This window comes from Bordetella genomosp. 13 (assembly GCF_007679965.1).
Classification (GTDB): Bacteria; Pseudomonadota; Gammaproteobacteria; order Burkholderiales; family Burkholderiaceae_B; genus Bordetella.
Genome location: NZ_VEHL01000001.1, coordinates 169,400 through 224,818, shown reverse-complemented (window position 1 = coordinate 224,818; position 55,419 = coordinate 169,400). Strand labels below are relative to the sequence as shown.

The following is a 55,419-nucleotide window of genomic DNA, read 5'->3' as shown; positions in this document are numbered from 1 at the left end:
GCCCCATGACGTCGCCGTCGGCGAAGTAGTGCGTGAAGGCGTCCAGGTTGAAGTGGCACATGGCCTCCAGCATGGAGACCTCGACGCTGCGGCCCACGCCGGTGCGGGCGCGCTCGACCAGCGCGCCCAGGATGCCGTAGGCGGCGTAGAAGCCCGTCAGGGCGTCGGCGATGGCCGGCCCGACCACGCGCGGATTGGCCGGGTTGACCAGCAGGTTCAGGAAGCCGCTGGCCGCCTGCGCCACCGTGTCGTAGGCCGGGCGGCCCGAGGCGGGGCCGGTCTGGCCGAAGCCGCTGATGGCGCAGTAGATCAGGCGGGGGTTCAGTTCGCGCAGGCGCTGCTCGCCGGCGCCCAGGCGGTCCGCCGCGCCGGGACGGAAGTTCTGGATGTAGACGTCCGCCTGCTGAATCAGCTCGTCGAACACCTTGGCGTCTTCCGGCGTCTTGGTGTTGAGCGTGATGCTGCGCTTGTTGCGGTTGTAGGTCTGGAAGTGCGGGCTGTACAGGCCGCCGCGGAAGGCGCGGAACGGATCGCCGGCGCCGGGCTGCTCGATCTTGATGACGTTGGCGCCCAGATCTGCCAGCAGCATGCCGGCGGCGGGTCCGGTGATGAAGGTGCCCTGCTCGATCACGGTGATGCCTTCCAGCACCTTGGTGGCGCGGGCCAGCGATTGCAGGTTGGGAATTCCGTCTTGTTGCATGGGTGTGTCTCCTGGCCGCCCGACAGGCTCATGAGCGGCTGGCATTGCGGATCAAACAGCGTAAGGGAGCGATACAAATTGTGGAAATGGCTTATTTTGCTGATTACTATTGATGCCATCGATGGATCGGTCAAACAATCATGGAATTGCGCCATCTCCGCTACTTCGTCGCCCTGGCCAGCTCGCTGAACTTCACGCGGGCGGCGCAGCGCGTGCACGTCACGCAATCCACGCTGTCGCACCAGATCCGGCAGCTCGAGGACGAGATCGGGCGGCCGCTGTTCGACCGCGCCGGCAAGCGCGTCGCGCTGACCGAATCGGGCGAGGCCTTCCTGGGCTATGCCAAGCGCGCGCTGCAAGAGGTCGACCAGGGGCTGGGCGAGCTGAAGTCCGCGGAATCGCCGCTGTCGGGCACCGTGCGCGTGGCGGCCACCCATACGTTCAGCCTGAACATCATTCCCGAATGCGTGGGACACTTCCTGGCGCGCAATCCCACCGTGCGCCTGTCCGTCGAGGAACTCGCGGCCGACGCCATCGTCACCGGCCTGACCAACGGCCACTTCGACCTGGGCGTGGCCTACCGCCCGGTGCTGCCGCTCGGGCTGCGCTTCGAGCCGCTGTTCAACGAGGAACTGATGCTGGTGGTCAACCCCCGGCATCCGCTGGCGCGCCGCAAGCGCATCCGCATGATCGAGCTGCACCGCGAGCCGCTGGCGCTGCTGCCGCCCACCTATTCCACGCGGAGGATGCTCAACGAGTGCTTCGCCGCCGCGGGCGCCGAACCCATGGTGTGCGCCGAGCTGAACACCTTGCCCGCGCTGCTGGGCGTGGCGCTGCGCACGCCCATCGCCACCATCGCCGCCCCCAGCGGCGTGCCGGCCGGGCTGGACGTGGTGCTGGTGCCCATGGAAAGCCCCACGCCCATGCGCACGCCGGGCCTGCTGATGCGGGCCGACCAGCCGCAGACCCGCGAGATCCGGGCGTTCGCGACCCTGCTGCGCCAGACCTCGGCGCGGCACGGCCGCAAGATCGCCGAGCGGCCCCGCGCCGGCGCGCACGACCCGGCCTGACCCCGCGCGCGCCGCCGGCCGGGACGTGACGCGCGGACGGCTAAAATACGCGGATTCCGTTCCTTTTCCGACTTCCATGAAAAAGCTGACTGCCGTGCTGGCGCTGTGCGCCACGTCCCTGCTCGCCGCCTGCGACAAGAGCGACGATGCCGCCAAGACCGCCGCCCAACCCCAACCCGCCGCCACCAAGGTCGTGGTGGGCCTGGACGACAACTTCCCGCCCATGGGTTTCCGCGACGACAAGAACGAGCTGGTCGGCTTCGACATCGACCTGGCGCGCGAGGCCGCCAAGCGCCTGGGCCTGCAGGTCGAGTTCAAGCCCATCGACTGGAGCGCCAAGGAAGCCGAACTGAGCGGCAAGCGCGTGGACGCGCTGTGGAACGGCCTGACCATCACGGAAGAGCGCAAGAAGAACATCGCCTTCACCGCGCCCTACATGGAAAACCACCAGATCATCATCGTGGCGGCCAACTCGTCCATCCAGGACAAGGCCGGCCTGGCGGGCCACGTGGTGGGCGCCCAGGAGGGCAGCAGCGCCGTCGACGCCATCAAGAAGGAAGCCAACATCGCCGATGCCCTGAAGGCGCTGCGCACCTTCGGCGACAACGTCACCGCGCTGGTCGACCTGTCGGCCGGCCGCCTAGATGCCGTGGTGGTCGACGAAGTCGTGGGCCGCTACCTGGTCGCCAAGCGCCCCACCGAATACCGTGTGCTGAACGACAACTTCGGCGTCGAATCGTACGGCGTGGGCGTGCGCAAGGACGACACCGCCCTGCTGCAGAAGCTGGACGCCACGCTGGCCGACATGAAGAAGGACGGCACCGCCGGCCGCATCGCCAACCAGTGGTTCGGCGCGGACATCATCAAGTAAGCCCCGTTCCCCGGCGTGCGCGGCGCATGCCGCCGCCAGGCCGCAATCGATCCCATGGATTACGTCCTCTCCTTGCTGGGCCCGATGGCGCAGGGCGCGCGCGTCACGCTCACCCTGTTCTTCATCACGCTGGCCCTGGCCGTGCCGCTGGGCCTCTTGCTGGCGCTGGCGCGGTTGTCGCGGCTGCGCCCGCTGGCCATGCTGGTCAACGGCTACATCTGGCTGATGCGCGGCACGCCGCTGATGCTGCAGCTGCTGTTCATCTATTTCGCGCTGCCGTTCATCCCGGTGGTGGGCGTGCGGCTGCCCGACTTCCCTTCGGCGGTGATCGCCTTCGCGCTGAACTACGCGGCCTATTTCGCCGAGATCTTCCGCGCCGGCATCCTGTCCATCGACCGCGGCCAATACGAGGCCGGCAAGGTGCTGGGCATGACGCCCCTGCAGACCCTGCGCCGCATCGTGCTGCCGCAGATGGTGCGGCGCATCCTGCCGCCCATGAGCAACGAAACCATCACGCTGGTCAAGGACACCTCGCTGATCTACGTGCTGGCCTTGAACGACCTGCTGCGCGTGGCGCGCGGCATCGTGCAGCGCGACTTCTCGACCACGCCCTTCCTGGTTGCCGCCGTCTTCTATCTCGCCATGACGCTGGTGCTGACCTGGGCCTTCCAGCGCCTGGAAAAACACTATGCCAAGTACGACCAATAGCCCGGCATCCGGCCGGCCCGTGATGATCGCGGCGCGCAACCTCGTGAAGTCGTTCGGCGCGCTGCGCGTGCTGGACGACGTGTCGCTGACGCTGCACAAGGGCGAGGTCGTCGCCGTGATCGGCCCCTCGGGCTCGGGCAAAAGCACCTTCCTGCGCTGCCTGAACCACCTGGAGACGGTCGACCGGGGCCACATCGAGGTCGAGGGCGAAGTGCTGGCCGCGGCCGTGCCCGATGGCCACAGCCGCTACGGCGCCGATGCCGAGGTGCGGCGCGTCTGCCGCAAGATGGGCATGGTGTTCCAGGCGTTCAACCTGTTCCCGCACATGACCGTGCTGCAGAACCTGATCGAAGCGCCCATGACGGTCAAGGGCATGACGCGCGACGCGGCCATCCCGCGCGCCGAGGAACTGCTGCGCAAGGTCGGCCTGTTCGCCAAGCGCGACAACTATCCCGCGCGCCTGTCCGGCGGCCAGAAGCAGCGCGTGGCCATCGCCCGCGCGCTGGCCATGGAGCCTGACATCATGCTGTTCGACGAGCCCACGTCCGCGCTCGATCCGGAACTGACGGGCGAGGTGCTGCGCACCATGCGCCAGCTGGCCGAGGAACACATGACCATGCTGGTGGTGACGCACGAGATGGGCTTTGCTCGCGAGGTCGCGCACCGCGTGGTGTTCATGGACCAGGGCGCGATCGTCGAGGAAGGCCCGGCGCACGGCTTCTTCGCCGCGCCCGCGCAGGCGCGCACGCGTGCCTTCCTGAGCCAGATGCTGTGAACGGGCGGGACGGCGCCGCGCAGGCGCCGCCACGTTCCGCGAGGCCTCAGGTCGGGCCCTTCCAGTAGAAGCCCTGCGCCGCGCCGCCCTTGGCGCCCACGTCCATCTTCCTGGACTGCGGCTTGCCGCCATAGGTCACGGTGACGTCGTAGCTGCCCTCGGGCAGCTTGGCGTAGAAGATGGGCCCGTCCGACTTGGCCGACAGCACCTCCTGGCCCGAGGCGCCCTTCACGCGCACCTCCACGTCCGACACGTACGCGCCGCCGTCGGACAGCGCGAACTGCAGGCGCAGGTTGTAGTCGCCGCTGACCGATTTGAACCAGGTGGACTCCTCCTGGCCCACGCCGCCGCTGACGTAGCTGATCTCGCCCTGCCTGTGCACCTGCGGGTGGCCATCCTGCGCCCAGGCGGTGCCGGCCGCAGCCGCCAGGGCCAATGCCACGCATGCCGTCCTGGCTCGTCCAATGCGGAAAGTCATCGATCGCTCCTTGAAAGGGAAGAAACGCCTTCGAGTCTACGGCGGGCGGCGCCATCCTCGCCATCCGGGGATGGCATCGAAGCAGACTGGAAGACAGGCCCCGGCCGCCGAGCAAAAAGCGTTCCCGAAGTGACGACAGCCCTTCGCCGACGCGCTTAGACACCCCGTCACTTAGTCAAAATAACTTATGAGTTTGGTCAAATAAGTTCGCTTTTCTAATTAAGCGCCGCTGCTTAGACTGCCCTGCATACATCCACGCAGGAGACACCCCATGCAAGCCGCCCCCTCTGACCGCCCCCAGCCCTGGACCGCCGAGCAGGTCCGTCAGGACGATTCCTGGGTCTTGCGCCTGAACGCCGACGAAATCCAGGGCGTGCGCGACGCGCTGGCCCATGCCAAGGCCCATCCCAAGCCCCTGCTGAGCATGGAACAGGCCGATTTCCCGCTGCCGCAGGCCACCCGCGACGCGCTGACCCGCGCCATCGCCACCACGCAGGGCCGCTGGGGCATGTGCCTGGTCAAGGGCTTCCCGGTGGACGAGTGGACCGAGGAGGAATCCCGCCTGGCCTACTGGGGCATGGGCCTGTACATGGGCGTGGGCCGCACGCAGAACCGCGCCAGCCAGGTCATGAACGACGTGCGCAACGAAGGCGGCGAATACAAGGTCAAGGGCGGCCGCGGCTACAACACCAACGCCGGCCTGGATTTCCACCAGGACTCGTGCGACGTGGTCGCGCTGCTGTGCCGCCGCACCGCCAAGTCGGGCGGCCAGAGCAAGGTGGTCAGCTCCATGGCGCTGCGCGACGAGGTGCAGCGCCGCCGTCCGGACCTCATCCCCGTGCTGCAGGGCACGTTCTTCCACAGCTACCAGAGCACCAACGATCCCAGCCAGCCGCCGTTCTACCGCTGCCCGATCTTCGGCAGCCATCCCGAGTATTTCTCGGCGCGCACCAACCGCAAGAACACCGTGGCCGCGCAACGCGACTTTCCTGAAGTGCCGCGCCTGACGGCCCAGCAGGAAGAGGCGCTGGACCTGCTGGACGAGCTGCTGCCCAGCGAGCTGCTGTGCTACTCGATGGAGCTGGAGCGCGGCGACATGCAGCTGCTGAACAACTACGTCACGCTGCACTCGCGCACCCCGTTCGAGGACTTCGAGGATCCCGACCTGAAGCGCCACCTGTTCCGCCTGTGGCTGGCCGTGCCCACCTCGCAGCCGCTGCCCGACGACTGGGCCGAGTACTACGGCGACTCCCGTGCCGGCGCGGTGCGCGGCGGCGTGCGCGGCAGCGCCATCACGCAGGAGTTCCTGGACTACGAACGACGCCAGGCCGCCGCCATGGGCATGCCTTTCGAGACCTGGCAGCCCAAGGTCCTGAAGGAAGACATGGACGCCTGGCTGGCCGCCCAGCGCGATGCCCAGACCGCCTGACGCATCCAGGAGCACACCCATGAACCGCCTATCCCTGCGTGAGCGCCTGGCCGGCAACCAGGCCGTGCTGGCGCCCGGCGTGTACGACGCGCTGACCGCCCTGATCGCCGAGCAAGCCGGCTTCGACGCCCTGTACCTGTCCGGCGGCGCGGTGGCGTATTCGCAGCTGGGCCGGTCCGACGTGGGCCTGACCACGGCCACCGAGACCGCCGACGTGCTGCAGCGCATTACCGACCGCGTCGCGCTGCCCATCATCGTCGATGGCGACACGGGCTACGGCAACGCGCTGAACACGCAGCGCACCGTGCGCCTGTTCGAGCGCGCCGGCGCCTCGATGATCCAGCTGGAGGACCAGACCTTTCCCAAGCGCTGCGGCCACCTGGAGAACAAGAGCCTGGTGTCCACCGCCGAGATGTGCGGCAAGCTGCGCGCCGCGCTGGACGCCCGCCACAGTCCCGACACGCTGATCCTGGCGCGTACCGATGCCGTGGCCGTCGAGGGCCTGGACGCGGCGCGCGAACGCGCCGAGGCCTACCTGGCCTGCGGCGTGGACGCCCTGTTCATCGAGGCTGTGAACAGCACCGCCGACATGGACACCGTATGCGGCCAGTTCGCCTCGCGCGCGCCGCTGCTGGCCAACATGGTCGAGGGCGGCAAGACCCCGGTGCGCAGCGCGCGCGAGCTGTCCGAGCTCGGCTACCGCATCGTCATCTTCCCGGGCGGCACCGCCCGCTTCGTCTCGCGCCAGCTGCAACGCTACTTCGGCAGCCTGAAAGAGCACGGCACCACCGAGCCGATGTGGCCCGAGATGAACGACTTCAACGCCCTGAACGGCCTGATCGGCACCCCCGACCTGCTGGAACTTAGCCGCAAGTACGCGGGCTGATGCGCCCGGACGCGGCGGAGCACGGCATGGGCCGGTTCCGCCGCCGCGTGCGGCCGTACTCGACACGTTCGCCCAGGACGCGTTAGAATCCGCCCAGAAGTCGGCCTGACCCGCTGCACGGGCCCTGTCTCATCGCAGTTTCCAACCCATTTCGTCATGTCCCGTATCGCTACGACCCGCACCTCTCAGTGGTGGCGCTTCCGCTAGGAAGCGGCATGTCGTTGCGGTTCAATACTGCATCCTGCCGCCGGTACCGGTGACAGGTTCGCATCCCAGATAGCTCCCCCGGCACGGCGGCTCCAAGACTCAAGGAGATTGCCCATGCTGTTGATGCTAGACAACTACGATTCGTTCACCTACAACCTGGTCCAGTATTTTGGCGAACTGGGCGAGGACGTGCGCGTGGCGCGCAACGACCAGATCACGCTGGACGAGATCGCCGCCCTGAACCCCACGCGCATCTGCGTGTCGCCCGGCCCCTGCTCGCCGGCCGAGGCGGGCGTGTCGGTGCCGCTGATCCAGCGCTTCGCGGGCCAGGTGCCCATCCTGGGCGTGTGCCTGGGCCACCAGGCCATCGGCGCGGCCTACGGCGGCGACATCGTGCGGGCGCAGCAGATCATGCACGGCAAGACGGTGCGGATCTCGCACCGCGGCACGGACCTCTTCGAAGGCCTGCCCACGCCCTACACGGCCATCCGCTACAACTCGCTGACCATCGACCCGGCCACCCTGCCCGACTGCCTGGAAGTGACCGCCACCGCGGACGACGGCGACATCATGGGCGTGCGCCACAAGACGCTGCCGATCTACGGCGTGCAGTTCCATCCCGAATCCGTCCTGAGCGAGCACGGCCACGCCATGCTGCGCAACTTCCTGCAGATCCAATGAAGGGCACCGCCATGACCATCTCCGCCGCCGAAGCGCTGACCCGCTGCATCGAACACCGAGAGATCTTCCACGACGAAATGCTGCACCTGATGCGCATGCTGATGCGCGGCGAGATGTCTGCGCAGCTGGCAAGCGCGCTGCTGATGGGCCTGCGCGTGAAGAAGGAGACCATCGGCGAGATCACCGCCGCCGCGCAGGTGATGCGCGAGTTCGCCACGCCGGTGGTCACGCCCGATCCGGGACAGCTGCTGGACATGTGCGGCACCGGCGGCGACGGCAGCCACACGTTCAACATCTCGACGACGGCCATGTTCGTGGCGGCCGCCGCGGGCGTGAAGATCGCCAAGCACGGCAACCGCAGCGCCTCGTCGTCGTCGGGCAGCGCCGACGTGCTGGAAGCGCTGGGCGCCAACCTGCAGCTGACGCCCGCTCAAGTGGCCGAATGCATCGAGGACACCGGCATCGGCTTCATGTTCGCACCCGCGCATCACGGTGCCATGAAGAACGTGGCCGCGGTGCGCAAGGAATTGGGCGTGCGCACCATCTTCAACATCCTCGGCCCGCTCACCAACCCCGCCGGCGCGGCCAACCAGTTGATGGGCGTGTTCCACCCCGACCTGGTCGGCATCCAGGTCCGCGTGCTGGAGCGGCTGGGCTCGAAGCACGTGCTGATCGTGCACGGCCGCGACGGCATGGACGAGGCCTCGCTGGGCGCCGCCACCATGGTGGGCGAGCTCAAGGACGGCGTCGTGAGCGAGTATGAAATCCACCCCGAGGACTACGGACTATCCATGATGTCCAACCGCAGCATCAAGGTGTCCAATCGCGAGGAGTCACGCGAACTGGTCATCGAGGCGCTGGATAATGTCGAGGGCGCCGCCCGCGACATCGTCGCCCTGAACGCCGGGCTGGCCATCTACGCGGGCAACAAGGCCGACTCGATCCCGCAGGCGCTCGCGCAGGCCTTCGAACTGATTGCTAACGGCGCAGCCCGGGCCAAGCTCGAGGAATTCTGCGCACATACCCGGAAATACCAATGAACGACATTCTCGCGAAGATCCTGGCCGTCAAGGCGGAGGAAGTCGCCGCGGCCCGCCAGATGCGCAGCGAATCCGAGCTGCTGCGCGAGGCCCAGGCCCGCCAGGACGTGCGCGGCTTCGCCCAGGCCATCGAGGACAAGATCGCCCAGGGCAAGGCCGGCGTCATCGCCGAAATCAAGAAGGCCTCGCCGTCCAAGGGCGTGCTGCGCGAGCAGTTCGATCCCGCCGAGATCGCCGCGTCGTACGCGGTGCACGGCGCGGCCTGCCTGTCGGTGCTGACCGACGTGCAGTTCTTCCAGGGCTCGCACGACAACCTGCGCCGCGCCCGCGCGGCGTGCGCGCTGCCGGTGCTGCGCAAGGACTTCGTCATCGACAGCTACCAGATCGTCTCGGCACGCGCCATGGGCGCCGACGCCGTGCTGCTGATCGTGGCGGCGCTGTCGCCCTCGCAACTGCGCGACATGGAATCCGTGGCGATGGACCTGGGCATGGACGTGCTGGTCGAGGTGCACGACGCGCAGGAACTCGAAGTGGCGCTGTCGCTGAAGACGCCGCTCTTGGGCATCAACAACCGCAACCTGCGCACGTTCGAGACCTCGCTGCAGAACACGCTGGACCTGCTGCCGGCCATCCCGCCCGGCAAGCGCGTGGTCACCGAAAGCGGCATCCTCACGCCCGAAGACGTGAAGCGGATGCGCAGCCACAAGGTGGATGCGTTCCTGGTGGGCGAGGCGTTCATGCGCGCGCCCGAGCCGGGCGCGGAACTGGCGCGGCTGATGGCGTGAGGACAAGCGCGAGCGCCGACATAAAGTATACTTTTCTGCCAATAAAGTATACTTTTCACGTTGCCGTCCCGCACGGCGCTTCGCCCTCGCGTCCTCACCATGAAATTTCTCGCTTTTGCCGTACCTGACACGACCAGCCGTCTCGGCGCCGTTGCCGACAATGGACGCGTGGTCGACCTCACCCTGGCCTGGCAGCTCGACGCCCCCGCGCCCACGCACGTGGGCGAACTGGCCGCGCTGGGCGACGCCGGCATCGCCCACGCCCGCATGCTGCTCGAGCGCCACGCGGACGACCCCGCCCTGTCGCGCCAGCCGGACGGGCTGCAATGGCTCGCTCCCATTCCGCGGCCGGCCAGGAACGTCTTCTGCATCGGTCGCAACTACCGCGAACACATCATCGAAGGCAACCGTGCCCGCGGCCGCGATCCCGAAGATTTCCCAGCGGTGATCGAGGTCTTCACCAAGCCGCCGAGCTGCGTCGTCGGACCCGGCGCGCCGGTGCCCGCCCATGCCCACGTCACGAGCCAGCTCGACTACGAAGTGGAACTGGCCGTGGTGATCGGCCGCCCGGGCCGGGACATCCCGAAGGCAAGCGCGCTGGAGCACGTGTTCGGCTACACCATCGTCAACGACGTCAGCGCACGCGACCTGCAGAAGGCGCATGGCCAGTGGTTCAAGGGCAAGGCGCTGGACGGCCATTGCCCGATGGGCCCGTACGTGGTGCACAAGAGCGCGGTGCCGGACCCGCATGCGCTGGCGATCGCGCTGGAGGTCAATGGCGAGATCCGCCAGGATTCCAGCACGGCCGACCTGCTGTTCAGGATCGACGACATCATCGCGCAGCTGTCGCAAGGCATGACGCTGGAAAGCGGCGACGTCATCGCCACGGGCACGCCGTCCGGCGTCGGCCTGGGCCTAGTCCCGCCGCGCTTCCTGAAAGTCGGAGACGAGGTCACGGCCCGCATCGCGGGGCTGGGCGAGTTGCGCAACACGATCACGGGCTGAGCCCGGCGGCATCGCGCGCCCGGCCTGGCCGGGCGCCTCACTCCATCAGTTCGGGCATGCGCTGCGCCGTGATCGAGCGCGCGGCCATGGCCTCGGTATGGCGCAGGTGCTCCACCGTCAGGCGCCGCGCCTCGTCCACGTTCTGGTCACGGATGGCCTCGTACAGGCTGAGATGCTGCCGCGTGGAATCCTTGCGCTCTTCCCATTCCGCCACGAAGAAATACCGGCACAGTCTCAATTCCAGTTCCTGGATGACCGAAAACGCCAGCGCATTGTCCGCGGCCAAGGCGATCACGGTGTGGAACTGCGAGTTGGCGCGCGAGCTGCTGACGAAATCATTCTGCTCCACCGCGCGCTGGCCCTCTTCGACCAGGGCAAGCATCTGCTGTAGATGCGACGTGCGGCGCCGGTGCGCCGCCATCGCGGTCACCGCGGGCTCGACGATCTGCCGCAACTCGAAGAGTTCATGCAATTCGGCCATGGACAAGCGACGCACATAGGTGCCGCGCCGCGGCGCCGATTCGACCCACCCGCGCGCTTCCAGCGCCTTCAGGGCCTCGCGCACCGGAATCTTGCTGACGCCGAAGCGTTCGGCCAGTTCGTCGATGAGCAGCCTTTCGCCCGCCCGCAGCCGCCCGGTGACGATCTCTTCGAACAACGCCTCGTACACGCCCGGGTTCTTGGCGGGGCGTGCATCGCCCGTGGCCGAGCGGGCCTGGAAGTCGTCGAGATTCAGCATGGGGTTTTCCAGAAGCGCCCGCGAAAAGGGGCGAATGACGCTTGACATGCTACCACGCCCATATATCATTGCCCCATTACGTATACTTTATTCAGTCTACGTATACTAAAACAAGGGGAAGTCCGATGCTTCAACCGCTCATTGGCAGTTCATCCGTCCGGCTGCGCCGTCTTGCCGCCGGACTTCTCATGGGGCTGGCGTGTCTGGCCAGCGCCGCCCACGCTCAGTATCCGGAGCGCCCGGTCACCGTCATCGTGCCCTTCGCGGCCGGCGGCGCCTCGGACATCGTGGCGCGCGTCATCGCCCAGCAGCTCAACGACGAATACAAGCAGGCATTCATCGTCGAGAACAAGCCCGGCGCCAGCACGCAGATCGCCACGCGCCAGGTGATCAACAGCGCGCCGGATGGCTACACGCTGCTGCTGGCCACCACCTCGGTGGTGAACAATGCCTACCTGTACCCGAACCTGAACTACGACGCGGCGCGCGGCCTGCGCCCCGTGATCGGGCTGGTCGACGTGCCCGCCTTCCTCGTGGCAGGCCCCACCATGCCGGCCACCACCGTGCCGCAGTTCCTGGCCGAGGCGCGCAAGCGGTCCGAGGCCAACAAGCTGTCGTTCGGCTCGGCCGGGACGGCCAGCACGCTGCACCTGGCCGGAGAGTGGTTCAACCAGGTCGGCAAGCTGAAGGGAGTGCACATTCCCTACAAGGGCAGCGGCCCCGCGGTCGTCGCGCTCGCCTCTGGCGAGGTCGACTATTCCTTCGAAAACCTCGCGCCCGCGCAGCCGCAAGTCAGCAGCAAGCGCATCAGGCTGCTGGCCATCGCGGGCCCGAACCGCTTTCCCACGCTGCCCGACGTGCCGCCCCTGAAGGATTTCGGGCTGCCCGACACGGACATGGCCAGCTGGTTCGTGCTGCTGGCGCCGTCGGGCACGCCCGACGCCGTGGTGACCCGCCTGAACGAATCCATCAACCGCATCCTGGCCAAGCCCGACGTCAAGGCACGGCTGCTCGATCTCGGCCTGGTCCCGTCCGGCGGCACGCCGGGACAGCTGGCGGACCGAATGAAGGCCGACAGCGACAAGTGGATCAGCATCATCAAGGCCGGCAACGTCACGGTCGAACAGTAGGCACAGGCAGGCAGCGCAGTCAGATGGACACCTCCGTTACGCACGAACACGCCGCCCGCGCGGCAAGCTGGATCGGCAAGCCCGTGCCGCGCGTGGAAGACGCGCGGCACCTGGCGGGCCGGGCATCCTTCGTGGCCGACATCGCCATGCCGGGATGCATGGAAGTCGCATTCGTGCGCAGTCCGGTCCCGCACGGCCTGCTCAGGGACGTGCGGATCGATCCGGACGTGCCGCGCGACATGGTGCGGCTGGCGCAGGACTATGCCGGCCGCGTGCTGCCCATCCGCGCCGAACTGCTGCGCGACGGATTCCACGGGGCCCCGTGGCCCGTGCTGGCCGAACGCAAGGTGCGTTTCGTGGGTGAACCCGTGGCGCTGGTCATGGCGCCGACGCGCGCCCAGGCCGAACACTGGGCCGGCCTCGTCTCGCTGGACATCGAGCCGCTGCCCGCGGTGGTCGACGCGCGCCGCGAATGGGAACAGGGACCCGCCGGCACGCCGCTGCACGAGAACCTGGACAGCAACCTGGTGATGCGCGTGGCGCGCACCATCGGCGATTTCGACCACGTCGCCCGGTCAGCCAGCGAGGGCGCCGACGGCCTGCGCAGCGTCAGCCGGCGCTTCGTCATGGAACGCGTGCTGGCCAGCCCGCTGGAATGCCGCGGCGTCCTGGCCTATCGCGACAAGGCCACGGCGGCGGTGCACCTGCACCTGTCCACGCAACGGCCCCACCTGATCCGCAGCTTCGTGGCGCAGCAGATCCCGGGCCTGCGCGAGAGTGACCTGCGCGTCATCGTGCCGGACGTCGGCGGCGGCTTCGGCGCCAAGAGCAACCTGTATCCCGAAGAAGTGCTGCTGACGGCGCTGGCCATGGAATGCAACCACCCGGTGCGCTGGATCGAGGACCGCTACGAACATTTCGTGGCCAGCAACCACAGCCGCCAGCACGACCAGGAGATCACCGCCTATTTCGACGGCGGCGGCCGCATCCATGCCGTGGATGCGCGCTTCATCGTGGACGCGGGCGCGTATTGCGCCAAGACGTCCACCGGCGCGATCGAGGCCAACATGGCCGCCAACGTCATGCTGGGGCCGTACGACGTGCGGAACTATCGTTTCGAGGCCATCAGCGTCTACACCAACAAGAGCCCCGTCGGCCCGTATCGCGGGGTCGGCCGGCCCGGCGGATGCTTCGCGATGGAACGCATCATCGAAGAGGTGGCGCACGCGCTGGACATGGACGTGCTGGACGTGCGGCGCCGCAACCTGATCGCGCCCGACAGCATGCCCTACGTCACGGCCACGGGCCTCGCCTACGACTCAGGCAATTACCCCCAGGCCATCGACGCGATGGACGAACAGGTCCGGCAACGCTGGGCGCTTCCGCCGATGCAGGCGGGCCGCAAGCGCGCCGGCATCGGCTACGCCATGCTGGTCGAGCAGGCCGGGCATGGCGCCGAGGAATGGTTCCGCCGGGGCTCGCCGACGGTGTACGGCCACGAGGCCGCGCGCGTCAGCCTGAACGGCGACGGCACGCTGGAGATCGACGTGGGGACGCTGGCCCATGGCCAGGGCCACGCGACCAGCTACGCGCAGATCGCCGCGCACCTGACCTCGCTGCCCTTGCGCGACATCCGCGTGCGCCAGGGCGACACGGCCGCCACCCCGTACGGCATGGGCACCGTGGCGTCGCGCTCCATCGTCATGGGCGGCGGCGCGGTCGCCCAGGCCTGCGAGCTGCTGCTGGCCAAGGCGCGGCGCATCGCCGCCGCCAACCTGGGCGACGCGCCGCAGGACCTGCGGGTGCACGATGGCGCGCTGCACGGCGCGCAAGGCAGCCTGACGCTGGCCGAGATATCGCGCATCTCCACCGTGCAGATCCACAAGCTGCCCAGGGACGTCGAGCCGGGCATGTCGGTGCAGGCCTTCTACCGGCCCGAGGTGGAGACCGGCACGTTCTCCTATGCGGTGCATGCCGCGCGCGTCGAGGTCGACCTGGACACGGGCTTCGTTAGCATCGCCGACTATCTCGTCGTGGAGGACTGCGGCACGGTGGTGAATCCGCTCATCGCCGACGGCCAGGTCATCGGCGGCGTCGCGCAAGGCATCGGCCAGGCGCTGTACGAGGCCATGCGCTACAACGCCGACGGCCAGCCCCAGACGGTCACCTTCGGCGACTATCTCGTGCCCAGCGCCATGGAGATGCCGCCCATCTCGATCGTGCACCTGTGCACGCCGTCGCCGTTCTCCGCCTTCGGCGTGAAAGGCATGGGAGAAGGCGGCTCCGTACCGCCGCCGGCCGCGATCGCCAATGCGGTTCGCGCCGCGCTGCGCGAGTTCGACGTGCAGGTGGACCGCACGCCCATCGACCCCGACGACCTGTTGACGCAACTGCTGGCACGCCGGGAGCCGGCATGAAGCTGCCCTATTTCGACTACCGCGCGCCGTCCACCCTGGACCAGGCACTGGAAGCGCTGGCGGCGCTGGGCACGGATGCCAAGGTGCTGGCCGGCGGACAGAGCCTGCTGCCCGCCATGCGCTACGGACTGGCCCGCCCCCACGTGCTGCTGGACCTGCGCCGGATCGCGGAGCTGCGCGAACGCGAAGCGGCCGCCTCGGGCTGGCGCATCGGTGCCATGGCCACCCATGCGGACCTGGCGCACGCGTCCGCCGATACGCCGCTCGCCCGTCTGCTGGCCGCCCATGCCGCGCAGATCGCCTTTCCCGCAGTCCGCACGCGCGGCACGGTCGGGGGCAGCCTTGTGCATGCCGATCCGGCGGGAGACTGGCCGCTGCTCTTCTGCGCGCTGCAGGCGCGCGTGCAACTGCGCAGCCTGCGTGGCAGCCGGGAACTGCCGCTGGACGCGTTCATCACGGGCCCGCTCACCTCGGACGCGCAGTTCGACGAACTGCTGGTGTCGGTCGGCATCGATGCGGACGCCGCGGGCCTGACGGCCTGGGGCCGCTCGAAGCTCATGCACCGTGCGGGCGAGTACGCGGCCAGCTCGGCTGTCGTGCTGCGGCGGGCGGATGGGCAATGGTCATGCTGGCTGGGCGGTCCGCCGCCTGCTCCACGGGCATTGCCCGCGTGCGCGGCCCTGCTCGCGGACCCCGCGACGCCCCGCCCGCGGTTGATGGAATGCGCCGTTGACGAGGTCGCGCGTGCGTATCCCGACGATACCCCGGCGGCCGTTCACCGGCATGCCGCCAACCTGCTGCGGGCCTGCGATCAGGCCCTGGAGCGCCACGATGCCTGATCTCACCCTGACCGTAGACCTGCAGCTGAACGGCCAACCCCGGTCGATGGCCGTCGAACACAACGAGACGCTGGCGGACTGCCTGCGCGAGCAGGCCGGGACCACCTCGGTGCACCTGGGCTGCGAGCACGGCGTCTGCGGCGCCTGCAACGTCCTGGTCGACGGCGAGGTGGTCCGCGCGTGCCTGACGCTGGCCGCGGCCTGCGACGGTTGTGCCGTCGTCACCGCGGAGGGCCTGCAGGACGCGCTGGCGGACCGGCTGCGCGACGCGCTGCATCGCCACCATGGACTGCAATGCGGCTTCTGCACGCCAGGGATGCTCGTCACGGGACACGCCATGCTGTCGCGCGGCCAGGCCGGCTCGACGGAGGCCATACGCCGCCAGCTCTGCGGAAACATCTGCCGCTGCACCGGCTACCAGGGCATCGTCAACGCGCTGGACGAACTCGGCAAGGAAACCTCATGAACCACACTGCTCTGCCCGCCGGCATCGTCGGCGTCGCCTCGGTGCCGCATGCGCCGCAATTCCTGTCCCGCCCCGACACCGAGGACCTGGACCAGGTCGAACGCGTGCGTGCCGCCATGGCGGAACTGGGTGAGCGGCTGCGCGCGCTGCAGCCCGACTGCATCATCGTGCTGTCCAACGACCACGGCGACCACTTCGTCACGCACTCGGTGCCGGCCTTCTGCGTGCACGCCGCCACCCACGCCGACGGCATGCACAAGCACCGCGGCGACTGGCGGCTGGATGCCAGCATGGGATATGGCCTGGTGCGGGCCATGGAACAGGAAGGCTTCGACCTGGCCTACACGCTGTCGGCCAAGCTGCCCACGGCGTTCACCATTCCCTACGAGTTCATGGGCTTCGACCGCTCGGTGCCGATGACGCCGATCTTCGTGAATTCCTACGTGCCGCCGCAGCCTTCGCCGCTGCGCTGCCACGCCTTCGGGCAGGCGCTGGCGCGCGCCGTGCAGCGCATGGGACGCCGCGCCCTGTTGATCGCCAGCGGCGGCCTCTCGCACTACCCGGGCACGGTGCACTATCCGAAGCCCGACGTGGACACCGACCGCGCGATGTACGAGCAGATGGTGGCGGGCAATCTCAGCGCCCTGCTGGCGTATGACACCCATGCCCTGGACCGGACCGGCAACGTCGAGCTGCGCGCGACGCTGGCGGCGGCGGGCGCGGTCGGCAACCGCGCGCCGTTCACGGCGTGCTTCGAGCCCTCGTGGCATCACACGTATTCCGTGCTGGGCTGGGACCTGACCGTCCCGGCGCAGCCGCCGGCCCTGATCTATCCCGAGCTTCCGCCGCATCGCGCCGCGCTGGTGGAGGCCGTGTTCCGCCTGCGCAGCGACCCCGCCAGCGCGCAGCAGTACCTGCGCGACCCGCATGCCTGGTGCGAGGGCTACGCGCTGGCCGCCGACGAACGGCAGGCCCTGCTGGAGATGAATCCGGACCGCCTGCGCGACGAGTTCCATATCCACGCGTTGCTGACCTCGGGCGCCGCCACGCAGCTGCGCCTGGCGAAGCAGCGCGTCAATCCTACCAACTGAGGAGCTTTACATGTCCATCGAAACCTTCAAGTCCCTGCAAGGCGCCACCCCGGAAGCCCGCCTGGCCGAACTGGGCATCGACCTGCCCGAGCGCCGCCAGCCGGTCGGCAACTACACCGGCGCGGTCACCACCGGCAATCTCGTCTTCGTGGCCGGCCACGGCACCTTCAAGGGCTCTGAACAGACCCACAAGGGCAAGCTGGGCGGCGAGATCTCGGTCGAGGTCGGCAAGGAGGGCGCGCGCAACGCGGTCATCAGCGCACTCACCTCGCTGAAGGCCGAGATCGGCGACCTGTCGCGCGTGCGCCGCGTCGTGCGCCTGTTCGGCATGGTCGCGTCGACGCCCGATTTCTTCCGCCAGCCGGAAGTCATCGACGGCGCCTCGGACGTGCTGACGGCAGTGTTCGGCGAAGCCGGCATCCACGCGCGCTGCGCGGTCGGCTTCGCGGCGTTGCCGTTCAACATGCCGATCGAACTGGAAATGGTCGTCGAGATCGAGTGAGAAAGCCCATGACACGTACCGCAGAAATCGCCGGAGGCGGCATCGGCGGCCTGGCCGCCGGCGCACTGCTGGCGCGCCAGGGATGGCGGGTCCGCGTGCACGAACAAGGCTCCGAGATCCGCGAGATCGGCGCCGGCATCTACATCAAGAACAACAGCCTGGAAGTGTTGGAGCACCTTGGCGTCATGCGGCGCATCGAGGCGCGCGGCACCCCGCTGGAACGTGCGCAGATCCGCTTCGCCGACGGCCGCGTCAAGCAGCAGCGGGAGCTGAGCGGCGCCTCGCGCGTGCACACGTTCCCGCGCCAGGCGCTGATCGAAGGGCTGCGCGACACTGCCCTGGACTGCGGCGTCGAAGTCGTGACGGGCTCGCGCGTGACGGGCGTGCGAGATGGCTCGCTGCTGACCAGCCACGGCACGCACCGCGCCGATCTCATCGTGGCGGCGGACGGCGTGCATTCGGCCGTGCGCCAGTCGCTCGGCATCGGCGGCGGCTTCACCGAGCTTCCCACGCTGATCGACCGTTTCCTGATCGAATCGCGCCGCTTCACGCCGGAGCTGCAGACCGTGGAACACTGGTCGGGCAATCGCCGCATCGGCGTCACGCCCGCGGGCCCGCGCCACACGTATGTCTACATGGTCGCGCCGGCATCGGACGCCGGCGCCGCGCGGCTGCCGCTGGACGTGGAGGACTGGTCGCGCCGCTTCCCGCTGCTGCGCGACCTGTTCGGCGAACTGTCGAAGGCGCCGGCCACGCAATACCCCTACGGCGTCGTGAAGTGCCCGCGCTGGGCCGTGGGCAACGTGGCCATCCTGGGGGATGCGGCGCATGGCCTGCCGCCCACGCTCGGCCAGGGCGCGGGCCTGACCCTGATGAACGCGCTGGCGCTGGCCACTTTGCTGCGCGACGAGCCCGACGTGCCCCGGGCGCTGCAGGAGTGGGAGCGGCGCGTGCGGTTCATCAGCGACCGCACGCAGGCCTGGGCCTGCCGCTACGACGCGTTCACGCGCCAGTGGCCCGTCATGCTGGATTTCGCGCGGCCGCTGGTGGTGTGGAGCTTTGGCCGGTTCAAGTCCCTGAACGACCGCATGCGCATCGCCGATCACGGGCTGCGGCTGGCGGGCATCCACATCGAGCCGGAGGCCTGACATGCTGATCGAGGGCAGCAAGACGCTGGCCGCCGATCGCGCGGCGGTGTGGCAGGCGCTGAACGATGCCGCGTTCCTGCGCGCCACGATTCCCGACTGCAAGGCGTTGCAGGCGAAGGACGCGGACAGCTACGCCGCCACGCTGACCAGCAGCGTCGGACCGGTACGCGCCTCGTTCGACGTGACCTTCCGCCGCGAGGTCGAGACCGAGATGGAATCGTACTGGCTGGTGGGCGAAGGCAACGGCGGCATGGCGGGCTCGGCGCAGGGGCGCATCCGCATCGACCTCAGCGACATCGAAGGCGGCACGCTGCTGTCCTATTCGGCCGAGACCGTCATCAGCGGCAAGCTCGCGCAACTGGGCAGCAGGCTGATCGACAGCACCGCGCGCAAGTTCTCGGAACGCTTCTTCCAGAACGTGCAGCGGCGGCTGAACGGCGCGCCCGACGCCGTGGCCGCGGCGGTTGGCCCTCGCCCTGTCGAGCCGGCGCTTGGACCGGGCTCGGCACCCACGGCCGCGGCGGCTGCCTTTTCATCATGGTGGCTGCCGGCGGCGTGCGGCCTGGGATGCTTCGCGGGCACCTTTCTCGCGAGCTGGCTGCGATGAGCATGCCGTCACGCCCCCGGGCCAGCCTGTATGGCCGCCACCATGGCGTCGCCACCGGCCATCACCAGGCCACGCATGCCGCCCGGCTGCAGCTCGAAGCGGGCGGGTCGCTGTGCGACGCCATGATCGCCGCGTCGGCGGTGCTGACCGTCGCACTGCCGCACGCAACCTCGCTGGGCGGCTGCGCCATGGCCCTGTTCTACGATGCGGCCACCGGCAGGCTGCGCGCCCTGGACGGCTCCGGCGTGGCCCCGCGGCGAGCGGTCCCCTCGGCATTCGACGGCGTCATCGACGGGCGCGGCCCGCGCAGCTGGCTGGTGCCGGGGCTGGTGAGAATGTGGGCGGCGGCGCACCGGGCCCATGGAAAATTGCCGTGGCGCAGCCTGTTCCAGCCGGCGATCGCCCTGGCCGCGGACGGCGGTGCCTTCAGCAGCGAACTGGCCCGCAACCTGTCGCTGGCCGGACCGCCGGTGCGCGGCCAGCCCGGCTTCGCACAGGCCTTCATGGATGCGGGCAGGGACCGCCTTGCGGGCACGCCCTACCCGCAGGCCGCGCTGGCGCGGACGCTCGAACGTATCGCGGACCAGGGAGAAGCCGGGTTCTACGAGGGCCCGGCCGCCGCGGCGCTGTGCACGTTCGCGAAGGAGACCGGCGGCCTGCTGGAGGCGGACGACCTGCTGGGCATCCGCGCGCAATGGCGCGATCCGGTCTGGCAGGACATCGGCGGCTGGCGCATCGGCGTCATGCCGCCCAACTCGGTCGGCGTGTTGATGCTGGCGCAATTGCACGCGCTGCGCCACGAGATCGGCCGGCCTCGCGACGACAGGCTGTACGCGCAGGTGATGCAGGCTCGCCGCCTGCTGCCCGCGCTGCATGACCGGGTCGCCGATACTCGAGCGGCCTGGCCGTGTCCGGAACTTCCCGCGCCCCATCCGACCGGCCGGACGGACGGCGAGGACCCGGGCGACACGGCGGGCATCGTGCTGGCCGACGCCCAGGGCAATGGGCTGGTCATGCTGCAAAGCGTCTTCCAGCCCTTCGGCAGCGGGTGCGTGGACCCCGGCACCGGCGTGCTGATGAACAACCGGCTGGGCGAGTTCAGCCTGGACCCGCGGCGCCACAACATGCTGGCGCCCGGCAAGAAACCCGTGCACACCTTGAATCCCTATCTGGTGCTGGCTGGCGGCCGTCCCGTGCTGTACGCGGTGTCGCCCGGCGGCGTCAGCCAGACCACCACCGGCGTGCAATACATTTTCAACGCGCTGGACGATGGCCTGCCCCTTCCGCAGGCCATCGACCTGCCGCGCTGGAGCATCGCCCGCGACGGCAGCCTGCAATGCGAGCCGGGCTTTCCCGCCACGGTGGTGGACCGGCTGCGCGCGGCGGGGATCACAGTGCAGGCCGACTCGCTGCATCCGTTCTATTTCGGCTCGATCAAGGCGGTGCGCCGGCTGCCGGAAGGGATGCTGGAAGCCGCCGCGGACTTGCGCCGCGAGGCCTGCGCGATGGCCTGGTGAAACCATCGTGCAGGCAATGGCACGGCGTGGACGTCAAGGCCATGCTACTTGCCTCGCCGGCCTGCTCTGGCTGGCCGTTCCGGTTGCATCAGGCCCAGCTCTTCTATCGCCGTGGCGGCGAACTCGATGAACGCCGCGACCGCGCGCGGCAGCTGCCGCCGGCTGTGATACACGAAATGCACGCCCATGCTTGCCGATGCGTGATCGGCCAGCACTTCCCGCAGGCGTCCTGCAGAGACGTGCGCGGCGCACAGCGCCGCGGGCAGCGACGCGATGCCCAGGCCCGCCAGAGCGCCGGCCAACTGCGCTGACGCCGTATTGGCCTGGAACGGGCCGTCGACCTCGACGGGCATCGCCTGCCGCCTGGCCCCGCCCAGCCGCCAACTGGCGCGCGGGCCGCCGCGGGCGGGCGTCGTGATGCAATCATGCCTGGCCAGATCGCTCGGCCGCGCGGGCATGCCGCGCGCCGCCAGATACGCCGGGCTGGCCACCAGCATCGCACGGCTGGTGCCGACCTTGCGCGCGATCAATGACGGATCACGGTCCGCCGCGCGCATCGCGACGTCTATGCCTTCCCCCAGCAGATCCACGCGCGCGTCGTCCAGCTCGAACTCCAGCCGCACGCGCGGATGCGCCTGCACGAAGCGCGCGATCCGTTCCGCCGGAAACCAGTTGAAGAAGTCGGCCGGCACGGCCACCCGCACCCGGCCGGCGACTTCGTTCGCGTTCTCGGCCACCTGGCCGGTCACGTGCATCAGCGCATCGATCTGGTCGGCGGACGCGGCAAAGAGCTGGCGTCCGGCATCCGTCAGGACCAGGCGCCGGGTCGTGCGCTGCATCAGCCGCGCGCCCAGCGTCGCCTCCAGCGACAGCAGGCGCCGGCTGACGGTGCTGGGCGGCATTCCGATCCGTCGCCCGGCCTCGGCGAAGCTGCCGGCGCGCACCACGCCGACGAACAGCGCAATGTCGTTCAGATCCATGGGATTCTATCGTTCAGTGCACGAGTCCAACTCATTATTCCATCTTTATCGGTTTTCTGGCTGCTCGTACATTGGCTGCATCGGCGTGACGACGCGCCTTCCGACCAGGAGCCCACCATGAGCACCACCGTTTCCATCATCATCGGCAGCACCCGAGAAGGCCGTTTCTCCGACCAGCCCGCACGCTGGATCGAAGGCCACCTGTCGCAACGCGCCGGCGTCACCACGCGCCTGCTCGACCTGCGCGACTATTCCCTGCCCTTCTTCGACAGCGCCATGCTGCCTGGCATCCCCGGCCGTCCGCCTTACGAGAACGAGGCGGTGCGGCGCTGGACCGAGCAGATCGCGGCGTCGGACGCTTTCGTGATCGCGACGCCCGAATACAACTTCGCCGCTCCGGCCATCGTGAAGAACGCGCTGGACTGGGTGTATGCCGAATGGCATCGCAAGCCCATCGGCTTCGTCAGCTGGGGCAGCGTGGGCGGCGCGCGTGCCGTGCAGCAGCTGCGCGAGGTCGCCGTCGAACTGCACATGGCGCCGGTGCGCAACGCGGTGCATCTCCCCGCCGACGCGATCTACGCGCACTTCCAGGGCAAGCAGGACGCCATTGAGGCCGTGCTGAAGGCGCACGACCACCACGCCGGGCAACTGATCGACGACCTGCTGTGGTGGAGCGATGCCCTGAAAACCGCGCGCGCCGCGACCGCCTGAGCCAAGGAGAACAGACATGGCAGCACTCGCCGAACACATCGTCGGCCCCGTCCGGGGAATCGCCCATCGCACCCCGGGACGCGGCAACGGCCCCGCGGTCCGCCTGATGAGCCCGTCCGACCTCGGGCAGATCCTCAAGCCCTTCGTATTCCTGGACTTCTTCGACATGCAGGGGCCGCCCTTCACCGGCGCGCTGCACCCGCACTCGGGCATCGCCACGCTCTCGTATCTGATCGAAGGCCGCATGGACCTGATCGATCCGTCGGGCGACACGGTGGTGCTGCCCGCAGGAGGCGTCGAATGGATGCAGGCCGGCCGCGGCATGTGGCATGGCGGCAGCGTGGGCGACGCGCGGCAAGGCCGCGTCCGGGGCTTCCAGCTGTGGATCGCCTTGCCACCCGAACTGGAACTGGGGCCGACGCACGCCGTCTTCCAGTCCGTGGAGGACATCGCCCACAGCGGTCCCGCACGGGTGCTGCTGGGCAGCCATGGCGACGCCCGCAGCGCCATCGAGGCACCGTCACCGATGAACGTGCTGGCAGTGACGCTGGCGGCCGGCCAGCGCTGGACCTACACGCCGCCGCCGGGCCACACCGTGCTGTGGGTATCGCCCGCGGAAGGCGACGTGCTCGCCAACGGCCATCGCCTGCACGCCCGGGAACTGACCGCCTTCGAGTCCTCCGACGACGCCGTCGAGTTCCGCGCGATCGAGCATACGCAGTTCATGCTGGGATCCGCCGTGCCGCACGATCACGATCTGGCCATAGGTTATTACTCCGTGCACACCTCACCCACGGCGCTGCTCGACGGCGAAGCGTACATCCGCGCGCTGGGCCGGCAGCTGGCCGCCGAGGGCCGCCTGCCCGCGTCCGTCGCGCAAGGGAACTGACACGATGCACACCCGCCAACCGATATCACAGGTCGTTCTGCGACAGCTGTTCACCGATGCCCGCTCGCACCACCATTGGCTGGACCGGCCGGTGTCCGACGATACCTTGCGCAGTCTCTACGAGCTGGTGAAGTGGGGGCCCACCAGCGGCAACCTGCAGCCTGCGCGCATCGTGTTCGTCCGTTCGGAGGAAGGCCGCAGCAGGCTGCTTCCCGCCCTGGAGGGCATGGGCAGCAACCCCGCGCAGGTGGCCGCGGCGCCGGTGACGGCGATCATCGCCCAGGACGCCCGGTTCTACGAGGAAGCGCCGCGTTTGTTCCCGAGGATGGACGTGAAGCCGATGTTCGAAGCCGATGCCGCCTTCGCCGAATCCATTGCGTACCGCAGCAGTTCATTGACGGGCGCCTACCTGATGATCGCGGCCCGCGCGCTGGGGCTGGACGTATGTCCCATGTCGGGCTTCGACAACGCCATCCTGGACGATGCCTTTTTCAAAGGCACGTCGTGGAAAGCGAATTTCATCTGCACCATCGGCCATGGCGACGACGCCAGGCTGTACCCGCGCGATCCCAGGCTGACGTTCGAGGAAGCCTGCCGGTTCGAATGACGCCGTCAGGCACCCGGGGATCAGGCAACGTGCCTGCCCTGCCTCAACGCCTCGAACACGTCCGGCGGGCCCATCTGGCCGCCCTTGAGCATCAACTCCACCCCGTCCAGCGCCGGGTCGTCGGCATGCACCTTGCACACGGCCACGCCCGGACTCAGCGTATAGGCCAGCGTCAGGGCGCGCGCATCCCAGGCCTGCACGGCCAGGCTGGAGGTGTCGCCACCGGCGAAGCCCACGCGCGACAATGGATGGCGCCGCAGGACCTGGCGCATCAGCTGGCCGGCGAAACGCGCCAGGGCCGATCCGCTGCCGGACGGCGCCTCGTCCGCCAGCGTGGTATTCGCCACGACGCTGCGGCCGTCCTGCAGGGCCTGCACGGCCCGCGCGGCCAGGTCCCGGCAGTACGGCCCCGGCTCGGCGTCCAATGCCTGCCTCGCGGCCTGGACGGGATCGATGTCCAGCAGCGCGAATCCGTCGGCTTGCGCCCGCCGCACCTGCTGCGCCGTGACCGGCGAGCGGCTGCCCGCCACGACGAAGGTCTGCGCCACCGCCAGCGGCGTCGGCCTGGACGAGGGCGGCCGCGGCGCCGCGAGGCCGCTGGCCGCGTCGACGGCAATGTCGCCCGCGCCGCGGGTCCGTAGCGCCGCCTGGGCCGGCATGCCGCCCACGGCGGCCCGCCCGCGGGCAGCGTCCGGCCAGCCGGCCACCAGCGCCTGTTCCACGCCGCTGGGCCCCGCCAGCAGCAAGGGGCCGGCCTGCCGCGCGATGCGGTCCCACAGCAGGCGGCCGATGCCAGCCAGATGCGTGTCTTCCAGCACGTCGAACAGCACCGCCCGCGGCCCATCCGCCAGCAGGGCGTCCAATGCACGCGGCGTGGCGTCCGGCAAGCGGTCCACGCCGAACGACGCCACCCGTTCCAGGCCCTGCCGCGCCAGATGCACGCGCAGGTCCGCCTCGTCCATCGGGGTGATGGGATGGCGGCTCATGGTGGGGTGGCGGTCCAGCCGGTACACCGGGCCGTCCTGCCCGGCGCGCGCATACAGGTTGGCGTGCGCGCAATAGCGGCCCAGGCCGGGCTGGCCGCCGACGATGAAGGCCGTGGACTGGCCCAGCGTGCGCAGTCCCAGCTGCAGGGCCCGGCCGATGCTGCCGACGTGCGGCGCGCTGTCGAAGGTGGAGCAGGTCTTGTAGTGGATGAATTCCGCGCCCGTGGCGGCCAGCGCGCCAAAAATGGTGGGCAGCTCGCGGTCCATCTCTTCGGGCGGCCACGAGCGCGCCGTGCCGGCCACGCCCACGCAGTCCAGGTCGCCGAACGCGCGCAGGTCGGCGTCCGTCGGCGGCCGCAGGAACAGCGCGGCGCGCAGGCCCGCGCGCACGGCCACCGACAACGTGTCGGTGGAGCCCGTGAAATCGTCGCCGTAATAGGCGATGCGCACCGCGGCCATCGCGCGGATCAGCCGTAGAACGCCAACGCGCTGGCCAGCGCCGGATGGGTCTGCGCGTGCACCGGCAGCGTCACGCCGCTGCGCGCGGCCTCCCATGCGTCGCGGATGCTCTGCACGCCGGCCACCGCGCCGTCCGGATGGCCCAGGATGCCGCCGCCCGACAGGAAGATCAGGTCGTCGCTGCCCACCGCGTCGAAGGTGGCGGGCACGGTGCCGGCCCATTGGCCGGACGAGAACACGGGCATCACCTCGTCGCCGCCGGCCAGCGGCTGCAGGCAGGCGCGCGCCGAGGCCACCACGCTGTCGTCGCTTTCGTAGAACTTGCCGCCCAGGCCGTTGACGTGCAGCTGGTCCACGCCCGCCAGGCGCCACAGCACCTGGTAGGCCGGGAACGCCATGCCCAGCAGCGGATGCCGCGACATCGCGGCCAGACCGTTGCGGTGGCCATGCAGCGCCAGCGCGGTGCAGCGCCGCAGCGACTGGATGGCGCTGTAGCCGCACCAGTTCAGGCTGGCCATCACGCAGGTGCCGCCGGCCTTTTCCACGAGGTCGGCGTGGCGCCGCATGGCGTCCGTCTCGTCCGAGATATTGAAGGCGTACATCACCTTGCGGCCGGTGCGCTGCGCGTGCGCGTCGATGACCTTCATCACCTCGGCCACACGGCGCGCCAGCGGCGCATGCGGCGGGTTGGCCATGACTTCGTCGTCCTTGATGAAGTCCACGCCTGCCTCGCACAGCGTGGCCACGGTGGCGGCCGTCTGCTCGGGGGTCATGCCCACGTTGGGCTTGATGATGGTGCCCAGGATGGGTCCGGCCGCTCGGCCCGTCAGCGCGCGCGTGCCGGCCACGCCCTGGCGCGGCGCGTCGAAGGCGCGCACGTAGTCGGGCGGCAGGCGCAGCGAGGTCAGCTTCACGCCGGTCATCTCGCCCAGGTCGTAGATGTTGCCGGCCACCGTGGCGGCCAGCGTGGCCAGGTTGGGGCCGACGTTGTCCACCGGAAAGCGCACGGTGATCTCGGCGCGCCGGTACGGCCCGGTCACGCCGCGGCGGTCCAGGAAAGCGTTGGGCAGGCTGGGCGTGTCGACGGCGTCCAGCTCGCGGATGGCGGTGACGTTGGCGCGCGAGCGGGCGCGCAGGTCATCGGTCTCGCCGGCCACGCGCACGAAGGTGCCGCTGGACTGTTCGCCGGCCAGCACCTGCGCCGCCTGCTCGGGCGGGTACGGGGTTTCGATGAGATAGGTCGCCTCGAATTCGGCGCGCGCGTCAGCAGTCATGACAGCCTACAGGGTGTTCAGGTCGGGGAAGGGACGCACGGGATCGCGGCCGTCCCAGCCGATGGACGCTTCGCGGATCAGCTTGAACAGCTTGCCCTTGGGGCCGGCCACTTCGGACAGCTCGATCACGGTGCCGGGATGCGTTTCGGTCTCGAAGTAGACGTAGCGGCCGTTCTTGCCGACCTCGCCGCTCATGCCCACCACCAGGCCCTGCGCGGCCAGGCGCTTCAGGTCGTCCTCGAACGATTCGGTCCAGTAGGCCAGGTGCTGCAGGCCGGTGCGGCCGGCGTCCAGGAAGGCCTTGTACATGGAGGGCGCGTCGTTGCGCTGCTGGATCAGCTCGATCTGCAGCGGTCCGGAATTGGCCAGCGCCACCGACACCTCGATCGGCGAGGGCTCGCCGCGATAGTGGAAGTTCTGCACCGGCACGCGGTCGGCGTAGTACCAGGGGCCGATGCCCAGCACCTCGCTCCAGTGGCGCATCTCCTTCTGGATGTCGTGCACCACGTAGCCCGCCTGGCGGACCTCACCGAAAAATCGACTCATAGCTGCCTCAGAGAAAACCGATGGAAATCCAGGGAATGAAGGCGACCAGGAACACGCCCACCACCAGCGCGCCCAGGTAGCCCCACATGTACGGAATGGCCTCGTCCGGATTGACCTTGCTGATGGCGCAGGCGCCGTAGTAGCCCACGCCGAAGGGCGGCGCGAACAGGCCCACGCCCATCGACAGGATCACGACCATGGCGTAGTGCACTTCGTGCACGCCGACCTGGCGGGCGATGGGGAACAGCAGCGGCCCGAACAGCACGATGGCCGGGATGCCCTCCAGCACGCTGCCCAGGATGACGAAGGCCACGATGGACACCAGCAGGAAGCCCATGGCCCCGCCGGGCAGGTCGGCCATCGCCGCGGCCAGGTCGCGCGAGAAGCCCGATTGCGTCAGGCCCCACGCCATGGCGGTGGCCGTGCCCACGATGAAGATGATGGCGCCCGACAAGGCGGCGGTCTCCACCAGCATAGTGGGCACGCGTTTCCAGTCGAAGCAGCGGTAGACCAGCAGGCCCGCCAGCACCGAGTACGCGATGCCGATGGTCGACACCTCGGTGGCGGTGGCCACGCCCTCGACCACCGCGGCGCGGATGACGAAGGGCAGGATCAGCGCGGGGATGGCGATGACCAGCGTGCGGCCGATCTCTCGGCCCGTGGCGCGCTTGACCTGGCTCAGGTCCTGGTGGCGGCTGCGCGCCCACACGATCAGGCCCAGCGTCAGCCCCAGCGCCACGCCGGGCAGCATGCCGCCCGTGAACAGCGCAGCGATGGACACGCCCGTGACGGAACCGATGGTGATCAGCACGATGCTGGGCGGGATGGTCTCGGTCTGCGCGCCCGTGCACGACAGCAGCGCGGCCAGGTCGCCGGGCTTGGCGCCGCGCTGCTTCATCTCGGGAAACAGCGCCGGCGCCACGGCGGCCATGTCGGCCACCTTCGAGCCCGAGATGCCGGACACCAGGTACATCGCGCCGATCAGCACGTACGACAGGCCGCCGCGCACGTGGCCCAGCAGGCTGGCCAGGAAACCGATCATGGCGCGCGCCATGCCCGTCATCTCGATCAGCAGGCCCAGCAGGATGAACATGGGCACGGCCAGCAGAATGAGGTGCGACATGCCCTCGTCCATGCGGCCCACCATCACGATCAGCGGCGTATGCGTGGTCAGCGCCAGGTAACCGAAGGTGGCCAGGGCGAACGAGAACGCAATGGGCACGCCCAGGAACACGTTGGCCGCCACCACGCCCACGAAGAACACGATCAGGTTCAGTTTGCCCAGCCCCTGCAGCAGCGGCTGCGCCAGCCAGAACAGCAGCACCGCCGTGCCCACGGCCAGCACGGCCACCACGATGTGGCGCGCGCTGCCCACCCGCAGCAGGCGCAGCACGCCCATCAGCAGCATCAGCCCGAAGCCCGTGGGCAGTGCCGCCGCGCGCCAGGCGTTGGATATCTCCAGCGCGGGCGTGGTCACGATGGCCTCTTCCGAGGCGTATTCGAAGGCATGGGGGAACACCAGCGCCAGGAAGGCGATGGAGGCCGCGATGGCCGCCACGTCCAGCATGGCCCGCAACCCTGGCGAACACCGCGACAACAGGGCCGTCATGCGCATGTGCTCGCCGCGCCGCAGCGCCACCACCGCGCCCAGCATGGACAGCCACAGGAACAGGATGCCGGCCAGCTCGTCGGACCAGACCAGCGGCGCATGGAATACGTAGCGCGCGATCACGCCGGCCAGCAGCACGGCGATCTCGGCCAGCACCAGCAGCGCGGCCGGCACCTCGACCATCAGGCCCAGCGCGCGGTCGACGGCGGCCAGCAGGCCGCCGCGGCCGGGCGCCGCCACGGCTTGCGCGCCGGGCGCGAAGTGATGAGCGGCCTGCATGGCGTCAGGCCAGCTTGCCGACGGCGCCTTCCAGCAGCCCCCAGGCCTGGTCGCCGAACTTGCCGCGCCACTCCTCGTAGAAACCCGCCTTGCGCAGCGCGGCCTGGAACGTGTCGGCCTTGGGCTGGTTGAAGGCCAGGCCCTTGCCTTCCAGGTCTTTCTGGATCGACTGGTTCATGGCCTTCAGGTCTTCGCGCTGCTTGATGCCGGCCTCGTTGAAGGCGGTTTCCCACAGCGTGCGCAACTCGACGGGCAGGCGCTCGAAGGCGCGGCCGTTGGCGATGAACCAGTAGCCATCCCAGATGTGGTTGGTCAGCGAGCAGTACTTCTGCACTTCGTACAGTTTGGCGGCCTGGATAATGGGCAACGGGTTCTCCTGCGCGTCGACGATGCGCGTCTGCAGCGCCGAATACACCTCGCTGAACTGCAGGCTGGCGGGCGCCGCGGACAGCGCCTTGAACATCGAGATGCTCAGCGGGCTGACGGGCACGCGGATCTTGCTGCCGGCCAGGTCGCTGGCCGACTGGATCGGCTTGTTGCTGGTCGTGGTCTGGCGAAAGCCGTTGTCCCACATCTTCTCGAAGGCATACAGGCGCGACTTGCCGATGGCTTCGCGCACGTGCGCGCCCAGCTTGCCGTCCATGGCCGACCATACCTGGTCGTAGTTCGAGAAGGCGAAGCCTACCGCGTTGATGGCCGCCACCGGCACCACCGTGGCGATCACCAAAGCCGAGGGCGTGAACAGCTCGATGCCGCCGCTGCGCACCTGGGACAGCATGTCGGTGTCGCCGCCCAGCTGGTTGTTCGGGAAGATGTTGATTTCCAGGCGGCCGCCGGATTCCTTCTTGATGCGGTCGGCGGCCTCCTGCGAGCGCACGTTCAGCGGGTGCGACATCGGCAGGTTGTTGGCGTATTTGTAGGAAAACTCCGCGGCCCGGGCAAACTTGGGCACGCCCAGGTACAGCGCGGGCGCGGCGGCCATGGTGCGCAGCAGCGTGCGACGCGTCATCGTCGGCATGGTCTCTCTCCTTGGTGGGGCGGCGTGCGGACTGGCGTCCTGCCGCTTCTCAGTGGCACACAATTTACCGCCGGCACTAGAATTGGTGAAACCGAAAATTCAGATGGATTAAGCGATGAGAGAGATAAATCTGTCGACCCGCGACCTGCGCGCCTTCCTGGCCCTGGCCGAGCAGCGCAGCTTCACGCGCGCCGCGCGAGTCTGCAATCTGTCTCAGTCGGCCTTCAGTTCGCTGATCCGCGCCATCGAGGACACCCTGGGCGCGCGCCTGTTCGACCGCGACACCCGCAACGTGGAGCTGACGCCGCAGGGCCAGGTGCTGGAAATCTCGGCGCGCCGCATGGTGGGACAGTTCGACGACCTGGTGGATGATTTCCGCGGCTATGCCACGCTTCGCAAGGGCCGCGTGTCCATCGCGGCGCTGCCGTCGATCGCGGCGGGTTGGCTGCCGGGCGTGTTCGCCGAGTTCCTGGCGCATCATCCCGGCATCGAACTGGAACTGGCCGACATGCTGTCGGCGCCGTCGCTGGAACTGGTGCGCGCGGGCCGGGCCGACTTCGCGCTGGCCTCGTCGGGCACCCAGGCGCAGGACCTGGAAACCGAACTGTTGTGCAACGACCGCTTCCACCTGGTGTGCCGGCAGGATCATCCGCTGGCCAGGCGCGCCGAGATCGGCGTTCGCGACCTGGCGGACTCGCGCTTCATCCACCTGGCGCGGTCGCACAGCGTGCGCCTGCAGCTGGAGCGCGCGTTCGATCCCACGCCGATGAACACCGTGCTGGAGGTCGAGCAGCTGGCCACGCTGACGGGCATGATCGCCGCGGGCATCGGCATCACCGTGGTGCCAGCGCTGACGCTGTACGAGCTGGATCGGCCGGGGCTGGTCAGCCGGCCGATCAAGCTGCCGGGCCTGGTGCGGCGCATCCACCTGGTGAAGCGGCGTGGGGCCAGCCTGTCGCCGGCGGCGCAGCGGCTGTATGAATTGATGGTGAAGATGCGGCCGCGGGGGGAGGAAGGTGAGAAGCGCGGACGGGGGAAGCGTTCTACTCAGGCCGGTGCCCAACATTAGGCATGTCTGCACGGCTCGACGGCCATTGCCGCGCAGTATGAAGCTTCTTCGACACGGAACGTGAAAGTGGTTTCTGACATTTCGTACACCGTCATGCGTTACACGTTAAGCGCAACGGAGCACGCCAGTTTAGTGCTCATGATTGACTCCTCGGCCGCGCCTGTACAGCGTGCTGCGATGCACGCCCAGCTTGCGCGCCGCGCGGCTGACGTTGCCGTCGCAGGCCGCAAGCGCCTCGTGGATGGCGGCATCGGTCAGTGCCTGCAAGGTATCAGGCGGCGGCGTCACCGGCACTACGGCCACGGCGTTATCAGACGCAATCTCATGCGGCAGCATGTCCAGGCGCACCGCCTGCCCCGGCTCGGCCAGCACCCGCAACATACGCAGCGTGCTGGCCAGCTGCCGGAAGTTGCCCGGCCAGTCATAGCGCGCCAGCCGGTGCAGCACCTCGGCCGGCAAGGGCGGCGCATCGCCCGCCGCCTGCCATAGCGCGCGCACCACGTCGGCGCGATCCGCGCGCTGGCGCAATGCCGGCATCCGCACGGTGTACTCGGCGATGCGGAAGTACAGGTCGGCGCGCACGGCCTGCTGGCCGGCCGGATCGAGCGGCTGGTGCGTGGCGCACACCAGCGCGAAATCCACCGGCACGGCGCGTCCCCCGCCCAGCGGCGTCACCTCGCGCGCCTGCAGCACGCGCAGCAGGCGGGCCTGCAAGGCCAGCGGCATGTCGCCGATCTCGTCCAGGAACAGCACGCCGCCCTCGGCCTGCCGCAATAGGCCCTTGCTGCCCTGGCGGCGTGCGCCGGTGAAGGCGCCCTCTTCATAGCCGAACAGTTCGGATTCGATCAGGCTTTCCGGCAGCGCCGCGCAATTGACGGCCACGAAGGGCCGGCCGGCGCGCGCGCTGCGCGCATGCAGGCGCCGCGCGAAGACTTCCTTGCCGCAGCCCGTCTCGCCCTGCAGCAGCACCGACACGCCCGCGTCCAGCAGGCGCACGGCGCGGCCCAGTTCGGCCAGCGCGGCGGCATCGAACCAGGGCTCGGGATCGCGCAGGGCCGTGCTGCGCAGGGCTGGCCTATCGGCGCCATGCCGGGCGCGCCCGGTCGGCAACGCGGCGGGTGCGTGCCTGGCCGGCGCAGCCGTCATGGCGGACGCACCGAACGCATCGGATGCCCCGGACCCAGGGGACGTTTCGGATGCCCTGGCCACGCGGTCGCGCGGCGGCGGGGCGAAGGGACGGCCCGCGCCGTCCTCGCCCGGCCAGCGCACCCGAGCATGCAGGACGCCGCCGCCCTGCAGCCGATGCAGCACGCCGCGCGCCGCGGCCTGCGCAAGCGATTCGGCGAACAGGTCGCCGTAGCGGTACACGCCCAGCGCGCCGCCATCCAACCCCAGCAGTCGCAGTGCATGGCGATTGGCGGCCACCATCAGCTCGCCCTCGAATGCCAGGATGCCTTCGCACACGGTGCCCAGCGCCTCGCGCTCGGCATGCAGGCGCAGCACCAGGCAATCGCCGTAGCCCTCGTCGTACATGCGATGCTCGATCTGGTCCACGGCCATGCGCACCAGGCCCAGCGCATGGCCGTGCGCGCCGTGTGCGCTGCCCGAGAGGTCCAGCAGGCCGACCGTCTGGCCGCGCGGATCCGTGATGGGCACCGCGGCGCAGGTCAGGATGCGGTTGGGCTCGAAGAAATGCTCGGCGCCATGCACGGCGATGGGCTGGCGCTCGGCCAGCGCCGTGCCGATGGCATTGGTGCCGGCGGCCGACTCGCTCCACGCCGCGCCGGGCATCAGCGACACCTGCGAGGCGCGGTCGACGAAGTCGGCGCTGCCGCCAGTGTCCAGCACCAGGCCGCTGGCGTCGGTCAACACGATCAGGCCGCCGCTGTGGCGCGCCTCCTGGCGCAGCTGTTCCAGCGCGGGTCGGCACAGACGGCGCAGGGTCTCGTGGCGTTGCAGGGCCTCGCGCAGCTCCGACTGCGTCAGCGGCTGCGGCCGCCGGGGGCCGCGCATGTCGTGACCCAGGTCGGCGCAGCGCCGCCAGGAACGCAGGATGGGCTCCGCCACCAGATGATCGGGTACGGCGCCTTGCTCGTTGAACAGGCGGCGCGCGCTGGCCAGCGCCTGCTGGCGGGATAGCGTGGGCATGATCGTCTCCGACAGGCATTCTGCGACACCTGTTCATGCGCGCTGTCGCAAAACGCGACAGTTACCGGCGTGCTGCGTGCAGCGATCGGGCGCCGGCCGCGGACCGGCCTACTTTCGCATGCGGGCCGCCGGCTTGTCCATGCGTGAAACACACGTGCATCCGTCCCCTGGCACGCTTATTGCAACGTGTCCGACGGGTTCCCCCACTACGACAATACGGAGACGAACATGGACACTTCCACCCGCATCGCCCCGGGCGCTTACGGCTCGCCGATCGACATCAAGAAAGAGTACGGCAACTTCATCGGCGGCAAGTTCCAGGCGCCCGCCGACGGCCAGCTGTTCGACAACGTCACGCCGGTCACGGGCCAGACCCTGTCGCGCCATGCCCGCTCCACCGCGCAGGACATCGAGCTGGCGCTGGATGCGGCGCACAAGGCCGCGCCGGCCTGGGGCCGCACCTCGGTGGCCGAACGCTCGCGCATGCTCAACCGCATCGCCGACATCATCGAGGACAACCTGGAGTTGCTGGCCACCGCCGAGACCTGGGACAACGGCAAGCCGATCCGCGAGACGCGCGCCGCCGACCTGCCGCTGGCCGTGGACCACTTCCGCTATTTCGCCTCGGCCATCCGCGCGCAGGAAGGCGGGCTGTCCGAGATCGACGCGGACACCGTGGCCTATCACTTCAAGGAGCCGCTGGGCGTGGTGGGGCAGATCATCCCGTGGAACTTCCCCATCCTGATGGCGGCCTGGAAGCTTGCGCCCGCGCTGGCCGCCGGCAACTGCGTGGTGATGAAGCCCGCCGAGCAGACGCCGCTGGGCGTGCTGGTGCTGGCCGAGCTGATCGCCAACGTGCTGCCGCCGGGCGTGCTGAACATCGTCACCGGCTTCGGCCTGGAAGCCGGCAAGCCGCTGGCCTCGAACAAGCGCATCGCCAAGATCGCCTTCACGGGCGAGACCACGACGGGGCGCCTGATCATGCAGTACGCCTCGCAGAACCTGATACCGGTCACGCTGGAGCTGGGCGGCAAGTCGCCCAACGTGTTCTTCGCCGACGTGGGCGCGCAGGACGACGACTTCCTGGACAAGGCCATCGAGGGCTTCGTCATGTTCGCGCTGAACCAGGGCGAAGTCTGCACCTGCCCCAGCCGCGCGCTGATCCAGGAATCGCTGTACGACCGCTTCATGGAGCGCGCGCTGCAGCGCGTGGCCGCGATCAAGCAGGGCAACCCGCTGGATGCGGACACGATGATGGGCGCGCAGGCCTCCAGCGAGCAGCTGGAGAAGATCCTGTCGTACCTGGACATCGGCAAGCAGGAGGGTGCGCAGGTGCTGGCGGGCGGCGAACGCGCGCAGTTGCAGGGCGACCTGAAGGACGGCTATTACGTGCAGCCCACGGTATTCAAGGGCAAGAACAGCATGCGCGTCTTCCAGGAAGAGATCTTCGGCCCGGTGGTGTCGGTCACGACCTTCAAGGACGAGGCCGAGGCGCTGCGGATCGCCAACGACACGCTGTACGGGCTGGGCGCGGGCGTGTGGTCGCGCGACGGCAACACGGCCTACCGCATGGGCCGCGCCATCCAGGCTGGACGGGTGTGGACCAACTGCTATCACGCCTATCCCGCGCACGCGGCCTTCGGTGGGTACAAGCAGTCGGGCATCGGCCGCGAGAACCACAGGATGATGCTCGATCACTACCAGCAGACCAAGAACCTGCTGGTGAGCTACAGCCCGAAGAAGCTGGGCTTCTTCTGACCGATGCGCATGCGGGAGACGCCATGGCCAAGGTATGCGCCACCCCGTCGGCCCTGCGGCTGATCGGGGAACTGACTGCCCAGTACGGGCCCATCATGTTCCATCAATCAGGGGGATGCTGCGATGGGTCCTCGCCCATGTGCTATCCGCAGGGCGAGTTCCTGCTGGGCGACAACGACGTGCGGCTGGGCGAGATCGGCGGCGCGCCGTTCTACATCGGCGGCGCGCAGTACGAGGCGTGGAAGCACACCGACCTGATCATCGACGTGGTGCCGGGACGCGGCGGAATGTTCTCGCTGGACAACGGCCGGGAAGAACGCTTCCTGACGCGGTCGACGATCTGCGCGACGTGAAGGCGGTGCGTGATCCGCACATGCGCCGCCCCGCCGCGGCTGGCGTGACGGCGGCTAGCGGCCGCCCGACACGTCGATGAACGAACCCGTGGTGAAGCTGGATTCGTCCGAGCACAACCACAGCACCGCGGCGGCCACCTCTTCGGCGGTGCCGCCGCGCTGCATGGGCACGCCGGTCTTCAGGCGATCCACGCGCCCGGGCTCGCCGCCGCTGGCGTGCATGTCGGTGTAGATGAGGCCCGGGCGTACGCCGTTGACGCGGATGCGGTCGGCCGCCACTTCCCTGGCCAGGCCCAGCGTGAGCGTATCGACCGCGCCCTTGGATGCGGCATAGTCCACGTATTCGCCCGCGGAGCCCAGCCGCGCTGCCATGGACGACACGTTGACGATGGCGCCGCCGCGTCCGCCATGGCGCGGCGCCATGCGCAGCACGGCCTCGCGGCAGCAGACGAACGCGCCGACCACATTGGTGGCCAGGATGCGCGAGATGCGCTCGGCGCTCATGTGCTCGACGGTGGTCTGTACATCGAGGATGCCGGCGTTGTTGACCAGGGCATCGACGCGTCCCAGTTCGCGGTCCACCGCCTCGAACATCGCCACGACCTCGGCCTCGCTGGCCATGTCGGCACGCACCGCCAGCGCCTTGCCGCCTGCGTTGCGGATGGATTGCACGACCGCATCGGCCGCGTCGGCCCGGCTGTGGTAATTGACGCAGACGGCATAGCCACGCGCGGCCGCCGACCGCGCGACGGCCGCGCCGATGCCGCGGCTGGCGCCAGTGACGATCATGACTTTGGAAGGGGATTCATCGGACTGCATCGTCGTCTCCTTGATGTGGCCAAGCCTGGCCGTTCTCTTGTCGCGCGGCAGCGCGTTCCTCGTGTGTCCGGCCTGCCGGGGGCCGCCTTGGCATCGCACCTTCAGGGCCGCGATCCCACCTGCTGCAGCTCGACCTCGGCGCACGGCAGGCCGGTGAGCACAATGGCACGGTCGTTGCCGACCAGCGCGGACTGCCCGGATTGCAGCACCAGATCGTCGGCGCGTCCATCCTCCGACACCCACAGCGTACCGGCGCGGCACAGGATGCGCACGCCGAGGACCTGCCTGAGCTGCGCGGCCGCGCCACGCGGCAGCTGGAATGACATTCCATTCATGCATATGAAGCTGATTTTTCCCGTGGCCATGCCGGTCCTCTTGCGTCGGATGGGTCCGCCACCGTTCCGCGGACATGGCCAATTGAACGCTGCCGCCGTAAGATCGCTCAAGCGACTTCTCCGTCGCTTTCACATGAGCGATACGCATGTCACCAGACCTCGCCAGGCTGCCTCCGCTCGACTTGCTGCGCGGCTTCGTCGCCGTGGGCCGCCGCATGAGCATCACGCTGGCGGCGCAAGACCTGCACCTGACCCAGTCGGCCATCAGCCGCCAGGTGCGCGCGCTGGAGGACCACCTGGGCGTGGCGCTGCTGACGCGGGGGTTCCGCTCGGTATCGTTCACCGCCGAGGGCGCGCAGCTGTTCCGCCTGGCCGACCCGTGGCTGACGGAGCTGGGCGAGCTCGTCGCCCGCTGCCGCGAACCCGGTCGCCGCGCGCCGGTCACCATCACCACCACGATGGGCGTGGCCACGTTGTGGCTGCTGCCGCGCCTGGGTGCGTTCCAGGACCGCCATCCCGGCATGGACGTGCGCGTGGCAGCCGACAACCGGGTGCTGGACCTGCGGCGCGAAGACATCGACATCGCGATCCGCTACTGCACGGCCGCGCAGGCGCCCGCCGACGCGCGGCGCCTGTTCGGGGAAGCGCTGGTGCCCGTGGCGCATCCCTCGCTGCGCCTGCGCAGGCTCGACGGCGCGGCGCTGGCGCGCCACGTCCTGCTCGATTTCGATGGCCCCTCGTGGCCCTGGCTGCACTGGCGGGAATGGCTGGACGCGAACGGCCTGGCCGGACAGCAGCCCAAGGGGATGCTGCGCCTGAACCAGTACGACCAGATCGTGCACGCCGCCCTGGCCGGCCATGGCATCGCGCTGGGCCGGCTGGCGCTGGTCGATCCCATGCTGCGGGACGGCCGGCTCGTGGCGCTGGGCCAGCCACAGGCCGTGGGTTCCGACGGCCCCGCCTACTGGCTGGTGCGCAATCCGCGCGCGGGCGGTCCCGATGCAGACGTGGTGGCGGACTGGCTGGCGCAGCAGGCGCAGGTCAGTCGACCTGGACCAGGGACTCGCCCTCGACCATCTCGCCGATGACGGCGGCCCGGCCAAAGCCCTGGCCGTGGAAGAGCCTGAGCACCTGGTCGGCATCCTGCGGCGCGCAGGCCACCAACAGGCCGCCGGAGGTCTGCGGGTCGGTGAGCAGCGCGCGGGCGGCGGCGTCCACGTTGGCGCCCAGGCGGATGGCGTCTCCATACGAGGCCCAGTTGCGGCCCGATGCCCCGGTGATCACGCCTTGCCGGGCGTAGTCCTGCACCTGGTCCAGCCAGGGCAACTCGGCCAGCCGCAGCCGCGCCGTCAGTCCGGCGCCGCGCGCCATCTCCAGCGCATGGCCCAGCAGGCCGAAGCCGGTGACGTCGGTGATGGCGTGCACGCCCGGCAATGCCGACAGCGCCGTGCCCGGGCGGTTGAGCAGCGTGGTGGCGGCGATCATGGCGTCATAGCCGGCCGCGTCAAGCAGGTTCTTCTTCAGCGCGGCCGACAGCACGCCCACGCCCAGCGGCTTGCCCAGGATAAGCACGTCGCCGGCGCGCGCGTCGGCATTGCGCTTGATGCGCGACGGATGCACCAGGCCCATGGCGGCCAGGCCGTAGATGGGCTCGACGGAGTCGATGGAGTGCCCGCCCGCCACCGGGATGCCGGCATCGGCGCAGACCGATTCGCCGCCGCGCAGGATCTCGGCGATGACGTCGTGCGGCAGCACGTTGATGGGCATGCCGACGATGGCCAGCGCCATGATGGGCGTGCCGCCCATGGCATAGACGTCGGACAGCGCGTTGGTGGCGGCGATGCGTCCGAAATCGAACGGATCGTCGACGATGGGCATGAAGAAATCGGTAGTGGCGATGAGCGCCTGCTCGTCGTTCAGGCGGTAGACCGCGGCGTCGTCGGCGGTCTCGGTGCCCACCAGCAGGTCGGCGCAGGGCTTGAACGGCGCATGGCGCGCCAGCAGCGTGGACAGCACCCCCGGCGCGATCTTGCAGCCGCAGCCGCCGCCGTGGGATAGGGAAGTCAGTCGGGGTTGCGCGCCGGCGCCGTCTTGAGCCATGGAATCACCTGATGTGGAATGCGGCGGCAGGACGGGCAGCGTCGCGCCGCGATGTCGGGCAAGCATAGCACCGGGCGATGCCGGAATCCCCGTTCGGGCGGCCATGGTCCGCCCCGGTCGCTTGAGCTATTTGATGAGCCTGAGCCCCGCCGTCTTCGCGGCCTTCGTGTCGAACGTGGCGGTGTATTCGCATTGGGCGTCGTGGCCGGCGCGCTCGATCAGGCAATCGGCGAAGTCGGCAGACGAAGCGGCGTACAGGCGCAACGCCTTCCAGACCGTTTCGGCGGCTTCGACCACCAGACCCTGCGTGCGCAGCAGGATCTCGATGACCTGCACGATCTCGGCGCGTTGCGCATGGTATGCCCGCGCCAGCACCCAGACGACCTCGACCAGCGCCACCTGCGAGATGAAGCCGGGCTGTTCCGCGCTGAACGATTCGATCAACGCGCTTGCCTTCCTTGCCTGCGCGGGTTCGTCCTGTACGAAGTAACGCACCAGCACGTTCGTATCGAGGCCGATCATCGGGCCTTGTCTCCTTGCTCGGCGATAGCTGCGTTCATGTCCTCGATGGATACCGGCCTGACTGGTTTGCGGATGATGCCCTTGAGCGCAGTGACAGGATACGTAGCGGGAATGACTTCGTATCGCCCGGACGCTTCATTTAGGACGAATTCAACCCGGTCGCCGGCGGACAGTCCGAGCTGCTGGCGGACGTCGACGGGAATGGTGATCTGCCCTTTGGACGTAACGGTGGCGGAAGACATGGAACCATCCTTTCTCAACAACTCCTTACTTTAGGGTAAGGCAATAGAGGGCGCAAGCCAGCCGTCGATAAATAGGACGCAGGGAAGGAAACGGCACGAGCGCGGTTCTCGGAAGCCGCTGAAGGCGCGGCGCGGCGCGGAAGGCGGAAGGCGGAAGGCAGCAGGAGTCGAACCTACCTGGGAGCGTCTGACGCCCCCAACTGGGTTTGAAGCCCAGCCGTGCCGCCGGGCACGAATGCCTTCCGTGGCGGCGTTGCCAATGATACGTCAGGCCGCGGACGCGGCTTGGCCATCCGCGGCCCGGCCGAACGCGGCCCGGCCAAACAACGCCGTGTCGCTGCGCAGCACGTGGCTGTCGCGCAGGCGGCGCGTGTAGCCCACGCGGTCGAAGAATTCCAGGATCTGGATGGCGCGCTTGCGGCCCAGCCCGGTGGCGTCGCGGAACGCAGCCGCGTGCGCGCTGCCGTCGCGCGCGCACAACTCGGCCACCAGCGCCGCCAGGTCGGACACGTGGTCGCGATGGTAGTACAGGTCCTTGACCACCTGCGCCACCTCGCCGCGCCGCAGCAGCTTGCGCAGCAGCTGCCGCACGCGCTCTTCCGGTTCGTTCTGCACGCGCGCCAGGTCGCGCACCCAGGGTGGATCGTACCTGCCCTCCTGGATCAGCGGCAGCAGCCGTTCGGCCAGGGCCGCCTCGGCCTCGCCCAGCGTGGCCGCATGCAGCGGCCGGTGCAGCCATGCGCCGTTGCGGGCCAGCCGCTGTTGCGCCAGCAGGTGCTCCAGCACGGCCTGCCACAGCGGCTCGGACGCCGCCGGCGCGGCGATGCGGCGCAGGCGCGCGGCATCCAGGCCGGGCTCGTCGGGAGACTGTTCGTGAAAGCCGTCCAGCGCCGCCACGGCGTGGTCGCACAGGTCATCCCAATGTCCGGCCAGCACCAGCGTGCGCACGGCATGGGGCGCGCGCGCCGCGACCCATCGCGCATCGTCCGGCACGGACACGGCTTGCGCGGGCAGGCCGGTCAGGCGCTGCAGCTGCGCCTCGTCCAGGCCCAGCGGCGCCACGCGCAGCGCGGGCGCCAGGCCTTGTCCATCCAGCAGGGCCGCGACCGCATCCAGCCAGGCCAGCCGCTGCGGCGTGCGCCGCTTGCGGTCAGGCGCGTCGGGATCCAGCACCCGGCCGCCGCCCACCGTGCGCGAGGCCTGCGCGTTGCGCGCGATGTAGCGGTCGCCGGGCATGGCGCAGACGGGCTTGTCGAACACCAGCTGCACCCGGCCGCGATGGCCGGGCGCCAACTGCTCCGGTGCCAGCGGCACCGCGTGCGCCACGTGGTGCGCGGCGCCGATGTGGATGTGCAGCGGCGCCCAGGCGCGCAACGGTCCGTCGGCCGATTCCAGCCAGTGCAGGTCGACGTCGACGTGGCGCGACGGCTGGAAGCAGCGCGCATCGGCGATCCAGTCGCCGCGCGCGATGGCATGCCTGTCCACGCCCGGCAGGTTCAGCGCGCAGCGCTGCCCCGCGACGCCCTCGGGGCTGGGGCGGTTCTGCGCATGGATGCTGCGCACGCGCACGGGTGTGCCCGCGGGCATCAGCCGCAGGTCGGCGGCCTCGTCGCCCGCGCGCACGCGGCCGGCATGCGCCGTGCCGGTGACCACGGTGCCGTGCCCCGCCAGCGTGAAGGCGCGGTCGACGGCCAGGCGGAACAGGCCGTCCGCGCCGCGTGCCGGCAGCGCCTGCGCCGCATCGTCCAGGTGCGCCTTCAGCGCGGCCGTGCCCGCATCGCCCCGCTCGGCCGGCCGCGTGGCATACACCGGCGCGCCCTCCAGGAACGTGCCGGCCGTCAGTTGCGCGATCTCGTGTTCGACCTCGCGCAGCCGGGCCGCGTCGGCGCGGTCGGCCTTGGTCAGCGCCACCGCGCCGCGCGCCACGCCCAGCAAAATCAGGATGGCCAGGTGCTCACGCGTCTGCGGCATGACGCCGTCGTCGGCCGCGACCACCAGCAGGCCGAAGTCGATGCCCGTGGCGCCGGCCGCCATCGTGTGCACCAGCTTCTCGTGGCCGGGCACGTCGATGAAGCCCAGCACGTCGCCATTGGGCAGCGGCGTATAGGCATAGCCCAGCTCGATGGAGATGCCGCGCGCCTTCTCTTCCTTCAGGCGGTCGGTGTCGACGCCCGTCAGCGCGCGCACCAGCGTGGTCTTGCCGTGGTCGATGTGCCCGGCGGTGCCGACGATCATGCCGCGGCCTCCGTGGTGGGAACGAAAGGCCGCATCATGCCAGCGGCTTGGCCAATTGCGCCACGAAGCCCGCCTCGTCGCGCTCTTCCAGGCAGCGCAGGTCCAGCCACAGCGCGTCGTCGGCCAGCCGGCCGATGACGGGCCGAGGCAGATCGCGCAGCAAGGCCTCCAGGCGCGCCAAGTGGCGGCCCGGCCGGCCGCTGCCGGCGTGCCGGATGGCCAGCGCGACGCTGGGCAGGTGATCGGCCGGCAGCGCGCCGCTGCCGATCTGGCTGAAGACGGGCACGGCCTGCACGGTATAGCCCGCGCCCACGGCATGCTGCACCGTGTCGCGCAGGCGCTCGGCCGCGGCCTGGATCGCGCGCTGCGGCCGCGTCAGCAGGCGCAGCGTGGTCAGGCGCTCGGGCAGGAACTCGGGCGCGCGATACAGGGCCAGCACGGGCTCGAGCGCCGCCAGCGTCAGCTTGCCGACGCGCAGCGCGCGCTTCAGCGGGTTTTTCTTGATCTTGCGGATCAGGTCGGCGCGGCCCACCAGCAGGCCGGCCTGCGGGCCGCCCAGCAGCTTGTCGCCACTGAAGGTGACCAGGTCGGCGCCCGCCTGGATCGTCTCGCGCACGGTGTCCTCGCGCGGCAGGCCCCATTGCGTCAGGTCCAGCAGCGTGCCGCTGCCCAGGTCCACCGTCATCGGCACGCCGCGCGCGTGCGCGATGCGCGCCACCCCGGCCACGTCCACGCTCTTGGTGAAGCCGGTGATGGCGTAGTTGCTGCAATGCACCTTCATCAGCATCGCGGTGCGCGGGCCGATGGCTTCCTCGTAGTCCTTGGCATGGGTGCGGTTGGTGGTGCCGATCTCGACCAGGCGCGCCCCCGCCCGCTTCATGATGTCCGGGATGCGGAACGCCCCGCCGATCTCGACCAGTTCGCCGCGCGACACCACCACCTCGCGGCGGTCGGCCAGCGCATTGAGCATCAGCAGCACCGCCGCGGCATTGTTGTTGACCACGGTGGCGGCCTCGGCGCCGGTCAGTTCGCGCAGCATGTCCTCGATCAGGTCGTCGCGATCGCCGCGGCCGCCGGTTTCCAGGTCGAATTCGAGGTTGGCCGGCGCGGTCAGCGCACGCACCACCGAGGCCACGGCCTCGTCGGGCAGCGGCGCGCGGCCCAGGTTGGTATGCAGCACGGTGCCCGTCAGGTTGTAGACGGCGCGCAGGCGCGGCCCGGCGGCCTGCTTCAGGGTGGCGGCCAAACCGTGCACGATGGCGCCGGTCTCGATGCGGTCGGACACCAGCGTGCCGGCCACGGCCTCGGCGCGCAACGCGGCCAGGTGGGCGCGCAGCCCGGCCACCACCTGCGTGCGTCCGTAGGCATCCAGCAGCGCCTGCATCGGGGCCGCGCCCAGCAATCGGTCCAGCGACGGGATGTCGGCCGGACCGGCCAGCGCCACGGCGGACGGATTCTGCGGCGTCGCTTCAGTCATCCGCGCCCGCCGATTCCTCCGAGTCCACCGACCCGTGCCACAGCAAGGGGTTGCCGCTGGCGCGCGAATAGCCTGCCTCGCCCATCAGCACGTCCAGCGCCAGGCTGGCCAGGTCGTCGGCCACCGGCTCGACGTACAGGTCTTTCTCTTGATAGAAGATCTTGCGGTAGCTGTGGCAGCGGTCGCAGGACTCGGCGCGCACGGCCTCGGAGCGGCCCTCGATGGCGTGATAGGCCACCGTCTCGGTATCTTCGCAGTGCGTGCACGTCACGCGCACCATGTGCCATTCGCTGGCGCACAGCGAGCAGCACAGGTAGCGGTAGCCCTCGAACTGTCCGCCCACGCGCACCACGCTGGCCACCGGCAGGCTGCCGCACACGGGACATACGCCGAAGGGGCTGGCCACGGGCAACTGTCGCGGGTCGAAGCGGCTGGCCAGGTCGGTCCAGTACACCTGCAGGGCCGCCATCACGATGGGCGCGGCGGCGCTGTCCACGCCCTCGTCGCGCTCTTCGATCAGGGCGTCGGCCATGGCCTCGATGGCCGCGGGATTTTCTTCGAGCGTGCGGCGCAGGCCCTGGCAGACCTCGATGGCCTCGGCGGGCGCGTCGGGCATGGCTTCCAGGCGCTGCGCCAGGCGACGCAACAGCCCCGTCCAGAGCGGATCGCGCTGCCAGCCCACGGCCTGCAGCGGCGGCATGCCGTGCGCCTGGGCGCGGTCGATGCGCACCGCGTCGGCGCCGGGGGCATTGCATTCGGCCAACAGGGCCTGCTGGGCTTCGACCAGATCGGCCATCAGGCCCAGGTAATCGGCCACGGGATTGTTCGTGGCCAACTGGCGCAGGCGCGCGGCGCGGGCGGCGAACACCGAGCCGCGCTCGGGCAGGCGCACACGGACGATGGCATTGTGATCGAGCTCCTCGATCTCACCGCGGGGAAGAATACGCTGCACAACATTCTCCAGAACAGCTGCCGCGCCTGTGCGCCGCGTTGGGACAGCACGGGGCACGGCGGCAAACACGAGGCCGACATCATGCGTTCGATGACACCGCCGAATGCCTGACGAGGCGTGGAATCGACTCCACGTGCCCGCGTGGCGCGGGCCCCCGCGTTCATCATAGCCCGGTGCGGCGCGCCTCCGATACCTTCGAAAGGGCCAGACGCGCCGCGCGTCTCATGCCTACCGGCGTATCCGGGCCCTTCCGATCGCAGCGGGAGCGTCAGACACGGCCAAGCGCGCCGGCGGGCCGCCCCGGCCGCGCGTGCCGGCAAAGCAGGCGCCGCCAAATACAACGGCCGCTCCGGATGGGGAAGCGGCCGTGTGCGGCAGGCGCGGTCAGCCCGCCGGTGCTATTTCGGCGGAACGGAGGGATCGCCGTAGCCGGCCGCATCCTTGCGCACCTGGCGGAACCACAGCCGGTGATGCTTCCAGGCCCAGCCCCAGGTGACCGTGCCGCGCACCATGGCGCCCATCGAGCCCTTCACCCAGATTCCCGCGTAGACGTGCACGATGATCGCGCAGATCATCACCAGCGCGCAGACGGCATGCAGCACCGATGCGCCGCGCACCACCCAGATCGGAAAGTAGAACGAGAAGTACGCCCGCCACATCACGATGCCGCTGGCCAGCAGACCCAGCATGCACAGGATCAGCACGTAGAACAGCAGCTTCTGGCCGGCGTTGTACTTGCCCACCTCGGGCAGCCGGTCTTCGCGGTTGTTGACCACGTCGCGCATCTGCCTGAGCCACTGCACGTCGTTGCGGTTCATCAGGTTGTGCCGCCACATGTGGATGGCGAACAGCATGAAGGAGACGAACATCACCACCCCGACGAAGGGATGCAGGATGCGCGTCCACGGCCCGCCGCCGAACAGGCCGGTGAGCCAGTAGAACGCCGGGTGGAACAGCGCCAGCCCGGACAGCGCCAGCAGCACGAAGGTGATGGCGGTGATCCAGTGGTTGGTACGCTCGTTGGCGTTGTAGCGCAGGATCAGCTTGCGATGATGGTCAGCCATGGCGCACCTCCTCTTCGGCCTTGCGCTCGTCTTCCTCGTCGGTCTCGTTGGGGCCCACGCGCACGTAGTGGAAGAAGCCCACCAAAGCGGTCAACGCCATCGCGGCCACGCCCAGCGGCTTGGATATGCCCTTCCACAGCGACACCATCGGGCTGATCTTCGGGTCTTCCGGCAAGCCGTGGTAGAGGGCCGGCTTGTCGGCGTGATGCAGCACGTACATCACGTGCGTGCCGCCGACGCCCGCCGGGTCGTACAGCCCGGCGTTCTCGAATCCCCGCGACTTCAGGTCCTCGATGCGCTCCTCCGCATGGTGCTTCATGTCCTCCTTGGTGCCGAACACGATGGCGCCGGTGGGACAGGTCTTCACGCACGCGGGCTCCTGGCCCACGGCCACGCGGTCGGAACACAGGGTGCACTTGTACGCCTTGTGGTCCTTCTTGGAGATGCGCGGCACGTTGAACGGGCACCCTGTGATGCAGTAGCCGCAGCCGATGCAGTTCTCCTCGTGGAAATCCACGATGCCGTTGTTGTACTGCACGATCGCGCCCGGCGAGGGACAGGCCTTCAGGCAGCCCGGATCCTCGCAGTGCATGCAGCCGTCCTTGCGGATCAGCCACTCCAGGTCGCCGGCCGGGTTCTCGTATTCGGAGAACCGCATCACCGTCCACGAATGCTCGGTGAGGTCGGCGGGGTTGTCGTACACCCCCACGGTGGTGCCGACCTCGTCGCGCAGGTCGTTCCACTCCATGCACGCCGTCTGGCAGGCCTTGCAGCCGATGCACTTGGAGACGTCGATCAGCTTGGCGACGCTGCCGGTGGACGGCTCGCGTACGCCGGGCGGCGGCGTGGTGGTTGCGGAGACCCGCTTGATGTCCAGGGATTGCATTGACATGTCTGGGCTCCTATACCTTCTCGACCTTCACGAGGAAGGACTTGAACTCCGGCGTCTGGCTGTTGCCGTCGCCCACGAACGGGGTGAGGGTGTTGGCCAGGAACCCCGGCTTGGTCAGCCCCACGAAGCCCCAATGGATGGGGATGCCCACGTGGTGCACCGGTTTGCCCTCGACCGTCAGCGCCTTGATCCGCTTGGTGACCAGCGCCACCGCCTTGATGTAGCCGCGGTTGGACGAGACCTTCACCCACGAACCATTGGCGATGCCCAGCTCATTGGCCAGCGTCTCGCCGATCTCGACGAACTGCTGCGGCTGCACGATGGCGTTGAGCAGCACGTTCTTGGTCCAGTAATGGAAGTGCTCGGTCAGCCGGTACGTGGTGGCCACGTACGGGAACTGGTCGGCCGTGCCCATCTGCTCCAGGTCGCCCTTGAACACACGCGCGGCAGGGTTGCTGGTGACGCCCTTGGCCTTCGGATACAGCGGGTTGTAGCCCACCGGGGTCTCGAAGGGCTCGTAGTGCTCGGGGAACGGCCCTTCGTTCATGCCGGCGCGTGCGAAGAAGCGCGCCACCCCTTCGGGGTTCATGATGAAGGGGCTCATGCCGCCCGCCGGGTTCTCGTCCGCCTTGAAGTCCGGCACGTCGGCGCCGGTCCAGCCCTTGCCGTTCCAGGACACCAGGTGGCGCCGCGGATCGAAGGGCTTGCCGTTCACGTCGCAGGACGCCCGGTTGTACAGCACGCGCCGGTTGGCCGGCCAGGCCCACGCCCAGTTCAGCGTCTGCCCGATGCCCGTGGGATCGGAGTTGTCCCGGCGCGCCATCATGTTGCCCGCCTGGGTCCAGGCGCCGCAGAAGATCCAGCAGCCGCTGAGCGTCGAGCCGTCGTCGCGCAGCTCGGCGAAGCCCGACAGCTGCTCGCCCGCCTTGCGCGTGACCTTGGTCGGGTCCTTCGGATCCACCAGGTCGACCAATGCCCGGCCGCTGTATTCCATCGCCAGCTCGGCCGCGGTGGGGCTTTCCGGATTGGAATACGGCCAAGACAGGTTGACGATGGGGTCCGGATACTTGCCGCCGTCCTTGCGGTACATCTCGCGGATGCGGGTGAAGAGATCGGACATGATCTCGATGTCGCTGCGCGCCTCGGCCGGCGGCTCCGCTCCCTTCCAATGCCACTGCAGCCAGCGGCCCGAGTTGACCAGCGCGCCCTCTTCCTCCGCGAAGCAGGTCGTGGGCAGGCGGAACACCTCGGTCTGGATCTTGGAGGGATCCACGTCGTTGTGCTCCCCCGCGTTGCGCCAGAACTCGGCCGTCTCGGTGTTCAGCGGGTCCATGATGACCAGGAACTTCAGAGACGAGAAGCCCTTGAGCAGCTTGGCCTTGTTCGGGGCGGCCGCCAGGGGATTGAAGCCCTGGCAGATGTAGCCCGTCATCTTCTGCTGGTTCATCAGCTCGTAGACCTGCAGCATGTCGTAGGGCTTGTCCAGCTTGGGCAGGTAGTCGTAGGCCCAGTTGTTTTCCGCCGTGGCCGCGCCGCCCCACCAGGCCTTCATCATGCTGACGAAGAACTTGTTGTAGTTCTGCCAGTAGCTCAGCTGGTTGGGGCGCAGCGGCTTCAACGCGCGCGCCGCGATGTACTTGCCGTAGTCCTGCTCCGCCTCGTTGGGCAGCGTCATGTAGCCCGGCAGCAGGTTGGACATCAGGCCCAGGTCGGTCAGGCCCTGGATGTTCGAGTGCCCGCGCAGCGCGTTCATGCCGCCGCCCGCGATGCCGATGTTGCCCAGCAGCAGCTGGACCATGGCCCCGGTGCGGATGATCTGCGAGCCGATCGAGTGCTGCGTCCAGCCCAGCGCGTACAGGATGGTGCCCGCGCGGTCGGTGCCAGCCGTCGAGGCCAGCAGTTCACAGACCTTGTGGAACTTGTCCTTCGGCGTGCCGCAGACGCGCTCGACCATCTCGGGCGTGTAGCGCGAGTAATGCCGCTTGAGCATCTGGTACACGCTGCGCGGATGCTGCAGCGTGGGATCGGTACGGACGAAGCCGTCCTCGCCCCGCTCGTAGTCCCAGGTGCTCTTGTCGTAGACGCGCTTCTCGGGGTTGTAGCCCGAGTACAGGCCGTCCTGGAAGGCGAAGTCTTCGCGGACGATGAACGAGAAGTCCGTGTAATTGCGGACGTACTCGTGCTGCACCTTGTCGTTTTCCAGCAGGTAGTGGATCACCCCGCCCAGGAAGATGATGTCGGTGCCGGTACGGATGGGCGCGTAGTAGTCCGCCACGGATGCCGAGCGCGTGAAGCGCGGATCCACGACGATCAGCTTCGCCTTGTTGTGGGCCTTGGCCTCGGTCACCCACTTGAAGCCGCAGGGGTGCGCCTCGGCGGCATTGCCGCCCATGATCAGGATTACGTCCGCGTTCTTGATGTCGACCCAATGGTTCGTCATCGCTCCACGGCCAAACGTCGGGGCAAGACCTGCCACCGTCGGGCCATGTCAGACACGAGCCTGATTGTCGAACGCGAGCATCCCGAAGCTGCGGGCCACCTTGTGCGTGACGTACGCGGTTTCGTTGCTGGACGCCGAGGCTGCCAACATGCCCGTGGTGATCCAACGGTTGACCGTTTGGCCGTCGGCCGTCTGCTGCACGAAGTTGGCGTCGCGGTCGTCCTTCATCAGCTTGGCGATGCGCGTCATCGCGTCATCCCAGGAGATGCGTTGCCACTTGTCGGAGCCGGGCGCGCGGTATTCGGGATACTTGAGCCGATTCGGACTGTGGATGAAGTCGATCAGCGAGGCGCCCTTGGGACAGAGGGTCCCACGGTTGACGGGGTGGTCTGGGTCCCCTTCGATGTGGATGATGCTGGCTTCGGCATTCTTGGCCTTGTCGCCGAGCCCATACATCAGGACTCCACAGGCTACCGAACAGTACGGACAGGTGTTGCGCGTCTCGGTCATGCGCGCCAGCTTGTACTGGCGGACCTCCGCCATGGCCGTGCCGGGGGCTGCCCCCAGCAATGCCAGGCTGGAGCCCGCCAGCGTCGCTCCTGTCACCTTGAAGAATTGCCGGCGATTCATGGTGGCCATGACGCACTCCCTTCAGGTGGTTGAAAGGACGGCCGGCAGCCCCTCGAGGCATCGTGCGCCGCGAAAGACCTGGCAGCCGTCCCGGATATTGGGGCGAGTATAGGCCTGGCTCCGTCCCCCGGGCAATCCAGGCATGTTGCATTGCATCGACGACGGACATGCGCAACGCTTACATTACGGGTTTTCAACGCCCGGGTTCGCCCGCTTATGCCCACGCCATGGACGACGCTTTCAGCCACCAATTGTCGATGACCATCCTGATGACGCCTGACATGGCGAACTTCTCAGGCAATGTGCACGGCGGCACCATCCTCAAGTACCTGGACCAGGTGGCCTACGCCTGTGCCAGCCGGTACGCCGGCCACTACGTCGTCACGCTGTCCGTCGACCAGGTGGTGTTCCGCCAGCCGATCCACGTCGGCGAACTGGTCACCTTCCTGGCCTCGGTGAACTACACCGGACGCACCTCGATGGAGGTCGGCATCAAGGTCGTCACCGAGGACATCCGCAAGAAACTCGTGCGCCACACCAACAGTTGCTATTTCACGATGGTGGCGGTCGACGACAAGGGCCAACCCATCGAGGTGCCGCAACTGCAGCTGCGCACGCTGGAAGAGCGCCAGCGCTTCGAGGGCGCCAAGCAGCGCCGCGCGCTGCGCCAGGAAATGGAAAAGCGCCACGACGCCATCAAGCAGGAAGTGCAGGATTCCACGCCCTCGCACTGACGCGGGTATCGGGGACGGCGCGGCCCATTGAGAACTGATATCGTTTGCCTTGTGTCGGTCCTCGCATCGAGCAGCCGGCCCGGCGCCCCGCACGCGCCCCCGCATCCAGGAGCTCCCGCCATGACCGACCCGATCTACGCCACGCGCGCTGCCGAACTACGCATCCGCCACGACGCGTTGGCTGCCACGGGACCGGCCGCGCGGGCGCGCAACCTGGCCAACACGCTGGGCGTATCCGAGGCCGAATGGGTCGCGGCCCGATGCGGCGGCCTGCACGCCGTGCCGCTGGCCGGCACGCCGCAGGCCATCTTCCGCGAACTGGGCACGCTGGGCGAGGTGATGGCGCTGACGCGCAACGACTGGTGCGTGCACGAGCGCCATGGCCGCTACGAGGACATCCAGGCAGATGGCCCGGTAGGCCTGGTGCTGGGACCGGACATCGACCTGCGCGTGTTCTTCAGCCTGTGGCGCCATGCCTGGGCGGTGGAGCACGACGGCCGCCACAGTCTGCAGTTTTTCGACGTGGCAGGCCAGGCCGTGCACAAGGTCTATCGCACCGACGGCACCGATGCCACGGCCTGGGCCGCGCTGGTGGCCAGGCTGTCCGGCGAGCCCTACTGGCCCGAGCCCGAGGCCTATCCGGCGCCCGAGGCCCACGTGCCCATCGCCGATCCGGCCGCGTTCCGCGAGGCCTGGCTGGCGATGCAGGACACGCACGAATTCTTCCCGCTGCTGCGCAAGTACAAGGCCGCGCGGCTGGACGCCCTGCGCGTGGCCGGCGCCGACCTGGCGCAGACGGTGGACGCCGGCGCGGTGGAGCACATGCTGCAGGGCGCGGCGGACACGGCTCTGCCCATCATGTGCTTCGTGGGCAACCGCGGCATGATCCAGATCCACTCGGGCCCGGTCGCCAACCTGCGCCGTACCGGCCCGTGGTTCAACGTGCTGGATCCGCACTTCAACCTGCACCTGGACACCACCGCCATCGACAGCGCCTGGGTCGTGGCCAAGCCCACTCGCGACGGCTGGGTTACCTCGCTGGAGGTGTATGCGGCCAACGGCGACCTGATCGTGCAGTTCTTCGGCGCGCGCAAGCCCGGCCAGCCCGAGCTGCCCGCCTGGCGCGACCTGCTGGCGGGCCTGTGCGGCCAGCCGCTGGCAGCCTGAACAAGGACGACATCATGATGCATCGAGCGACTGCCCTGCTGCTGGGCGCGTGCCTGGCCTGGTCCGCGCAGGCCCATGCGCAAGAGCGCGTGGTCACCCTGGGCGGCAGCGTGACCGAGATCGTCTATGCCCTGGGACAGGGCAAGCGCGTGGTGGGCGACGACCTGTCCAGCCTGTATCCCGAGGCGGCCACGAAAGTGCCGCGCGTGGGTTACTACCGCGCCGTGCCGGTCGAGGGCGTGCTGGCGCTGCAGCCGGACCTGGTCCTGGCCTCCGAGCAGGCGGGCCCGCCGGACGCCATCCAGCGCCTGTCCACCGTGGGCGTGAAGGTCGAAGTGGTGTCCGACAAACCCTCTGTGCAGTCGCTGCATGCGCGCATCGAACACATTGCCCGGCTGCTGGGTGCCGAAGCAGCCGGCAGGCAACTGGTGGAATCGGTCGACCACGGCCTGGAGGCCGCGCAAGCGCTGCCCGCTTCGGGCGCGCGCGCCCTGCTGATCATGAACCGCACCGGCACGCCACAGGGCGCGGGCGCCGGCACCGCCGCCGGCCTGCTGCTGGAACTGGCGGGCCTGCGCAACGTGCTGCACGACCAGCAGGGCTACAAGCCCCTGTCGGCCGAAGCCTTCAGCGCGCTGGCGCCACAGGTGCTGGTAGTGACCAGCGCCTCGCTGGCCGCGTCCGGCGGCCTGCAGAAGCTGCGCGCCATGCCCGGCCTGGCCGGCACGCCGGCGGCCTCGTGCATCGTGGTGATGGACGACCTGCTGGCGCTGGGCACCGGCCCGCGCCTGCCCCAGGCCGTCCGCCAATTGAAAGAGACCGATTGTGTCGCTGGCCAGGGTGCGCACCGCACGCCCGCCTAGCGGGCGGCGCGGCGACGCGGCCCTGCTGGGGCTGGCCGTCGCGCTGGCGGTGGCGGCCCTGCTGGCCGCGGCCAGCGGCGCGGTGCGCATTCCGCCCGCCGACGCGCTGCGGCTGCTGTGGTCGGGCGTCTCGCAGCCCGACGATGCGCTGTGGCGCAACGTGCTGGTCGACATCCGGCTGCCGCGCGTGCTGTTCGCCATGGTGGCCGGCGCCGGCCTGGCCCTGTGCGGCGCGGCGCTGCAGGCCCTGTTCCGCAACCCCCTGGCCGAGCCCGGCCTGGTCGGCATCTCGGCCGGCGGCGCGCTGGGCGCGGTGGCCGCCATCGTGCTGACCCGCGGCGGCTATGCCGTCATCGCGCCGGCCGCGTTCGCGGGCAGCCTGCTGGCCACCGCCTGCGCGTATCTCGTGGGCCGCCGCGCGCCGGGCGTGGCGGGCCTGCTGCTGGCCGGCGTGGCCATCAACACCGTTGCCGGCAGCCTGATCGGCCTGCTGACCTACATGGCATCGGACAGCCAGCTGCGCGACCTGACCTTCTGGAGCATGGGCAGCCTGGCCGGCGCGAACTGGCGCCTGCTGGCCTTCCTGGCTCCATGGACGTTGCTGTGCTCGCTGTGGCTGCTGACCCAGTGGCGCGTGATGAACGCGCTGCTGCTGGGCGAGCGCGAGGCCGGCCACCTGGGCTATGCGCTGACCGCCGTGCGCCGCAAGCTGATCGTGGCCACCGCGTTGATCGTCGGTCCGCTGGTGGCCGCCACCGGCGGCATCGGCTTCGTCGGCCTGGTCGTGCCGCACCTGGTGCGCATGACGCTGGGCGCCGACCATCGCCGCCTGCTGCCGGCCTCGCTGCTGGCCGGCGCCCTGTCGCTGGTGCTGGCCGACTGGCTGGCGCGCGTGGCGGTCATCCCGGCGGAACTGCCCATCGGCCTGGTGACCAGCCTGGTGGGCGGGCCGTTCTTCCTGTGGCTGCTGGCGCGGGGACGGAGATTCTGATGACGCTGCAGGCCGACGACATCGCGGTGACGCGCGGCGGCGCCGCCGTGCTGACGGGCGTTTCGCTGACCCTGCAGCCCGGGCGCGTGCTGGGCCTGCTGGGCGCCAACGGCGCGGGCAAGTCGACACTGCTGTCCACGCTGGCGGGCGAACTGCGCCCGGGCGGCGGCCGCGTGCTAATGGACGGCGCCGACGTGGCCGCCGTGCCCGCGCGCAAGCAGGCGCGCCGCCGCGCGGTGCTGCCGCAGAAGCCGTCGCTGACCTTCGACCTGGGCGTGCGCGACGTGGTGTCCATGGGCGCCTATCCGTTTCCCGAACTGGCGCCGGACGTGGTGGACGGCCTGATCGACGCGGCGCTGGACCAGGCCGGCGTGGCCCATCTGGCGGCGCGGCGCTATCCCGAACTGTCCGGCGGCGAGCAGCAGCGCGTGCAGTTCGCGCGCGTGCTGGCCCAGTGCCGCGCCGCGGCGCGCGAGGGCGTGCCGCCCTATCTGCTGCTGGACGAACCGATCTCCAGCCTGGATCCCAAGCACCAGATCGAGCTGCTGCGCACGGCATGGACGCTGGCGCACGAGGACGGCCTGGGCGTGCTGGTGATCGTGCACGACATCAACCTGGCGGCGCGCTGGTGCGACCGGCTGGTGCTGCTGGCGGACGGCAAGGTCGCGGCCGAAGGCGGTCCCGCGGACGTGCTGACGCCGCCATTGCTGCGCAAGGTGTACGACATCGACGCGGACGTGCTGCCGCATCCGAAGATAGCGGGGAAGCTGCTGGTGTTGCCCCGGGAGGGGTGAGCGGCGGCGTTCAAAACACCCAGTTCTCGACCAGAAGGCCGGGCACGCGCTCGAACTCACGTGCGTTGTTCGTCACCAGCATCAAGCCCGCACTACGGGCATGTCCGGCGATATGCATGTCGTTGACGCCGATAGGCTGGCCCGCGCGCTCCAGTGCGGCGCGAATGCTTCCGTAATGCGCTGCCGCGCGGTCGTCGTAGGGCAGCACCGCGAGCCGGCTGCAGAAATCTTCCACGCTCTGGAGGTTACGCATGGGCGCTGCGCTCTTCTCCGCGCCATGCATCAGTTCAGCCAGGGTGACCGTGGAGATGGCCATCCGACCGTGGTGCTGATTGAACGTCGCAAGCGCGGATGCCGGACGCCGCTTGATCACGTAGATCACGATGTTGGTATCGAGCAGGTACTTCAGCATCGCATACTCCTCCGGAAAAACCGGGCCTTCCTGGATTTCCGGGGCATCCGACGCCTTCGGGTCTAGAAAGGCTCGCGAGCGGGCTGTTCCTGCGAAGCCCGCGTCTGCATGAAGTCGTCGGTCACGCTGGCATCGCCTAGGAAGAAGCTGTCCCAGGCCGAATCGACCGGCGTCAATACGCGATCTCGACCGACGATGCGCACCTCGACCCGCTTCACATGGTCGGGGAACCGGGTTTCGGCCGGCAGGCGGACCGCCTGGGTTCGATTGTTGGTGAAGATGGAACCGGTACTCATTGGCACCTCCGCGGTTGCTATATACATTTATCATATACCTTATCTGCCTCGGGTAAAAGGTTCAAACCGCAAGTCCCGGAGTGTGCCTCTCTTCCCAGGCGCTAGACTGGTCCGCATGGACATTTCCGCCATCCCCTGCGGCCTGCCGGACACACTGGATCGGCATGGTTACGCCATTGTTCGGCAGTTGCTCGATGCCACCACCTGCCAGGCGCTGGCCGCGCGGTACGATGAAGACGCCCTGTACCGCTCGCGCATCGTGATGAAGCGCCACGGCTTCGGCAGCGGCGAGTATCGCTACTACGCCTATCCGCTGCCCGATCCCGTGGCGGCGCTGCGGCGCGCGCTGTATCCGTGCCTGGCGCCCATCGCCAACCGCTGGAACGCGCAGCTGCGGCTGCCCGTGCGCTATCCGGACACCCATGCCGAATACCTGCGCGGCTGCCATGCCGCGGGCCAGCAGCGGCCCACGCCGCTGATCCTGCGCTACGGACCGGGCGACTACAATTGCCTGCACCAGGACCTGTATGGCGACTGGGTGTTCCCGTTGCAGGTCGCCATCCTGTTGTCCCGGCCCGGCGACGACTTCGACGGCGGCGAATTCCTGCTGACCCAGCACGTGTCCGGCCAGCCGGCGCGCGCCGACGTCGTGCCGCTGGCCCAGGGCGATGGCGTGG

General features: G+C 69.1%; 55 protein-coding genes and 1 tRNA gene (2 of these 56 only partly in view). 32 read left to right on the top strand and 24 right to left on the bottom strand.

The features are described 5' to 3' along the window. On the bottom strand, positions 1–700 hold the 5' portion of the coding sequence (locus tag FS845_RS01060) for a CaiB/BaiF CoA transferase family protein (RefSeq protein WP_144630088.1). The gene continues 515 nt to the left of window position 1, outside the view; the window shows 700 of its 1,215 coding nt (coding positions 1–700); it begins with the start codon at positions 698–700; the stop codon falls past the left edge of the window. Between the two features lie 140 nt (positions 701–840). On the opposite strand from FS845_RS01060, the gene FS845_RS01055 reads away from it, so the two are divergent. The 4 genes from FS845_RS01055 (at position 841) to FS845_RS01040 (ending at position 4,124) form a co-directional block, all read left to right on the top strand. Next, a complete protein-coding gene (locus FS845_RS01055) occupies positions 841–1,770 on the top strand; it encodes a LysR substrate-binding domain-containing protein (RefSeq protein ID WP_144630086.1) in 930 nt (309 codons plus the stop codon). A 76-nt stretch (positions 1,771–1,846) separates the two neighbouring features. After that, positions 1,847–2,641: an amino acid ABC transporter substrate-binding protein gene (locus FS845_RS01050; RefSeq protein WP_144630084.1), complete on the top strand. Its 795-nt coding sequence runs from the start codon at positions 1,847–1,849 to the stop codon at positions 2,639–2,641. Between the two features lie 54 nt (positions 2,642–2,695). Further along, positions 2,696–3,349 (top strand): amino acid ABC transporter permease, encoded by a 654-nt coding sequence (locus tag FS845_RS01045; protein WP_144630082.1) that lies wholly within the window; start codon positions 2,696–2,698, stop codon positions 3,347–3,349. A 22-nt stretch (positions 3,350–3,371) separates the two neighbouring features. Further along, complete coding sequence (locus tag FS845_RS01040; protein ID WP_144631174.1) at positions 3,372–4,124, top strand: amino acid ABC transporter ATP-binding protein; 753 nt, start codon at positions 3,372–3,374, stop codon at positions 4,122–4,124. A gap of 46 nt (positions 4,125–4,170) precedes the next feature. Here FS845_RS01040 and FS845_RS01035 read toward each other — a convergent pair whose 3' ends face one another. Next, positions 4,171–4,602 carry a carboxypeptidase regulatory-like domain-containing protein gene (locus FS845_RS01035; RefSeq protein ID WP_144630080.1) on the bottom strand — a complete coding sequence of 144 codons (432 nt, stop codon included), beginning with the start codon at positions 4,600–4,602 and terminating at the stop codon, positions 4,171–4,173. A 271-nt stretch (positions 4,603–4,873) separates the two neighbouring features. Here FS845_RS01035 and FS845_RS01030 point away from each other — a divergent pair, with 271 nt between their 5' ends. The 6 genes from FS845_RS01030 (at position 4,874) to FS845_RS01005 (ending at position 10,635) form a co-directional block, all read left to right on the top strand. Further along, complete coding sequence (locus FS845_RS01030) at positions 4,874–6,031, top strand: TauD/TfdA family dioxygenase (RefSeq protein ID WP_144630078.1); 1,158 nt, start codon at positions 4,874–4,876, stop codon at positions 6,029–6,031. Between the two features lie 19 nt (positions 6,032–6,050). Beyond that, positions 6,051–6,917 (top strand): oxaloacetate decarboxylase, encoded by an 867-nt coding sequence (locus tag FS845_RS01025; protein WP_144630076.1) that lies wholly within the window; start codon positions 6,051–6,053, stop codon positions 6,915–6,917. 321 nt (positions 6,918–7,238) lie between these two features. Beyond that, on the top strand, positions 7,239–7,805 hold the full coding sequence (locus tag FS845_RS01020; RefSeq protein WP_144630073.1) for an aminodeoxychorismate/anthranilate synthase component II: 567 nt from the start codon (positions 7,239–7,241) through the stop codon (positions 7,803–7,805). An 11-nt stretch (positions 7,806–7,816) separates the two neighbouring features. Further along, complete coding sequence (trpD, locus tag FS845_RS01015; RefSeq protein WP_144630071.1) at positions 7,817–8,845, top strand: anthranilate phosphoribosyltransferase; 1,029 nt, start codon at positions 7,817–7,819, stop codon at positions 8,843–8,845. Continuing rightward, positions 8,842–9,630 carry an indole-3-glycerol phosphate synthase TrpC gene (trpC, locus tag FS845_RS01010; RefSeq protein ID WP_144630069.1) on the top strand — a complete coding sequence of 263 codons (789 nt, stop codon included), beginning with the start codon at positions 8,842–8,844 and terminating at the stop codon, positions 9,628–9,630. The genes trpD and trpC overlap by 4 nt, the downstream gene beginning before the upstream one ends. A gap of 168 nt (positions 9,631–9,798) precedes the next feature. Then, positions 9,799–10,635 (top strand): fumarylacetoacetate hydrolase family protein, encoded by an 837-nt coding sequence (locus FS845_RS01005; protein ID WP_260986092.1) that lies wholly within the window; start codon positions 9,799–9,801, stop codon positions 10,633–10,635. Between the two features lie 37 nt (positions 10,636–10,672). Here FS845_RS01005 and FS845_RS01000 read toward each other — a convergent pair whose 3' ends face one another. Further along, the gene (locus FS845_RS01000) at positions 10,673–11,374 is read right to left on the bottom strand and encodes a GntR family transcriptional regulator (RefSeq protein ID WP_186332117.1); all 702 of its coding nucleotides are present in this window, start codon (positions 11,372–11,374) and stop codon (positions 10,673–10,675) included. Between the two features lie 188 nt (positions 11,375–11,562). On the opposite strand from FS845_RS01000, the gene FS845_RS00995 reads away from it, so the two are divergent. From FS845_RS00995 to FS845_RS00955, 9 genes are read left to right on the top strand one after another with little or no spacing between them, the layout of a single operon-like run. Beyond that, entirely contained in the window at positions 11,563–12,504 is a 942-nt protein-coding gene (locus tag FS845_RS00995; protein WP_186332116.1) for a Bug family tripartite tricarboxylate transporter substrate binding protein, read from the top strand. 23 nt (positions 12,505–12,527) lie between these two features. Further along, positions 12,528–14,921, top strand: a complete 2,394-nt coding sequence (locus tag FS845_RS00990) for a xanthine dehydrogenase family protein molybdopterin-binding subunit (protein WP_144630061.1) — start codon at positions 12,528–12,530, stop codon at positions 14,919–14,921. Further along, positions 14,918–15,760, top strand: a complete 843-nt coding sequence (locus FS845_RS00985; RefSeq protein ID WP_144630059.1) for an FAD binding domain-containing protein — start codon at positions 14,918–14,920, stop codon at positions 15,758–15,760. The genes FS845_RS00990 and FS845_RS00985 overlap by 4 nt, the downstream gene beginning before the upstream one ends. After that, the gene (locus tag FS845_RS00980; protein WP_144630058.1) at positions 15,753–16,226 is read left to right on the top strand and encodes a (2Fe-2S)-binding protein; all 474 of its coding nucleotides are present in this window, start codon (positions 15,753–15,755) and stop codon (positions 16,224–16,226) included. The genes FS845_RS00985 and FS845_RS00980 overlap by 8 nt, the downstream gene beginning before the upstream one ends. Then, the gene (locus tag FS845_RS00975) at positions 16,223–17,317 is read left to right on the top strand and encodes a hypothetical protein (RefSeq protein ID WP_144630056.1); all 1,095 of its coding nucleotides are present in this window, start codon (positions 16,223–16,225) and stop codon (positions 17,315–17,317) included. The genes FS845_RS00980 and FS845_RS00975 overlap by 4 nt, the downstream gene beginning before the upstream one ends. A gap of 10 nt (positions 17,318–17,327) precedes the next feature. Further along, positions 17,328–17,819 (top strand): RidA family protein, encoded by a 492-nt coding sequence (locus FS845_RS00970; RefSeq protein WP_144630054.1) that lies wholly within the window; start codon positions 17,328–17,330, stop codon positions 17,817–17,819. 8 nt (positions 17,820–17,827) lie between these two features. Beyond that, positions 17,828–18,967, top strand: a complete 1,140-nt coding sequence (locus FS845_RS00965; protein ID WP_144630052.1) for an FAD-dependent oxidoreductase — start codon at positions 17,828–17,830, stop codon at positions 18,965–18,967. Position 18,968: 1 nt separating this feature from the next. Further along, positions 18,969–19,574: a CoxG family protein gene (locus FS845_RS00960; protein WP_144630050.1), complete on the top strand. Its 606-nt coding sequence runs from the start codon at positions 18,969–18,971 to the stop codon at positions 19,572–19,574. 2 nt (positions 19,575–19,576) lie between these two features. Next, positions 19,577–21,091, top strand: a complete 1,515-nt coding sequence (locus FS845_RS00955; protein ID WP_186332115.1) for a gamma-glutamyltransferase family protein — start codon at positions 19,577–19,579, stop codon at positions 21,089–21,091. A 44-nt stretch (positions 21,092–21,135) separates the two neighbouring features. On the opposite strand, the gene FS845_RS00950 is transcribed toward FS845_RS00955, so the two are convergent. Further along, positions 21,136–22,071: a LysR family transcriptional regulator gene (locus FS845_RS00950; RefSeq protein WP_144630046.1), complete on the bottom strand. Its 936-nt coding sequence runs from the start codon at positions 22,069–22,071 to the stop codon at positions 21,136–21,138. A 117-nt stretch (positions 22,072–22,188) separates the two neighbouring features. Here FS845_RS00950 and FS845_RS00945 point away from each other — a divergent pair, with 117 nt between their 5' ends. From FS845_RS00945 to FS845_RS00935, 3 genes are read left to right on the top strand one after another with little or no spacing between them, the layout of a single operon-like run. Then, complete coding sequence (locus FS845_RS00945; RefSeq protein WP_144630044.1) at positions 22,189–22,782, top strand: NADPH-dependent FMN reductase; 594 nt, start codon at positions 22,189–22,191, stop codon at positions 22,780–22,782. A 16-nt stretch (positions 22,783–22,798) separates the two neighbouring features. Next, positions 22,799–23,671 (top strand): pirin family protein, encoded by an 873-nt coding sequence (locus FS845_RS00940; RefSeq protein WP_144630042.1) that lies wholly within the window; start codon positions 22,799–22,801, stop codon positions 23,669–23,671. Between the two features lie 4 nt (positions 23,672–23,675). After that, on the top strand, positions 23,676–24,278 hold the full coding sequence (locus FS845_RS00935) for a malonic semialdehyde reductase (RefSeq protein ID WP_144630040.1): 603 nt from the start codon (positions 23,676–23,678) through the stop codon (positions 24,276–24,278). Between the two features lie 20 nt (positions 24,279–24,298). Here the strand turns inward: FS845_RS00935 and FS845_RS00930 are convergent, their stop codons facing one another. From FS845_RS00930 to FS845_RS00910, 5 genes are read right to left on the bottom strand one after another with little or no spacing between them, the layout of a single operon-like run. Next, positions 24,299–25,723, bottom strand: coding sequence for a four-carbon acid sugar kinase family protein (locus FS845_RS00930; protein ID WP_144630038.1), 1,425 nt, complete (start codon positions 25,721–25,723; stop codon positions 24,299–24,301). A gap of 8 nt (positions 25,724–25,731) precedes the next feature. Next, positions 25,732–26,997 (bottom strand): ribulose-bisphosphate carboxylase large subunit family protein, encoded by a 1,266-nt coding sequence (locus tag FS845_RS00925; RefSeq protein WP_144630036.1) that lies wholly within the window; start codon positions 26,995–26,997, stop codon positions 25,732–25,734. A gap of 6 nt (positions 26,998–27,003) precedes the next feature. Next, the gene (locus tag FS845_RS00920) at positions 27,004–27,543 is read right to left on the bottom strand and encodes a VOC family protein (RefSeq protein ID WP_144630022.1); all 540 of its coding nucleotides are present in this window, start codon (positions 27,541–27,543) and stop codon (positions 27,004–27,006) included. Positions 27,544–27,550: 7 nt separating this feature from the next. Next, the gene (locus tag FS845_RS00915; RefSeq protein ID WP_144630020.1) at positions 27,551–29,431 is read right to left on the bottom strand and encodes a TRAP transporter large permease subunit; all 1,881 of its coding nucleotides are present in this window, start codon (positions 29,429–29,431) and stop codon (positions 27,551–27,553) included. 4 nt (positions 29,432–29,435) lie between these two features. Further along, entirely contained in the window at positions 29,436–30,449 is a 1,014-nt protein-coding gene (locus FS845_RS00910) for a TRAP transporter substrate-binding protein (protein ID WP_144630019.1), read from the bottom strand. A 115-nt stretch (positions 30,450–30,564) separates the two neighbouring features. On the opposite strand from FS845_RS00910, the gene FS845_RS00905 reads away from it, so the two are divergent. Further along, the gene (locus FS845_RS00905; protein WP_186332114.1) at positions 30,565–31,518 is read left to right on the top strand and encodes a LysR family transcriptional regulator; all 954 of its coding nucleotides are present in this window, start codon (positions 30,565–30,567) and stop codon (positions 31,516–31,518) included. A 129-nt stretch (positions 31,519–31,647) separates the two neighbouring features. On the opposite strand, the gene FS845_RS00900 is transcribed toward FS845_RS00905, so the two are convergent. After that, positions 31,648–33,666, bottom strand: a complete 2,019-nt coding sequence (locus FS845_RS00900) for a sigma-54-dependent Fis family transcriptional regulator (RefSeq protein WP_144630017.1) — start codon at positions 33,664–33,666, stop codon at positions 31,648–31,650. Positions 33,667–33,894: 228 nt separating this feature from the next. On the opposite strand from FS845_RS00900, the gene adh reads away from it, so the two are divergent. Beyond that, a complete protein-coding gene (adh, locus tag FS845_RS00895; protein WP_144630015.1) occupies positions 33,895–35,424 on the top strand; it encodes an aldehyde dehydrogenase in 1,530 nt (509 codons plus the stop codon). Between the two features lie 23 nt (positions 35,425–35,447). Beyond that, on the top strand, positions 35,448–35,777 hold the full coding sequence (locus FS845_RS00890; RefSeq protein ID WP_144630014.1) for a DUF779 domain-containing protein: 330 nt from the start codon (positions 35,448–35,450) through the stop codon (positions 35,775–35,777). 54 nt (positions 35,778–35,831) lie between these two features. On the opposite strand, the gene FS845_RS00885 is transcribed toward FS845_RS00890, so the two are convergent. Beyond that, entirely contained in the window at positions 35,832–36,596 is a 765-nt protein-coding gene (locus FS845_RS00885; protein ID WP_144630012.1) for an SDR family oxidoreductase, read from the bottom strand. Positions 36,597–36,697: 101 nt separating this feature from the next. Then, positions 36,698–36,922 carry a DUF2917 domain-containing protein gene (locus FS845_RS00880; protein ID WP_144630010.1) on the bottom strand — a complete coding sequence of 75 codons (225 nt, stop codon included), beginning with the start codon at positions 36,920–36,922 and terminating at the stop codon, positions 36,698–36,700. A 155-nt stretch (positions 36,923–37,077) separates the two neighbouring features. Between FS845_RS00880 and FS845_RS00875 the strand changes: the two genes are divergently transcribed. Continuing rightward, positions 37,078–38,019, top strand: coding sequence for a LysR substrate-binding domain-containing protein (locus FS845_RS00875; RefSeq protein WP_144630008.1), 942 nt, complete (start codon positions 37,078–37,080; stop codon positions 38,017–38,019). On the opposite strand, the gene selD is transcribed toward FS845_RS00875, so the two are convergent. The 10 genes from selD to fdnG all read right to left on the bottom strand — a co-directional run bounded on the left by selD (position 37,973) and on the right by fdnG (position 49,494). Next, positions 37,973–39,031 (bottom strand): selenide, water dikinase SelD, encoded by a 1,059-nt coding sequence (gene selD / locus FS845_RS00870; protein WP_144630006.1) that lies wholly within the window; start codon positions 39,029–39,031, stop codon positions 37,973–37,975. The genes FS845_RS00875 and selD overlap by 47 nt on opposite strands. Positions 39,032–39,157: 126 nt before the next feature. Continuing rightward, complete coding sequence (locus FS845_RS00865; RefSeq protein ID WP_144630004.1) at positions 39,158–39,553, bottom strand: PIN domain-containing protein; 396 nt, start codon at positions 39,551–39,553, stop codon at positions 39,158–39,160. Beyond that, the gene (locus FS845_RS00860; RefSeq protein ID WP_144630002.1) at positions 39,550–39,795 is read right to left on the bottom strand and encodes an AbrB/MazE/SpoVT family DNA-binding domain-containing protein; all 246 of its coding nucleotides are present in this window, start codon (positions 39,793–39,795) and stop codon (positions 39,550–39,552) included. Before FS845_RS00860 ends, FS845_RS00865 begins: the two co-directional genes overlap by 4 nt. Before the next feature lie 151 nt (positions 39,796–39,946). Then, a tRNA-Sec gene (locus tag FS845_RS00855) sits at positions 39,947–40,039 on the bottom strand. A 23-nt stretch (positions 40,040–40,062) separates the two neighbouring features. Further along, positions 40,063–42,030: a selenocysteine-specific translation elongation factor gene (selB, locus tag FS845_RS00850; RefSeq protein WP_144630000.1), complete on the bottom strand. Its 1,968-nt coding sequence runs from the start codon at positions 42,028–42,030 to the stop codon at positions 40,063–40,065. Between the two features lie 34 nt (positions 42,031–42,064). After that, complete coding sequence (gene selA / locus FS845_RS00845) at positions 42,065–43,507, bottom strand: L-seryl-tRNA(Sec) selenium transferase (protein WP_144629998.1); 1,443 nt, start codon at positions 43,505–43,507, stop codon at positions 42,065–42,067. Further along, positions 43,500–44,459 (bottom strand): formate dehydrogenase accessory protein FdhE, encoded by a 960-nt coding sequence (gene fdhE, locus FS845_RS00840; RefSeq protein WP_144629986.1) that lies wholly within the window; start codon positions 44,457–44,459, stop codon positions 43,500–43,502. Before fdhE ends, selA begins: the two co-directional genes overlap by 8 nt. Positions 44,460–44,857: 398 nt before the next feature. Further along, entirely contained in the window at positions 44,858–45,523 is a 666-nt protein-coding gene (locus FS845_RS00835) for a formate dehydrogenase subunit gamma (RefSeq protein ID WP_144629984.1), read from the bottom strand. Beyond that, positions 45,516–46,415 (bottom strand): formate dehydrogenase subunit beta, encoded by a 900-nt coding sequence (gene fdxH, locus FS845_RS00830; protein ID WP_144629982.1) that lies wholly within the window; start codon positions 46,413–46,415, stop codon positions 45,516–45,518. Before fdxH ends, FS845_RS00835 begins: the two co-directional genes overlap by 8 nt. Before the next feature lie 10 nt (positions 46,416–46,425). Beyond that, a complete protein-coding gene (gene fdnG / locus FS845_RS00825; RefSeq protein ID WP_144629980.1) occupies positions 46,426–49,494 on the bottom strand; it encodes a formate dehydrogenase-N subunit alpha in 3,069 nt (1,022 codons plus the stop codon). Positions 49,495–49,712: 218 nt separating this feature from the next. Between fdnG and FS845_RS00820 the strand changes: the two genes are divergently transcribed. The 5 genes from FS845_RS00820 (at position 49,713) to FS845_RS00800 (ending at position 54,034) form a co-directional block, all read left to right on the top strand. Next, complete coding sequence (locus tag FS845_RS00820; RefSeq protein ID WP_144629978.1) at positions 49,713–50,219, top strand: acyl-CoA thioesterase; 507 nt, start codon at positions 49,713–49,715, stop codon at positions 50,217–50,219. Between the two features lie 120 nt (positions 50,220–50,339). Continuing rightward, positions 50,340–51,386, top strand: coding sequence for a hemin-degrading factor (locus FS845_RS00815; protein ID WP_144629976.1), 1,047 nt, complete (start codon positions 50,340–50,342; stop codon positions 51,384–51,386). A 17-nt stretch (positions 51,387–51,403) separates the two neighbouring features. Continuing rightward, complete coding sequence (locus FS845_RS00810) at positions 51,404–52,249, top strand: hemin ABC transporter substrate-binding protein (RefSeq protein ID WP_144631170.1); 846 nt, start codon at positions 51,404–51,406, stop codon at positions 52,247–52,249. Positions 52,250–52,271: 22 nt separating this feature from the next. Further along, a complete protein-coding gene (locus tag FS845_RS00805; protein WP_409929254.1) occupies positions 52,272–53,240 on the top strand; it encodes a FecCD family ABC transporter permease in 969 nt (322 codons plus the stop codon). Beyond that, complete coding sequence (locus tag FS845_RS00800) at positions 53,240–54,034, top strand: heme ABC transporter ATP-binding protein (protein WP_144629974.1); 795 nt, start codon at positions 53,240–53,242, stop codon at positions 54,032–54,034. The genes FS845_RS00805 and FS845_RS00800 overlap by 1 nt, the downstream gene beginning before the upstream one ends. Positions 54,035–54,044: 10 nt before the next feature. Here FS845_RS00800 and FS845_RS00795 read toward each other — a convergent pair whose 3' ends face one another. Both FS845_RS00795 and vapB read right to left on the bottom strand, forming a co-directional pair. Next, positions 54,045–54,446, bottom strand: coding sequence for a type II toxin-antitoxin system tRNA(fMet)-specific endonuclease VapC (locus tag FS845_RS00795; protein ID WP_144629972.1), 402 nt, complete (start codon positions 54,444–54,446; stop codon positions 54,045–54,047). Between the two features lie 62 nt (positions 54,447–54,508). Beyond that, complete coding sequence (gene vapB, locus FS845_RS00790) at positions 54,509–54,742, bottom strand: type II toxin-antitoxin system VapB family antitoxin (RefSeq protein WP_144629970.1); 234 nt, start codon at positions 54,740–54,742, stop codon at positions 54,509–54,511. 115 nt (positions 54,743–54,857) lie between these two features. Here vapB and FS845_RS00785 point away from each other — a divergent pair, with 115 nt between their 5' ends. Continuing rightward, on the top strand, positions 54,858–55,419 hold the 5' portion of the coding sequence (locus tag FS845_RS00785; RefSeq protein WP_144629968.1) for a 2OG-Fe(II) oxygenase. Its footprint extends 131 nt past the window's final position; the window shows 562 of its 693 coding nt (coding positions 1–562); its start codon is at positions 54,858–54,860; its stop codon lies off the right edge, out of view.

What these genes read in the sequence shown, in the direction of transcription:
- FS845_RS01055 (WP_144630086.1), top strand. Translation starts at nt 841, where the DNA reads ATGGAATTGCGCCATCTCCGCTACTTCGTCGCCCTGGCCAGCTCGCTG.
- FS845_RS01050 (WP_144630084.1), top strand. Translation starts at nt 1,847, where the DNA reads ATGAAAAAGCTGACTGCCGTGCTGGCGCTGTGCGCCACGTCCCTGCTC.
- FS845_RS01045 (WP_144630082.1), top strand. Translation starts at nt 2,696, where the DNA reads ATGGATTACGTCCTCTCCTTGCTGGGCCCGATGGCGCAGGGCGCGCGC.
- FS845_RS01040 (WP_144631174.1), top strand. Translation starts at nt 3,372, where the DNA reads ATGATCGCGGCGCGCAACCTCGTGAAGTCGTTCGGCGCGCTGCGCGTG.
- FS845_RS01035 (WP_144630080.1), bottom strand. Translation starts at nt 4,602, where the DNA reads ATGACTTTCCGCATTGGACGAGCCAGGACGGCATGCGTGGCATTGGCC.
- FS845_RS01030 (WP_144630078.1), top strand. Translation starts at nt 4,874, where the DNA reads ATGCAAGCCGCCCCCTCTGACCGCCCCCAGCCCTGGACCGCCGAGCAG.
- FS845_RS01025 (WP_144630076.1), top strand. Translation starts at nt 6,051, where the DNA reads ATGAACCGCCTATCCCTGCGTGAGCGCCTGGCCGGCAACCAGGCCGTG.
- FS845_RS01020 (WP_144630073.1), top strand. Translation starts at nt 7,239, where the DNA reads ATGCTGTTGATGCTAGACAACTACGATTCGTTCACCTACAACCTGGTC.
- trpD (WP_144630071.1), top strand. Translation starts at nt 7,817, where the DNA reads ATGACCATCTCCGCCGCCGAAGCGCTGACCCGCTGCATCGAACACCGA.
- trpC (WP_144630069.1), top strand. Translation starts at nt 8,842, where the DNA reads ATGAACGACATTCTCGCGAAGATCCTGGCCGTCAAGGCGGAGGAAGTC.
- FS845_RS01000 (WP_186332117.1), bottom strand. Translation starts at nt 11,374, where the DNA reads ATGCTGAATCTCGACGACTTCCAGGCCCGCTCGGCCACGGGCGATGCA.
- FS845_RS00995 (WP_186332116.1), top strand. Translation starts at nt 11,563, where the DNA reads ATGGGGCTGGCGTGTCTGGCCAGCGCCGCCCACGCTCAGTATCCGGAG.
- FS845_RS00990 (WP_144630061.1), top strand. Translation starts at nt 12,528, where the DNA reads ATGGACACCTCCGTTACGCACGAACACGCCGCCCGCGCGGCAAGCTGG.
- FS845_RS00985 (WP_144630059.1), top strand. Translation starts at nt 14,918, where the DNA reads ATGAAGCTGCCCTATTTCGACTACCGCGCGCCGTCCACCCTGGACCAG.
- FS845_RS00980 (WP_144630058.1), top strand. Translation starts at nt 15,753, where the DNA reads ATGCCTGATCTCACCCTGACCGTAGACCTGCAGCTGAACGGCCAACCC.
- FS845_RS00975 (WP_144630056.1), top strand. Translation starts at nt 16,223, where the DNA reads ATGAACCACACTGCTCTGCCCGCCGGCATCGTCGGCGTCGCCTCGGTG.
- FS845_RS00970 (WP_144630054.1), top strand. Translation starts at nt 17,328, where the DNA reads ATGTCCATCGAAACCTTCAAGTCCCTGCAAGGCGCCACCCCGGAAGCC.
- FS845_RS00965 (WP_144630052.1), top strand. Translation starts at nt 17,828, where the DNA reads ATGACACGTACCGCAGAAATCGCCGGAGGCGGCATCGGCGGCCTGGCC.
- FS845_RS00960 (WP_144630050.1), top strand. Translation starts at nt 18,969, where the DNA reads ATGCTGATCGAGGGCAGCAAGACGCTGGCCGCCGATCGCGCGGCGGTG.
- FS845_RS00955 (WP_186332115.1), top strand. Translation starts at nt 19,577, where the DNA reads ATGCCGTCACGCCCCCGGGCCAGCCTGTATGGCCGCCACCATGGCGTC.
- FS845_RS00950 (WP_144630046.1), bottom strand. Translation starts at nt 22,071, where the DNA reads ATGGATCTGAACGACATTGCGCTGTTCGTCGGCGTGGTGCGCGCCGGC.
- FS845_RS00945 (WP_144630044.1), top strand. Translation starts at nt 22,189, where the DNA reads ATGAGCACCACCGTTTCCATCATCATCGGCAGCACCCGAGAAGGCCGT.
- FS845_RS00940 (WP_144630042.1), top strand. Translation starts at nt 22,799, where the DNA reads ATGGCAGCACTCGCCGAACACATCGTCGGCCCCGTCCGGGGAATCGCC.
- FS845_RS00935 (WP_144630040.1), top strand. Translation starts at nt 23,676, where the DNA reads ATGCACACCCGCCAACCGATATCACAGGTCGTTCTGCGACAGCTGTTC.
- FS845_RS00930 (WP_144630038.1), bottom strand. Translation starts at nt 25,723, where the DNA reads ATGGCCGCGGTGCGCATCGCCTATTACGGCGACGATTTCACGGGCTCC.
- FS845_RS00925 (WP_144630036.1), bottom strand. Translation starts at nt 26,997, where the DNA reads ATGACTGCTGACGCGCGCGCCGAATTCGAGGCGACCTATCTCATCGAA.
- FS845_RS00920 (WP_144630022.1), bottom strand. Translation starts at nt 27,543, where the DNA reads ATGAGTCGATTTTTCGGTGAGGTCCGCCAGGCGGGCTACGTGGTGCAC.
- FS845_RS00915 (WP_144630020.1), bottom strand. Translation starts at nt 29,431, where the DNA reads ATGCAGGCCGCTCATCACTTCGCGCCCGGCGCGCAAGCCGTGGCGGCG.
- FS845_RS00910 (WP_144630019.1), bottom strand. Translation starts at nt 30,449, where the DNA reads ATGCCGACGATGACGCGTCGCACGCTGCTGCGCACCATGGCCGCCGCG.
- FS845_RS00905 (WP_186332114.1), top strand. Translation starts at nt 30,565, where the DNA reads ATGAGAGAGATAAATCTGTCGACCCGCGACCTGCGCGCCTTCCTGGCC.
- FS845_RS00900 (WP_144630017.1), bottom strand. Translation starts at nt 33,666, where the DNA reads ATGCCCACGCTATCCCGCCAGCAGGCGCTGGCCAGCGCGCGCCGCCTG.
- adh (WP_144630015.1), top strand. Translation starts at nt 33,895, where the DNA reads ATGGACACTTCCACCCGCATCGCCCCGGGCGCTTACGGCTCGCCGATC.
- FS845_RS00890 (WP_144630014.1), top strand. Translation starts at nt 35,448, where the DNA reads ATGGCCAAGGTATGCGCCACCCCGTCGGCCCTGCGGCTGATCGGGGAA.
- FS845_RS00885 (WP_144630012.1), bottom strand. Translation starts at nt 36,596, where the DNA reads ATGCAGTCCGATGAATCCCCTTCCAAAGTCATGATCGTCACTGGCGCC.
- FS845_RS00880 (WP_144630010.1), bottom strand. Translation starts at nt 36,922, where the DNA reads ATGTCATTCCAGCTGCCGCGTGGCGCGGCCGCGCAGCTCAGGCAGGTC.
- FS845_RS00875 (WP_144630008.1), top strand. Translation starts at nt 37,078, where the DNA reads ATGTCACCAGACCTCGCCAGGCTGCCTCCGCTCGACTTGCTGCGCGGC.
- selD (WP_144630006.1), bottom strand. Translation starts at nt 39,031, where the DNA reads ATGGCTCAAGACGGCGCCGGCGCGCAACCCCGACTGACTTCCCTATCC.
- FS845_RS00865 (WP_144630004.1), bottom strand. Translation starts at nt 39,553, where the DNA reads ATGATCGGCCTCGATACGAACGTGCTGGTGCGTTACTTCGTACAGGAC.
- FS845_RS00860 (WP_144630002.1), bottom strand. Translation starts at nt 39,795, where the DNA reads ATGTCTTCCGCCACCGTTACGTCCAAAGGGCAGATCACCATTCCCGTC.
- selB (WP_144630000.1), bottom strand. Translation starts at nt 42,030, where the DNA reads ATGATCGTCGGCACCGCCGGGCACATCGACCACGGCAAGACCACGCTG.
- selA (WP_144629998.1), bottom strand. Translation starts at nt 43,507, where the DNA reads ATGACTGAAGCGACGCCGCAGAATCCGTCCGCCGTGGCGCTGGCCGGT.
- FS845_RS00835 (WP_144629984.1), bottom strand. Translation starts at nt 45,523, where the DNA reads ATGGCTGACCATCATCGCAAGCTGATCCTGCGCTACAACGCCAACGAG.
- fdxH (WP_144629982.1), bottom strand. Translation starts at nt 46,415, where the DNA reads ATGTCAATGCAATCCCTGGACATCAAGCGGGTCTCCGCAACCACCACG.
- FS845_RS00820 (WP_144629978.1), top strand. Translation starts at nt 49,713, where the DNA reads ATGGACGACGCTTTCAGCCACCAATTGTCGATGACCATCCTGATGACG.
- FS845_RS00815 (WP_144629976.1), top strand. Translation starts at nt 50,340, where the DNA reads ATGACCGACCCGATCTACGCCACGCGCGCTGCCGAACTACGCATCCGC.
- FS845_RS00810 (WP_144631170.1), top strand. Translation starts at nt 51,404, where the DNA reads ATGCATCGAGCGACTGCCCTGCTGCTGGGCGCGTGCCTGGCCTGGTCC.
- FS845_RS00800 (WP_144629974.1), top strand. Translation starts at nt 53,240, where the DNA reads ATGACGCTGCAGGCCGACGACATCGCGGTGACGCGCGGCGGCGCCGCC.
- FS845_RS00795 (WP_144629972.1), bottom strand. Translation starts at nt 54,446, where the DNA reads ATGCTGAAGTACCTGCTCGATACCAACATCGTGATCTACGTGATCAAG.
- vapB (WP_144629970.1), bottom strand. Translation starts at nt 54,742, where the DNA reads ATGAGTACCGGTTCCATCTTCACCAACAATCGAACCCAGGCGGTCCGC.